55 protein-coding genes and 3 pseudogenes (1 of these 58 running past the window's edge) are annotated in these 54465 nt (G+C 64.6%); 33 read left to right on the top strand and 25 right to left on the bottom strand.

The window, feature by feature from the left end:
- Positions 1 to 374 carry the beginning of a transporter substrate-binding domain-containing protein gene (locus ABIB26_RS09140; RefSeq protein WP_354241622.1) on the bottom strand. Its footprint begins 481 nt before the window's first position, so only the first 374 of its 855 coding nucleotides appear in the window; its start codon is at positions 372 to 374; its stop codon lies beyond the left edge, outside the window.
- Between the two features lie 287 nt (positions 375 to 661).
- On the opposite strand from ABIB26_RS09140, the gene ABIB26_RS09135 reads away from it, so the two are divergent.
- Complete coding sequence (locus ABIB26_RS09135; RefSeq protein WP_354241945.1) at positions 662 to 1594, top strand: Lrp/AsnC family transcriptional regulator; 933 nt, start codon at positions 662 to 664, stop codon at positions 1592 to 1594.
- Positions 1595 to 1973: 379 nt separating this feature from the next.
- On the opposite strand, the gene ABIB26_RS09130 is transcribed toward ABIB26_RS09135, so the two are convergent.
- The 4 genes from ABIB26_RS09130 to ABIB26_RS09115 all read right to left on the bottom strand — a co-directional run bounded on the left by ABIB26_RS09130 (position 1974) and on the right by ABIB26_RS09115 (position 6173).
- Positions 1974 to 2807, bottom strand: coding sequence for an ABC transporter permease (locus tag ABIB26_RS09130; protein WP_354241619.1), 834 nt, complete (start codon positions 2805 to 2807; stop codon positions 1974 to 1976).
- Positions 2808 to 2816: 9 nt separating this feature from the next.
- A complete protein-coding gene (locus tag ABIB26_RS09125; RefSeq protein ID WP_354241616.1) occupies positions 2817 to 3758 on the bottom strand; it encodes an ABC transporter permease in 942 nt (313 codons plus the stop codon).
- A 107-nt stretch (positions 3759 to 3865) separates the two neighbouring features.
- Positions 3866 to 5047 (bottom strand): ABC transporter substrate-binding protein, encoded by a 1182-nt coding sequence (locus ABIB26_RS09120; protein WP_354241613.1) that lies wholly within the window; start codon positions 5045 to 5047, stop codon positions 3866 to 3868.
- A gap of 58 nt (positions 5048 to 5105) precedes the next feature.
- A complete protein-coding gene (locus tag ABIB26_RS09115) occupies positions 5106 to 6173 on the bottom strand; it encodes an ABC transporter ATP-binding protein (RefSeq protein ID WP_354241610.1) in 1068 nt (355 codons plus the stop codon).
- A 184-nt stretch (positions 6174 to 6357) separates the two neighbouring features.
- On the opposite strand from ABIB26_RS09115, the gene ABIB26_RS09110 reads away from it, so the two are divergent.
- The 7 genes and pseudogenes from ABIB26_RS09110 to ABIB26_RS09080 all read left to right on the top strand — a co-directional run bounded on the left by ABIB26_RS09110 (position 6358) and on the right by ABIB26_RS09080 (position 11093).
- Positions 6358 to 7119, top strand: a complete 762-nt coding sequence (locus ABIB26_RS09110) for a FadR/GntR family transcriptional regulator (RefSeq protein ID WP_354241607.1) — start codon at positions 6358 to 6360, stop codon at positions 7117 to 7119.
- 13 nt (positions 7120 to 7132) lie between these two features.
- On the top strand, positions 7133 to 7852 hold the full coding sequence (locus ABIB26_RS09105; RefSeq protein ID WP_354241604.1) for a cache domain-containing protein: 720 nt from the start codon (positions 7133 to 7135) through the stop codon (positions 7850 to 7852).
- 96 nt (positions 7853 to 7948) lie between these two features.
- A pseudogene (locus tag ABIB26_RS09100) lies at positions 7949 to 8095 on the top strand (hydroxyisourate hydrolase); the annotation flags it as partial.
- Between the two features lie 83 nt (positions 8096 to 8178).
- Positions 8179 to 8394, top strand: a pseudogene (locus ABIB26_RS09095) (molybdenum cofactor biosysynthesis protein); the annotation flags it as partial.
- Positions 8395 to 8680: 286 nt separating this feature from the next.
- Positions 8681 to 9628 (top strand): fumarylacetoacetate hydrolase family protein, encoded by a 948-nt coding sequence (locus tag ABIB26_RS09090; protein WP_354241601.1) that lies wholly within the window; start codon positions 8681 to 8683, stop codon positions 9626 to 9628.
- On the top strand, positions 9629 to 10387 hold the full coding sequence (locus ABIB26_RS09085; RefSeq protein ID WP_354241598.1) for an SDR family NAD(P)-dependent oxidoreductase: 759 nt from the start codon (positions 9629 to 9631) through the stop codon (positions 10385 to 10387).
- Positions 10388 to 10421: 34 nt separating this feature from the next.
- Positions 10422 to 11093, top strand: a complete 672-nt coding sequence (locus ABIB26_RS09080; protein ID WP_354241595.1) for a FadR/GntR family transcriptional regulator — start codon at positions 10422 to 10424, stop codon at positions 11091 to 11093.
- On the opposite strand, the gene ABIB26_RS09075 is transcribed toward ABIB26_RS09080, so the two are convergent.
- From ABIB26_RS09075 to ABIB26_RS09065, 3 genes are all read right to left on the bottom strand, one after another.
- Positions 11090 to 12292, bottom strand: a complete 1203-nt coding sequence (locus tag ABIB26_RS09075) for a fumarylacetoacetate hydrolase family protein (RefSeq protein WP_354241592.1) — start codon at positions 12290 to 12292, stop codon at positions 11090 to 11092. The two genes, ABIB26_RS09080 and ABIB26_RS09075, sit on opposite strands and share 4 nt — an antisense overlap.
- On the bottom strand, positions 12292 to 13800 hold the full coding sequence (locus ABIB26_RS09070) for an aldehyde dehydrogenase (NADP(+)) (RefSeq protein WP_354241589.1): 1509 nt from the start codon (positions 13798 to 13800) through the stop codon (positions 12292 to 12294). Before ABIB26_RS09070 ends, ABIB26_RS09075 begins: the two co-directional genes overlap by 1 nt.
- A 91-nt stretch (positions 13801 to 13891) precedes the next feature.
- The gene (locus ABIB26_RS09065; protein ID WP_354241587.1) at positions 13892 to 14608 is read right to left on the bottom strand and encodes a GntR family transcriptional regulator; all 717 of its coding nucleotides are present in this window, start codon (positions 14606 to 14608) and stop codon (positions 13892 to 13894) included.
- A gap of 231 nt (positions 14609 to 14839) precedes the next feature.
- Here ABIB26_RS09065 and ABIB26_RS09060 point away from each other — a divergent pair, with 231 nt between their 5' ends.
- The 5 genes from ABIB26_RS09060 to ABIB26_RS09040 all read left to right on the top strand — a co-directional run bounded on the left by ABIB26_RS09060 (position 14840) and on the right by ABIB26_RS09040 (position 19544).
- Positions 14840 to 15676, top strand: coding sequence for a transporter substrate-binding domain-containing protein (locus ABIB26_RS09060; RefSeq protein WP_354241584.1), 837 nt, complete (start codon positions 14840 to 14842; stop codon positions 15674 to 15676).
- Positions 15677 to 15762: 86 nt separating this feature from the next.
- Positions 15763 to 16434, top strand: a complete 672-nt coding sequence (locus tag ABIB26_RS09055; protein WP_354241581.1) for an amino acid ABC transporter permease — start codon at positions 15763 to 15765, stop codon at positions 16432 to 16434.
- Positions 16427 to 17116 (top strand): amino acid ABC transporter permease, encoded by a 690-nt coding sequence (locus ABIB26_RS09050; RefSeq protein ID WP_354241579.1) that lies wholly within the window; start codon positions 16427 to 16429, stop codon positions 17114 to 17116. The genes ABIB26_RS09055 and ABIB26_RS09050 overlap by 8 nt, the downstream gene beginning before the upstream one ends.
- 14 nt (positions 17117 to 17130) lie before the next feature.
- A complete protein-coding gene (locus ABIB26_RS09045) occupies positions 17131 to 17853 on the top strand; it encodes an amino acid ABC transporter ATP-binding protein (RefSeq protein WP_354241577.1) in 723 nt (240 codons plus the stop codon).
- A gap of 152 nt (positions 17854 to 18005) precedes the next feature.
- Positions 18006 to 19544 (top strand): UxaA family hydrolase, encoded by a 1539-nt coding sequence (locus ABIB26_RS09040; RefSeq protein WP_354241575.1) that lies wholly within the window; start codon positions 18006 to 18008, stop codon positions 19542 to 19544.
- 22 nt (positions 19545 to 19566) lie between these two features.
- On the opposite strand, the gene ABIB26_RS09035 is transcribed toward ABIB26_RS09040, so the two are convergent.
- A complete protein-coding gene (locus ABIB26_RS09035) occupies positions 19567 to 20289 on the bottom strand; it encodes a GntR family transcriptional regulator (protein WP_354241573.1) in 723 nt (240 codons plus the stop codon).
- 309 nt (positions 20290 to 20598) lie between these two features.
- Between ABIB26_RS09035 and ABIB26_RS09030 the strand changes: the two genes are divergently transcribed.
- The 6 genes from ABIB26_RS09030 to ABIB26_RS09005 all read left to right on the top strand — a co-directional run bounded on the left by ABIB26_RS09030 (position 20599) and on the right by ABIB26_RS09005 (position 25894).
- Positions 20599 to 21921 carry an L-fuconate dehydratase gene (locus tag ABIB26_RS09030; RefSeq protein ID WP_354241571.1) on the top strand — a complete coding sequence of 441 codons (1323 nt, stop codon included), beginning with the start codon at positions 20599 to 20601 and terminating at the stop codon, positions 21919 to 21921.
- Positions 21922 to 21981: 60 nt separating this feature from the next.
- Positions 21982 to 23007, top strand: a complete 1026-nt coding sequence (locus tag ABIB26_RS09025; RefSeq protein WP_354241569.1) for a zinc-dependent alcohol dehydrogenase — start codon at positions 21982 to 21984, stop codon at positions 23005 to 23007.
- On the top strand, positions 23004 to 23774 hold the full coding sequence (gene kduD, locus ABIB26_RS09020) for a 2-dehydro-3-deoxy-D-gluconate 5-dehydrogenase KduD (protein WP_354241567.1): 771 nt from the start codon (positions 23004 to 23006) through the stop codon (positions 23772 to 23774). Before ABIB26_RS09025 ends, kduD begins: the two co-directional genes overlap by 4 nt.
- Positions 23771 to 24448: a bifunctional 4-hydroxy-2-oxoglutarate aldolase/2-dehydro-3-deoxy-phosphogluconate aldolase gene (eda, locus tag ABIB26_RS09015; RefSeq protein ID WP_354241566.1), complete on the top strand. Its 678-nt coding sequence runs from the start codon at positions 23771 to 23773 to the stop codon at positions 24446 to 24448. Before kduD ends, eda begins: the two co-directional genes overlap by 4 nt.
- Complete coding sequence (locus ABIB26_RS09010; RefSeq protein ID WP_354241564.1) at positions 24439 to 25521, top strand: sugar kinase; 1083 nt, start codon at positions 24439 to 24441, stop codon at positions 25519 to 25521. Before eda ends, ABIB26_RS09010 begins: the two co-directional genes overlap by 10 nt.
- A gap of 190 nt (positions 25522 to 25711) precedes the next feature.
- A complete protein-coding gene (locus ABIB26_RS09005) occupies positions 25712 to 25894 on the top strand; it encodes a 2-hydroxycarboxylate transporter family protein (RefSeq protein ID WP_354241562.1) in 183 nt (60 codons plus the stop codon).
- 84 nt (positions 25895 to 25978) lie between these two features.
- On the opposite strand, the gene ABIB26_RS09000 is transcribed toward ABIB26_RS09005, so the two are convergent.
- Positions 25979 to 26323, bottom strand: coding sequence for a DUF3846 domain-containing protein (locus ABIB26_RS09000; RefSeq protein WP_354241560.1), 345 nt, complete (start codon positions 26321 to 26323; stop codon positions 25979 to 25981).
- Between the two features lie 1052 nt (positions 26324 to 27375).
- Between ABIB26_RS09000 and ABIB26_RS08995 the strand changes: the two genes are divergently transcribed.
- Both ABIB26_RS08995 and ABIB26_RS08990 read left to right on the top strand, forming a co-directional pair.
- Positions 27376 to 27543, top strand: a complete 168-nt coding sequence (locus tag ABIB26_RS08995; protein ID WP_354241558.1) for a hypothetical protein — start codon at positions 27376 to 27378, stop codon at positions 27541 to 27543.
- 84 nt (positions 27544 to 27627) lie between these two features.
- A complete protein-coding gene (locus ABIB26_RS08990) occupies positions 27628 to 27759 on the top strand; it encodes a hypothetical protein (RefSeq protein ID WP_354241557.1) in 132 nt (43 codons plus the stop codon).
- Positions 27760 to 28074: 315 nt separating this feature from the next.
- Here ABIB26_RS08990 and ABIB26_RS08985 read toward each other — a convergent pair whose 3' ends face one another.
- The 3 genes from ABIB26_RS08985 to dctP all read right to left on the bottom strand — a co-directional run bounded on the left by ABIB26_RS08985 (position 28075) and on the right by dctP (position 31747).
- Positions 28075 to 28980, bottom strand: a complete 906-nt coding sequence (locus ABIB26_RS08985; RefSeq protein ID WP_354241556.1) for an NAD(P)-dependent oxidoreductase — start codon at positions 28978 to 28980, stop codon at positions 28075 to 28077.
- Positions 28981 to 28984: 4 nt separating this feature from the next.
- Positions 28985 to 30904, bottom strand: a complete 1920-nt coding sequence (locus ABIB26_RS08980) for a TRAP transporter large permease (protein WP_354241555.1) — start codon at positions 30902 to 30904, stop codon at positions 28985 to 28987.
- 81 nt (positions 30905 to 30985) lie between these two features.
- A complete protein-coding gene (dctP, locus tag ABIB26_RS08975; RefSeq protein ID WP_354241942.1) occupies positions 30986 to 31747 on the bottom strand; it encodes a TRAP transporter substrate-binding protein DctP in 762 nt (253 codons plus the stop codon).
- A 247-nt stretch (positions 31748 to 31994) separates the two neighbouring features.
- Between dctP and ABIB26_RS08970 the strand changes: the two genes are divergently transcribed.
- Complete coding sequence (locus ABIB26_RS08970) at positions 31995 to 32594, top strand: PadR family transcriptional regulator (protein WP_354241939.1); 600 nt, start codon at positions 31995 to 31997, stop codon at positions 32592 to 32594.
- Positions 32595 to 33016: 422 nt separating this feature from the next.
- On the opposite strand, the gene ABIB26_RS08965 is transcribed toward ABIB26_RS08970, so the two are convergent.
- Positions 33017 to 33715, bottom strand: coding sequence for a DNA alkylation repair protein (locus ABIB26_RS08965; RefSeq protein WP_354241554.1), 699 nt, complete (start codon positions 33713 to 33715; stop codon positions 33017 to 33019).
- Positions 33716 to 33911: 196 nt separating this feature from the next.
- On the opposite strand from ABIB26_RS08965, the gene ABIB26_RS08960 reads away from it, so the two are divergent.
- Positions 33912 to 34091: a hypothetical protein gene (locus ABIB26_RS08960; protein WP_354241553.1), complete on the top strand. Its 180-nt coding sequence runs from the start codon at positions 33912 to 33914 to the stop codon at positions 34089 to 34091.
- Here ABIB26_RS08960 and ABIB26_RS08955 read toward each other — a convergent pair.
- Complete coding sequence (locus ABIB26_RS08955; RefSeq protein WP_354241552.1) at positions 34086 to 34832, bottom strand: GOLPH3/VPS74 family protein; 747 nt, start codon at positions 34830 to 34832, stop codon at positions 34086 to 34088. The genes ABIB26_RS08960 and ABIB26_RS08955 overlap by 6 nt on opposite strands.
- 738 nt (positions 34833 to 35570) lie before the next feature.
- Here ABIB26_RS08955 and ABIB26_RS08950 point away from each other — a divergent pair.
- Both ABIB26_RS08950 and ABIB26_RS08945 read left to right on the top strand, forming a co-directional pair.
- On the top strand, positions 35571 to 36401 hold the full coding sequence (locus ABIB26_RS08950) for an arsenate reductase/protein-tyrosine-phosphatase family protein (protein WP_354241550.1): 831 nt from the start codon (positions 35571 to 35573) through the stop codon (positions 36399 to 36401).
- A gap of 2 nt (positions 36402 to 36403) precedes the next feature.
- Positions 36404 to 36799 carry a VOC family protein gene (locus tag ABIB26_RS08945; RefSeq protein ID WP_354241548.1) on the top strand — a complete coding sequence of 132 codons (396 nt, stop codon included), beginning with the start codon at positions 36404 to 36406 and terminating at the stop codon, positions 36797 to 36799.
- Positions 36800 to 36940: 141 nt separating this feature from the next.
- On the opposite strand, the gene ABIB26_RS08940 is transcribed toward ABIB26_RS08945, so the two are convergent.
- From ABIB26_RS08940 to ABIB26_RS08925, 4 genes are all read right to left on the bottom strand, one after another.
- Positions 36941 to 37960, bottom strand: coding sequence for an agmatine deiminase family protein (locus tag ABIB26_RS08940; RefSeq protein WP_354241546.1), 1020 nt, complete (start codon positions 37958 to 37960; stop codon positions 36941 to 36943).
- Positions 37957 to 38946 carry a nitrilase-related carbon-nitrogen hydrolase gene (locus ABIB26_RS08935; RefSeq protein WP_354241545.1) on the bottom strand — a complete coding sequence of 330 codons (990 nt, stop codon included), beginning with the start codon at positions 38944 to 38946 and terminating at the stop codon, positions 37957 to 37959. The genes ABIB26_RS08940 and ABIB26_RS08935 overlap by 4 nt, the downstream gene beginning before the upstream one ends.
- A 99-nt stretch (positions 38947 to 39045) precedes the next feature.
- Positions 39046 to 39657, bottom strand: a complete 612-nt coding sequence (locus ABIB26_RS08930; RefSeq protein ID WP_354241543.1) for a TetR/AcrR family transcriptional regulator — start codon at positions 39655 to 39657, stop codon at positions 39046 to 39048.
- The gene (locus ABIB26_RS08925) at positions 39650 to 41167 is read right to left on the bottom strand and encodes a purine-cytosine permease family protein (protein WP_354241542.1); all 1518 of its coding nucleotides are present in this window, start codon (positions 41165 to 41167) and stop codon (positions 39650 to 39652) included. The genes ABIB26_RS08930 and ABIB26_RS08925 overlap by 8 nt, the downstream gene beginning before the upstream one ends.
- Positions 41168 to 41711: 544 nt before the next feature.
- Here ABIB26_RS08925 and ABIB26_RS08915 point away from each other — a divergent pair.
- Positions 41712 to 42110, top strand: a complete 399-nt coding sequence (locus ABIB26_RS08915; RefSeq protein WP_354241540.1) for a hypothetical protein — start codon at positions 41712 to 41714, stop codon at positions 42108 to 42110.
- Positions 42111 to 42339: 229 nt separating this feature from the next.
- On the opposite strand, the gene ABIB26_RS08910 is transcribed toward ABIB26_RS08915, so the two are convergent.
- Both ABIB26_RS08910 and ABIB26_RS08905 read right to left on the bottom strand, forming a co-directional pair.
- Positions 42340 to 43989, bottom strand: coding sequence for a serine hydrolase (locus ABIB26_RS08910; protein WP_354241538.1), 1650 nt, complete (start codon positions 43987 to 43989; stop codon positions 42340 to 42342).
- A 516-nt stretch (positions 43990 to 44505) separates the two neighbouring features.
- Positions 44506 to 44817, bottom strand: coding sequence for an SDR family oxidoreductase (locus ABIB26_RS08905; RefSeq protein ID WP_502913643.1), 312 nt, complete (start codon positions 44815 to 44817; stop codon positions 44506 to 44508).
- Positions 44818 to 45113: 296 nt separating this feature from the next.
- Here ABIB26_RS08905 and ABIB26_RS08900 point away from each other — a divergent pair, with 296 nt between their 5' ends.
- The 3 genes from ABIB26_RS08900 to ABIB26_RS08890 all read left to right on the top strand — a co-directional run bounded on the left by ABIB26_RS08900 (position 45114) and on the right by ABIB26_RS08890 (position 48489).
- Complete coding sequence (locus tag ABIB26_RS08900; RefSeq protein WP_354241535.1) at positions 45114 to 45890, top strand: electron transfer flavoprotein subunit beta/FixA family protein; 777 nt, start codon at positions 45114 to 45116, stop codon at positions 45888 to 45890.
- An 11-nt stretch (positions 45891 to 45901) separates the two neighbouring features.
- Positions 45902 to 46882, top strand: coding sequence for an electron transfer flavoprotein subunit alpha/FixB family protein (locus ABIB26_RS08895; RefSeq protein ID WP_354241533.1), 981 nt, complete (start codon positions 45902 to 45904; stop codon positions 46880 to 46882).
- A gap of 548 nt (positions 46883 to 47430) precedes the next feature.
- On the top strand, positions 47431 to 48489 hold the full coding sequence (locus ABIB26_RS08890) for a cytochrome b/b6 domain-containing protein (protein WP_354241531.1): 1059 nt from the start codon (positions 47431 to 47433) through the stop codon (positions 48487 to 48489).
- Between the two features lie 420 nt (positions 48490 to 48909).
- On the opposite strand, the gene ABIB26_RS08885 is transcribed toward ABIB26_RS08890, so the two are convergent.
- Together ABIB26_RS08885 and ABIB26_RS08880 are read right to left on the bottom strand one after the other, a co-directional pair.
- Positions 48910 to 49257 (bottom strand): VOC family protein, encoded by a 348-nt coding sequence (locus ABIB26_RS08885; protein WP_354241530.1) that lies wholly within the window; start codon positions 49255 to 49257, stop codon positions 48910 to 48912.
- 82 nt (positions 49258 to 49339) lie between these two features.
- Positions 49340 to 49636, bottom strand: coding sequence for a hypothetical protein (locus ABIB26_RS08880; RefSeq protein WP_354241528.1), 297 nt, complete (start codon positions 49634 to 49636; stop codon positions 49340 to 49342).
- A 439-nt stretch (positions 49637 to 50075) separates the two neighbouring features.
- On the opposite strand from ABIB26_RS08880, the gene ABIB26_RS08875 reads away from it, so the two are divergent.
- On the top strand, positions 50076 to 50336 hold the full coding sequence (locus ABIB26_RS08875; RefSeq protein ID WP_354241527.1) for a hypothetical protein: 261 nt from the start codon (positions 50076 to 50078) through the stop codon (positions 50334 to 50336).
- Positions 50337 to 50484: 148 nt separating this feature from the next.
- Here the strand turns inward: ABIB26_RS08875 and ABIB26_RS08870 are convergent, their stop codons facing one another.
- Together ABIB26_RS08870 and ABIB26_RS08865 are read right to left on the bottom strand one after the other, a co-directional pair.
- Positions 50485 to 51243: a VOC family protein gene (locus ABIB26_RS08870; protein ID WP_354241525.1), complete on the bottom strand. Its 759-nt coding sequence runs from the start codon at positions 51241 to 51243 to the stop codon at positions 50485 to 50487.
- A gap of 288 nt (positions 51244 to 51531) precedes the next feature.
- Positions 51532 to 52113 carry a helix-turn-helix domain-containing protein gene (locus ABIB26_RS08865; protein ID WP_354241523.1) on the bottom strand — a complete coding sequence of 194 codons (582 nt, stop codon included), beginning with the start codon at positions 52111 to 52113 and terminating at the stop codon, positions 51532 to 51534.
- 122 nt (positions 52114 to 52235) lie between these two features.
- Here ABIB26_RS08865 and ABIB26_RS08860 point away from each other — a divergent pair, with 122 nt between their 5' ends.
- The 3 genes and pseudogenes from ABIB26_RS08860 to ABIB26_RS08850 form a co-directional block, all read left to right on the top strand.
- Entirely contained in the window at positions 52236 to 53300 is a 1065-nt protein-coding gene (locus tag ABIB26_RS08860) for an NAD(P)/FAD-dependent oxidoreductase (protein ID WP_354241521.1), read from the top strand.
- 5 nt (positions 53301 to 53305) lie between these two features.
- Positions 53306 to 54145 carry a class I SAM-dependent methyltransferase gene (locus ABIB26_RS08855; RefSeq protein ID WP_354241520.1) on the top strand — a complete coding sequence of 280 codons (840 nt, stop codon included), beginning with the start codon at positions 53306 to 53308 and terminating at the stop codon, positions 54143 to 54145.
- Between the two features lie 26 nt (positions 54146 to 54171).
- Positions 54172 to 54354: pseudogene (locus tag ABIB26_RS08850) on the top strand (molybdenum cofactor biosysynthesis protein); the annotation flags it as partial.
- Positions 54355 to 54465 lie beyond the last annotated feature (111 nt).

The raw sequence follows: 54465 nt of genomic DNA, 5'->3' as shown, positions 1-54465 counted from the left end.
ACGGCCAGGCGTGCCTCGCTCATGTACAGGCCACCGAAAATGGCGTCGCAGCGGCGGGACTGGAGCCCCGGCATCAGGCCGTCAAAGGTGGTCACCTCGAACTTGGTCTCAAGCCCCCAGTGCTTGGCAAGCGCCCTGGCTGCGTCGGCGTCGAATCCGATGATGTTGCCGCTGGAACCGTTGGCGTAGTACTCCAGCGGCGCATACTCGGGGTCGATGCAGAGCGTGAGCTTGCCACTCGTCGCCAGTCCCTTGGGGGCCTCGGCGGCGGCCGGCGCCTTCCCTTCGGAACTCGGTGCTGCGGCAGCGGAACAGCCACTCAATAGCAGGGCCAGGGCGGCCGCAGCGATGGCGGCCTTCGTGAACTTGGGCATGTGCAGATCTCCAATGAACATCTGATTCGCGGTTGGGGTGAAAAGAGGGTCGAGCCGATGTGGCGCTGGTCACGATATTAGCCAAGTTCCATCGAAATGCAAGCGAATCCGTCGTTGACTGTGCCTCAAACGCGGTATTTGCGTGATTATGACCGGCTATCCGGTCAAATCCCTTGTTGCTGCGTGAGTTCGTGGAACAATTGAAGCAGGCGGAGGATCAACTGCGCTGATTGCCCCGGGTGCGCCGCAACTGTGCCCAACAACAAGAGGCGTTTATTGTGAAGACCATGCATGATCTGGACGACCGGCTGATCCGGCTGCTGCAGGCCGACGGCCGCGCGTCGTTCAGCGAGCTGTCCAAGCAGCTGGGCGTGACCCGCTCCGTGGCAACGGCAAAGGTCAACGAACTCACATCATCCGGCGAGCTGCGCATTGTCGCCGCGGTCCACCCGCGGCTGCTGGGCCTGACCGCCGTCGCGCATCTCTCCATCCAGCTCAACGGCTCCGCCCAGCCGGCTTTGGACAAACTGAGCCAGCTGGACGGGGCCGTCTTCGCCTCGCTGACCACCGGCAGGTACGGCATCATCGCCGAGCTGCGCCTGCCGACAGTGGAGCGGCTCTACGAGGATGTGGAGGCCGTCCGCCTCTCCCAGGGGGTGGCTGCCGTGGATGTTTTGATGTACAAGGAGGTCGTCCGGAGCCTCTTCCTCGGCAAGGAACCGCCGGATCCCGGGCTGGAGCTGGACGATGCGGACCTGCTGATCCTGGGCGAGCTTCAGGTGGATGGCCGGCTGGGCTTCGAGGCGCTCGGGGAACGCGTCGGGCTCTCGGCCAGTGCCGCCAGGAACCGGGTACTTCGCCTGCTGGACGCGCGCGTGATGCAGATCGGCCCTATCCGCAGCCGCTCCGGCTCCTCCCATGCCATGGCCTTCGGATTCGGCATCACGACGTCGGCGGGAACCGAGGAAGCCATCGCATTCTTCTCCGCCACCCCTGGCGTGGAGTTCATCGCCAGCTGCTTCGGGCGGTATGACCTGGTGGCCACCGCTGGCGTGAGCTCCCTGGATGAGATGTATGAAATCTTGGACAAGGTGCGCGCCATGGCATCCGTGGCCAGCGTCGAGTCGTGGCTGCACCTGAGAATCGTCCAGGAGCGCTATGCCAAGCCCCTGGACAAGATGCTGGCGACAAAGGCCTTGGCCAACGGACAACTGAACTAACCCCCGCTTCGCTCTCTCACATATGAGCCTCTTTCGACCAACCCTCCCTCACCTATGTGCCCCTTTCGGGCAACGCTCTCTCACCTATGAGCCCCTTTCGACCAACCCTCTCTCACCTATGTGCCCCTTTTGCCCAACCCTCTCTCACCTGTGAGCCCCTTTCGACCAACCCTCTCTCACCAATGTGCCCCTTTCGGGCAACGCTCTCTCACATCATCTGAGAGAGGGTCCGTCAATTTCGCCCCAAAAGTGAGAGAGGGTCGGGTCAGGTGAGAGAAGGTTGCCCAATTCCTCCCCCCGCACAACGACGACGGCGGCACTCGGTTCCTTTCACCAAGAACCGGAGTGCCGCCGTCGGCGTTTGTTGTTCTTAAGCTGCCTACTTCACCGCTGCCTTTGCCCGGGCCCGCCCGGCGCCGACCCCCACGGAGTCTGCGGACAGCCGCTGTGCCAGCCAGATCGGGACAATCGAAACCACGATCAGCACCACGGCCACCACGTTGACCACGGGGGCCTGGTTGGGCCGGAACAGGTTCTGCAGGATCCAGATGGGCAGCGTTGTGTCCCCGGCGCCGATGGTGAACGTGGTGACGATGATTTCGTCAAAGCTCAACGCGAACGCCAGCAGTCCGCCTGCCAGCAGGGCTGAGCGCAGCTGCGGGAACGTGACCAGCCGGAACGTGGTGAACACGCCGGCGCCCAGGTCTGCCGAGGCTTCCTCGAGTTGGCCGTTCATGCGCCGCAGCCGGGCAATCACGTTGTTGAACACCGTCACCATGCAGAAGGTGGCGTGGGCAATGACCACCGTCCACATGCTCAGGGACACCCCCAGGATGGTGGTGAACATGTTGTTGAGCGCGATGCCGGTGACGATGCCGGGCAGGGCGATGGGCAGGATCACCAGCAGGTTCACAGCGTCACGGCCGAAGAACTTGTACCGTTGCAGGGCCAGGGCCAGCAGCGTCCCCAGGATCAGCGAAATGATCGTGGACACCGCTGCCACCCAGAGCGAGTTCACCAGGGCCTCGCGCACGCCCTCGGAGTCAAACGCCCGCCCCCACCATTCCAGTGTGAACCCCTTCGGCGGCCAGCCGAACGTCCTGTCCGCGTTGAACGAGTTCACCACCACCAGCAGCAGCGGTGAATAGATGAAAAGCAGGACCAGGGCAGTCATGATGCCGAGGATGGTCTTGGCGCTGCGGGACAATCTCACAACAGGCTCCTAGAGGTTGTTCAGGGCGCCGGTACGGCGGACCACGAAGAGGTAGATCATGATGATCACGATCGGGACCAGGGACACGGCGGAGGCAAACGGCAGGTTGTTGGCCGCGCCCACGTTGGCGTAGACCACGGTTCCCAACATCTGCGTGGTGCCGCCGACAATCTGCGCCGTGATGTAGTCCCCCAGTGACAGCGAGAACGTGAAGATCGTGCCCGCGATGATGGACGGCACCAGGATAGGCAGCATGACCAGGCGCATGGTGTTCCACGGCTTCGCGCCAAGGTCGCTGGAGGCCTCGAGCAGCGAGTCCGGCACCTTCTCAAAGCCGGCATGGATGGGCAGGATCATGTACGGCAGCCAGATGTAGGCCAGCGTCAGGATCACGGCCGACTCCGAATAGCCCGGGCTGTTCAGCCCGATCGGCGTGCCCAGCCATTCGAGCAGGCCGCCCTCGGCCAGCACGTTGCGCCATGCATAGGCCTTCACCAGGTAGCTGGCCCACAGAGGCATCAGCACGGCCACCACCAGCAGTTTCTGCCATTTTGCGGTGGCCACCTTGGCGATGAAGAAGGAGATCGGAATGGCGATCACCACGTCGATCAGTGTCACGGCCACGGCAATCCAGATGGTGCGCAGTGCGATGGTTTGGTACACCGGGTCCGTGGCCACCTGGAGGACATTGTCAATCGTCCAGGTCTGGGACACCTTGCCGGTGAACGTATCCACCGTCCACAACGCCGTGATGAGCAGGGCCGCGAGCGCGGCGATGTACACGAGGACCAGCCAGCCGGCCGGGGCCGCCAGCAGTCCTGCCAGACGGAGATTCGGTGAGCGGTTCAGCAGGGCGGAAAACGCGTTCCTCTTGGCCCGGGGTACGGCTGCGGTGCCCGGTGCCCTGCCCGGGCCCGGATCGGCGCCGGGCTGCCTGGTCTGTAGTGCCATGGATTCTTACCTTTGTTGTTGAGCCTTGGTTGTTGAGCGGGACGCGGGCCTGCGGGTTGTGTGGGCGGCCGGCTACGGTAGCCGGCCGCCCTCACACGGCTGGGAGGTCAGCCCTTGATTTCGGTCCAGGCCTTGGTCCATTCCGAGTAGTCGGTGCACTTGGCGTCCTTGCGGCCGTCCAGGCAATTCGCCACCGGGGTGGTCCAGTACCAGATCTTCTCGGCGTAGGACGCGTCACCGGAGTGGTAGGTCTCGCAGTGCTGCTTGTCCTTGGTCAGGGCACAGGCCTTGGGGTTGGACGGGGATTCACCGAAGTACTCGGCCACCTGCGAGTTGGCTTCCGGGCTCGCGATGTAGTCGAGCCACTGGTAGGAGCAGTTCGGGTTCTTCGTCTTGGAACCGATCATCCAGGTGTCCGACCACCCCGTGGCGCCTTCCTCGGGCAGCAGGGTCTGCACCTGGGTGCCGTCGGCTACGGCAATGTTCGCGCCCACCTGCCAGGTGGTGCCGATGACGGAGCTGCCGGTGGTGAAGGACTGCACTTCCTTGACCACGTCGCTCCAGTACTCGCCCACGTGCTTGCGCTGTTCCTTGAGCAGGTTCACGGCGGCAGCGAGCTGGGTGGAATCGAGCGCGTACGGGTTCTTGATGTTCAGATCGGGCTGGTGCTTCATCAGGTACAGGGCGGCGTCGGCGATGTAGATGGGTGAATCGTAGGCCGTCACCTTGCCGGTGTGCGCCGCGGCGTCACCGAACACCGATCCCCAGGAGGTGGGGGCCGGCACCACTTTGTCCGTGCGGTACATGAGCAGGTTGGCACCCCAGCCGTGCGGCATGCCGTAGTTCTTCCCGTCCACGGTGTTCCACGCCTTGTCCTTCAGGAAAGGGAAAACGTCCGGGTAGTTCTTCAGCAGGCCCATGTTCACGGCCTGGACGTCGCCGCCGGCAATCAGGCGCAGGGAGGCGTCGCCGGAGGCGGAGATGACGTCGTACTGCCCGGTGCGCATGAGCGTGACGGCCTCATCTGAGGTGCCGAACGGCTTGAAATCAACCTGGCATCCCGTGGCCTTTTCGAACGGCGTCACCCAGTCAACCTTGGGGTCATTGGTGCCGTCCTCAACGTATCCGGGCCAACCAAGGATGGACACGTGGCCTTCGCCGGCGCCGATCTCGGTCTTGCTTGTGGCGCCGGCGTTGTTGTTGCCGGAGGTGGTGCCACACGATGCCAGGGCAAGCGTTGCCGCAGCCAGTGCCCCCATGAGCTGGAGGGATTTGTTCTTGATTGCCACTGTTCTTACCTTTCGGGGTGCGGGTACTTGGATGAAAGACTGGTGGAACTGCTGGTCCCTATGCCGCGCCGGGGAGCCACACGGCATCACGCTCGGCCCAGCTGACGGTGACGTCCCGGCCGGCCAGCTTCTCGCCTTCCGGAAGATCGGTGCCCACCAGGACCACGACGGCGGGGCCGCCTTCCAGTGCGACGTGCACCTGGGTGGCGTGCCCGACGTAGACGATCGAGGCGACCTTGCCCTGCAAGGAGGTGACGCCGTCGTTCATTGCCGTGCTGCGGTCCCAGGCGAGGTTGAGCCGTTCGGGACGGACCACAAACTGCTCCTCGCGGCCATATAGCCTGCCGGCGACGGCCGGGTCGAAGATGTTGGATGTGCCCACAAAGTTCGCCACGAACGGGCCGGTGGGGCGCTGGTAGATTTCGTGGGCGGTGCCGATCTGCGCGATCTTGCCGTTGTTGAAGACGCCGATGCGGTCGCTCATGGTGAGCGCTTCTTCCTGGTCGTGGGTGACGAAGATGAAGGTGATGCCCAGGGAACGCTGGAGTTCCTTGAGCTCGATCTGCATTTGCTGGCGCAGCTTCAGGTCGAGCGCGCCGAGGGGTTCATCCAGCAGCAGTACCTTGGGCTCCACCACCAGGGCACGGGCCAGGGCCACGCGTTGGCGCTGGCCGCCGGAGAGCTGGGACGGGCGGCGGCTCACGAACTTTCCGAGCTGGACCCGCTCCAGGGCCTCGGCGGCACGCTCACGGCGCTCCTTCCGGCCCATGCCGCGCACCCGGAGCCCGTACGCGACGTTGTCCACCAGGGACATGTGCGGGAACAGCGCATAGTCCTGGAACACGGTGTTGACGTCCCGCTCGAACGGGGCCTTGCCGCTGACGTCCCGGCCCTCAAGCTCGATGGTTCCGGACGTGGGCAGCTCGAATCCGGCGATCAGGCGCAGCACCGTGGTCTTCCCGGAGCCGGAGGGGCCCAGCATGGAGAAGAACTCCCCCTGGCGGATGTCCAGGTCCACCCCGTCCACCGCGTTGGTCTCACCAAAGGACTTCGTCAGCTGGCGAAGTCTGATGGCGGGGACCTCTGCGGTTGGTTTCTGCACCGCAGCCAGTGCTGTCTCGCTCATGGGTTTGCCTTTCATTTCCGGTGGTCTGGGACGGGGGACTCCAAGGGTGTGACATGGAGCACGCTGTCGCGACTTTTGAGAAAGACTAATACATAGGAGGATTTATGTATAGACCCGCTGGCTAGCCTGCGGCTACGATTGCGGTGACCACATTTCGAGGCGCGATCACCAGGGAGGTCGGCACATGTCACTTTCCCCTTTGGGCGCATCACGGAGCCTGGCCGCCGTCTTCACCCCCATCAAATCCGGCGGCCTGGTCGATGAAGTGTGCCGGCGCATCGAACTTGCCGTGGAAACCGGGCTCCTCGTCAGCGGACAGCGGCTGCCCAACGAAGTCGAACTTGCCGGTGCCCTGGGCGTATCGGCAGTGACCACCCGCGAGGCGCTGTCCCAGCTGCGCGGCCAGGGCCTGATCCGCACCGTGCGCGGGCGCAGCGGCGGCAGCTTCATCGCCGACGACGCACTCCCCTCGCGCGATCGCGCCCGAACCCGGCTGCTCTCCTTGACGCGCCTGCAAATCAGCGACCTTGGCCTGCACTGCCAGGCCATCGCCGCCACGTGCGCCAGCATCGCAGCAAAACGGTCGAACGACGGCGACGTCGAGGCGTTACGGGCCTACATCCGCCCGGAGGCCGGGAACGGAACCCAGGCGACGGCCCTGGAATGGCGGCTGGCGTCGTCGGAGTTCCTACTGGAAATCGCGGCAGTGGCGCGATCGGCTCGGCTTGCCCGCGAACTGCTGCGGCTGCAGGCTGACATGGGCACGCTGACGTTGCTGCCCTTCGGCGACGCAGAATTCTGCGAACGGACGGCCGAACTGAGCGAGGCCGTGACGATTGCCATCGCCGGGCACCACCAAGCCAGCGCCGAAGCACGCACCAAGGACCTGATCCACATGACAACCAACTGGCTGCTGGAAGAACACTCGGACGGGCAGCCACACTAGCGAAGGCAGAAACATGGACGGCAACGGCGCCGAACTGAAGGCACCGATTTCCCCGGCGATCCAGGGCGTGGAGGACGTCAACGCCCTGGTGAGCGGTGTGGAACGGCAATTGGACGAATGGGCTGCGGCCACCACCGCCTGGATAACAGAAAGCGGCAAGCTGACCGGGACAGCCGTGGACAAGTTCATCCGGCCCGCTGTGCAATCCATGCTGCAGGCCCCGGACTCCAAGGTGGTCGGGGCAGGCTTCATCGCCAGCCCGGGGCTCCTTGGACCGGACCGCAGCTACATCGCATGGTGGCAGGGCGACGACATGGAACGGGTGGATGCCCTGGCCAACTTCAGCCCCCAGTCCTTGAGCCGGTACGTCAAGACCGAGTGGTTCCGGATCCCCGTGGAGACCGGCAAACCGCACGTCACAGGGCCCTTCATCGACCTGCTCTGCACCGACGAGTATGTGCTGACCTTCTCCCACCCGGTGTTCAACGGCGGCGCCATCGCAGGAATCGTGGGCCTGGACGTCACGGCGCAAACGCTGGAACGGCTGGGGCTGCCGCTGCTGCGGCGCATCGGCGAGCGGGCTGCCCTCGTCAACGACGGCGGACGCACCGTCATCTGCGCCGCGTCCGACATTGACGCCGGGGACATCGTTGCCGCGGCCGAGGGCGCCGCCAGCTATCCCGTGGGCAGGCAGTTCCGCATCCTCTCGGCGGTCCGTCCCGCAGGAGAGTGAGCGGGCGCTCCCGACCAGGGCGCCAAAGCCTGTCCGGGCGCCAAAGCCTGGGGATCAGGCCTTGGCGAGGGCTTCCTTTAGCGCCCCGGCACCAGCGCCACCGGCGCCTACTACGCGGGCCAGGGCACCGAGACGTTCATCCCCGAGGTTGACCTGAACTTCACGGTGTCCGACGCCGGCGAGCACTACCACGCGCCGCTGCTCCTGAGCCCGTTCGCGTTCTCCACCTACCGCGGCAGCTAGGCCCCGCCCCCCAGGTTTATGTACGGATCCCGCCCTTAAGCGCCGACTTTGGGGTCATTATCTGTACATAAACTCGGAACGGTCGGCTCAAGGCCGGGCGGCCTGCCCATCCGTGCGTTTGGATGGATGAGATGCTCGCCCCGGGTGCCCACAAAGCCATGCGCGGGCGGGGCGGCGTGCGGTGCCAGGTGCTGTCCGACGGCGTCCTGCACCGCGGACCGGCAGTGCTGATCAGCCCCGTGCCGCTCGACCCCGAACGCGCCGGCGACGCGACCCTGTTGCGCCCGTCGCGGTTGCCCTGGCCTGACGCGGACCCTAACCCCGGGCCCTTCCGACGAAAAAGGGTCAGATCCCGCCTCCGCCCCGGCTCTTCCTTCCGGCGCCGATGGCAAAGGCACTGCAAAGGCACTGCTGGCAAACATCGGATGTATGATTTCGCGAAATTAGTAAGATGGGTATAATCAAGCGCAAGCTGCACGAAATAAGGCAGCACCACCAGCTAGAACTCCGATGTCTACCCCTTGCGCCAATCGGAACGCAATGACACAGACACCCCATGAAGGCGACCGAAGGGATATTACAAGAGTGAAGATCGCGCGGCTGGGACCAGCAGGACACGAGATACCGGTCGTCTACGCTTCGGGGGCGGACGGCGGCGAAGCGGCGTATGACGTGCGCAGCATCACCGCGGACATCGACGGGGTGTTCCTGGCTGCCGACGGCGTCGCGAGGCTCCGCTCCGCCCTCGCAGCGGGCGCTTTGCCGGTCCTCCCCGGGGCCGCCGGCCTGCAGATAGGAGCGCCACTCGCCCGGCCCAACAACCTGATCTGCATCGGCATGAACTACGCCGCCCACGCTGCAGAGTCCGGGTCCGCTGCGCCCGAGACCCCGGTGGTATTCCTGAAACCGAACAACACCGTCGCCGGTCCTTACGACGACGCCCCCATCCCGCCGGGCAGCCGCAAGTACGACTGGGAAGTGGAGCTTGGCATCGTTATCGGCAGGGAAGCCAGCTACCTGGGCACGCCCGCGGATGCCATGGCCGCCGTCGCCGGTTACCTCGTGGCCAATGACCTCTCCGAACGCGAGTACCAGCTTCCGGGCGCGGCCGGACAGTGGACCAAGGGCAAATCGCTTCCCAAGTCCACGCCGCTGGGGCCGTGGCTGGTCCCGGCCGACGAGGTCGACCCAGGCAACCTCCGGCTGCGCAGCTGGGTGAACGGGGAAGAGCGCCAGGATTCGAACACCGCGGACCTGATCTTCGACGTCGCCACCGTGGTGCACCACGTGAGCCAGTACATGCTGCTGGAACCGGGGGACGTCATCCTCACCGGCACTCCGGAAGGCGTGGCCCTCTCCGGCCGCTACCCCTACTTGCAGGAGGGCGACGTCGTCGACCTCGCCATAGCGGGCCTGGGCCGGCAGCGCCAGACTTACGTGCGTACTCCCGCGCCGCAAACTACTGCCCGGTCCCATGCCGCGGATCCGCACCGCTCCGCAGCTGTCGCCGCCTCTATCAGCAAGGAAGCCTAGATGAGCCCGGACATGACGACGCTCGTCGCCGTCGTCACCGGCGGGGCCTCCGGGATCGGCGCCGCCATCTCCGACCGCCTGCAGGAGTACGGCGCCACAGTCGCCGTGCTGGACCTCAACCCCACCCGTCTGCCGGACGGTCAGCTGGGCCTGGTCTGCGACATCTCCAACGACGCCTCGGTACGGGCCGCCATCGAGACGGTGCGGGCCTCGTTTGGCCGGCTCGATATCGTCATCAACAACGCCGGCGCCGGCGCGGTTGGCACAGTCGAGGACAACGACGACGCCGAATGGCACCGCGTCTGGGACATCAACGTCGTCGGAATGGTCCGCGTCACCCGCGCCGCGCTCCCGCTGCTGCGCCAGTCGCCGTCGGCCGCCGTCGTGAACACCTGCTCCATTGCCGCCACCGCAGGGCTGCCCCAACGCGCCCTCTACAGCGCTACCAAGGGGGCCGTACTCTCCCTCACCCAGGCCATGGCGGCCGACCACCTGCGCGAAGGTATCCGGGTCAACTGCGTCAACCCCGGCACCGCGGACACGCCTTGGGTGGGGCGGCTGCTGGACGCCGCCGCCGATCCCGGCGCCGAACGCCTGGCCCTGAACGGACGGCAGCCGCACGGCCGGCTGGTCACCGCGGACGAAGTCGCGGGAGCCGTGGTCTACCTGGCCAGCCCGCTCTCCGGCTCCACCACCGGTACGTCCATCGCCGTTGACGGGGGCCTCCAGGCGCTGCGGCTGCCGGCCCCCGCTCAGTAGGACAACCCATCAAGCTGTCCGGAGGACCAGCCTTATGACCGTAACCGACGTAGCTATCCTGAAGATCAAGGAAATGATCCTGCAGGGACAGCTCAAAGCGGGAGAGCGGCTACCCCCGGAGAAGGAACTCAGCGAACAGCTGGGGTTGTCCCGGAGCTCCTTGCGGGAAGCGGTCAAGGCGCTGGAAATCATCCGGATTCTCGATGTGCGCCGCGGCGACGGCACTTATGTGACCAGCCTGGAGCCACGGTTGCTGACAGAAGCCATGGCCTTCATCGTGGACCTGCACCAGGACACCTCGGTGCTCGAGCTGTTCGAGGTGCGCCGCATCCTGGAGCCGGCCGCTGCAGCCATCGCCGCCCGCCGAATCAGCAGTGACCAGCTCAGCCTGCTGAGAGCCAGCATGGCCACGGTCGGGAACGGCACCTCCGTGGAAGCCCTCGTCGCCCACGACCTGGAATTCCACCGCATCATTGCCCAAGCCAGCGGCAACAGCTACCTCGCGAGCCTCCTTGACGGCCTCTCCGGCGGCACCGTGCGGGCCCGGATCTGGCGCGGTCTGACCGAGGAGAGCGCGGTCGCACGCACCATTGACGAGCATGCCGCCATCGCGGAGGCGTTGGGCCTGGGTGATAGCGAGCTAGCCCGGTCGTTGCTGACTGTCCACATCTCCGGCGTCGAGAACTGGCTCCGCGGAGCGGTCTAAGCGGCGCCCGGGGCGACGTTGACGCGGTGGAGATAGCCCAGCAGCTCGCGGAGGCCATAGTTCCATCGAGGCAGCTCTTCCGTAGCTCCCACCTGGTTGATCAGGGTTCCGAGATGGGAGCTGGAAATTTCCACGGTGTCGCCCATTTGGTGCGTAAATCCGCGGCCAGGCTCGTCCCGGTCCTGCGTAGGGGCGAACAGGGTGCCGGTGTACAAAGCGAAGCCGTCCGGATATTGGTGGTGGTCGCCGTGAGTCGCAGAAATCAGCTCTTCGAAGCTGCGGCTGATCCGGCTGACGCTGCTGCTCCCGGTCAGTTGATACCCATCCGGGCCCTGGACCTGGAGCAGGATTTCCTCGGTGCGCAGGGTCTCCAGGGTGAAGTCCCCGTCAAACAGGCGAATGAACGGTCCCAGCGCGCTGGAGGCGTTATTGTCCTTGGCCTTTCCCAGCAACAGTGCGCTGCGGCCCTCGACGTCGCGAAGGTTTACGTCGTTGCCGAGCGTTGCTCCGACGGCCGCTCCGATCGAGTTGACCAGGAGCACCAGTTCCGGTTCCGGATTGTTCCAGGACGAGAAGGACGGAATCCCGATCATCGCGCCTGTTCCGACCGAGGAGAGCACGGGTGCCTTGGTAAAGACCTCCGGGTCCGGACCTATGCCCACTTCGAGGTACTGGGACCAGAGCCCTTCCTCTATCAGCACTGTCTTGGCTTCGACGGCTTCTTTCGATCCGGGCCGCACGCCGGCCAGGTTCCCGCCGAGGGCTGCGCCGACGCGGTCCCGTATTTCTGCCGCCTGTTGCGGATTGCCGCCGGCCCGTTCCTCGATGACCCGTTCGATCATGCTGTCCACGAATGTCACTCCGCAGGCCTTAATGACCTGCAGATCTACCGGAGCCAGCAAATGGGAGCGCTCTGTGTCCCGCGACATTGACGCGTCGATGATGTCAGCTGTGCGCCAGCGAGGAGCCGTCATGCCCCCCCTGACGTCGGCGAGGAGGGTCTTGGATTCCAGCAGATCCGAGACCGTGGCAGTGATGGGCTGCAGATCGAATGCGTCTTCCCCGCGGAAAGCCGCGACGCGTGGGCCCCCGGTTGCAACGTCCCAGACACGGCCGATGAGCAGGGCGTCCTCGGAGTCCTCGGGCAGTATGTCCCTCATCGTCAGGCGCTGCGGGAAGTTGTCGCTAGGAGTAGTCATCAGGCATCCACCTTTGGCTGCGGTCGGGTCCAGGTCCCATCGATGCGTTGCGGGACCGACCATGGATTTGTGTCTTGCAGTGGTTCCGGCAGCCGTGAGGCGGGGAAATCCTGGTGCGCCACCGGACGCATGAAGCGCCCGACGGCGGCCGTCCCCACGGACGTCGTGGTCGACGTCGTGGCCGGGTACGGTCCGCCGTGGTGCTGGGCGTAACTGACGGTCACGCCGGTGGGCCAGCCGTTCCAGAGCACGCGTCCGCTGATGTCGGCAAGCCGGGCCGCGAGTTCGCTGACGTCGTCGTCCGCTTCGGCCTGCAGAGTGGTGGTCAGCTGGCCCTCAAGCAGCTCGGCGAGAGCCGTCAGCTCGGATTCCCCCCGGTATTCAACCAGCAGGCTGGCCGGGCCGAACATTTCCTGGCGCAGCAGCTCGGGCTGCTCGAATACCGCCGCACTGGCCACGCGCAGCACGGTCGGCATCGGGGCGGAATCGAAATTGCCCTCAACCAGCGGCTCAACTCCCGGCTGTCCGGCAACTTCCTTGACGGCATTGCGATAGCCTTCGTGCAGCCGTTCGGTGAGCAGCTGGGCCGGCTCGAAGTCCGTGAACGCTGCGCGCAGTATGTCGCCGGCTTCCGCCGTCGTCCCCCCGGGGACAAAGAGGAGTCCCGGTTTGGTACAGAACTGCCCCATGCCGAGGCTGAGTGACGCCGCGTAGCCGCTGAGGATGCTTTCTTTGCGCGCCGCCCACGCCTTTTCAGTCACGAATACGGCGTTGATGCCGCCGAGCTCTCCATAAAATGGGATCGGCTCCGCCCTGGCGAAGGCCCGCTCCGCCAGCGCGCGTCCCCCCGCGGTGGAGCCTGTGAAGCCGATGGCCCTAACCAGCGGGTGGTCTACCAGCGCTTTAGCCGCCGCCCGGCCCGTGATCAGGGTGAAGAGACCTTCCGGAGCTCCCGCGTCACGGAGTCCGCACTGCACGGTTTCAGCCGTTCGGAGCGAGAGTCCAGGGTGCCCCTCGTGGGCCTTGTAGACAACGGAGCATCCGGCCGCGAGGGCCGATGCGCTGTCCCCGCCCATGACGCTGAAGGCGAACGGGAAGTTGGATGCGCCGAAGACGCCTACAACGCCCAACGGAACATTCATCCGCCGCAGATCGGGCCGGGCGCCCATCCCCCAGCCGGGATCCGCGTGGTCGATGATTGCGTCCAGGTGCTCACCCGAGCGGACTTCCGCGGCGAATAGTCGGAGCTGGAAAACGGTGCGCTTCAGTTCGCCCTGGAGCCTGGCTACACCGAGGTTGGTCTCGCCGGCGGCCAGCGGAACCAAGACATCGGCGTCCTGCTCCAGGGCCGCGGCCACCGCTTCGAGCCATCCTGCCCGGGTGGTCAAGTCGGCGCGTCGTCCGAGCAGGAACGCGGCGTGAGCCGCCACAACGGTCGTGTTTAAATCTTCCACGCTGGTCCTCACTGAGGCCTCGTTGCGGGTGGTGCTGGAAATCGTCGTTGCCATGAAGTCTCTATCTCCTGAGCGGATGAACGGATCATATATGGATGCATAGCATCATATATGCAATGTGACCCAGATCAAGTGGAGCCGCGGGTCAGGTCGTCATGCGCCCGGGCGCGGTGCCCGGCAGTGCAGCCGGCTCCGCGCCGAAGGCGCGGGCGAAGCGGTGGAAGGAGTTGCGGAGGTGCGCACTCATAGCCTCCTCGGCAGCCATCGGATCCGCGGCGGCAATTGCGTCGCGGATGCCTCCGTGCTCCATCAGCGTCACCCGGCTGTCCAGGTCCGCGGGGTAGAGCCGGAACATGTGCAGGTGGCAGTGGGTCTGGACATAGGCCTGCTGGACCACCGGGTTGCCGGCGGAGGCCAGGATCACGTCGTGGAAGCGTGCATCGTGGGCCAGCAGATCCTGGGGTACGTTGGCCGTGCCATCGACCTGGCGCTGGAGCACCTCGAGTTCGGCCCGCAGGGCAGCCGAGGGGTTGGACAGCCGGTCCACGGCGGCAGATCGCGCCGCCCAGGGCTCCACCAGCAGCCGGAACTCGAACAGGGAACGAAGCTCCGCCAGGCTCAACAAGGGCGTGGTGCTGTAACCCCGGCCGGGAGAATACACCAGCAGGTTGTCGCCCTCCAGGTGCTGCAGCGCTTCGCGGACCGGAGTCTGGGACACCCCCAGGCGCCTGGACACCGCATCGATGTTAATGCGCGTACCCGGAGCGATTTCGCCATCCAGTATTGACTGGCGAAGGGCCGAATACACCTCGCTGGCGGCGACCTTAGCCAGGGTTACGTCGCTTGCGGTTGATGCCGTCACTCGCCCCTCCATTTCCGTAGCCGTCGGGATCATGAGCCGTCCGGAACGGCGGGTCGCATCGCGGGCCGGCCTGCAGCAGCCCGCATAGTCAAGGACTTGACCTAGATCACATTGCATATATGATACAACATATTCCTACAGGATCTCCCGCCGGTGTGAGCAGCAGGGGATCCCGGAACGCTCTCACCGTCCGCTTCCGTTACGCAGTAAATAATCACCAGGAGAGTACTCATGTTCAGAGCAACGCCGAAGTTGCTTCTTGTTCCGGCCGTCGCCTTGGCCCTTACTTTGGGGGGCTGCTCGTCCGGCGCTTCGAACGGATCCGGTGCCGCAGCAGGTGCCGTCGGAGACAGCCACCTCACGCAGATTCTCAAGACGAAGACCATCAAGATCGCCGTCAGCGCCGACTCCCCGGGATATGGCGTGATGAATGCAACGGGCACCCACGAGGGCTTCGACATTGACGTCGCAAACGCTCTCGGCGCCTCGCTGGGCGCAAACGTCGAGTTCGTCACCGCGACGAATGAAAGCCGCATCCCGTTGCTGCAGACCGATAAGGCCGACGTCGTGATTGCCACCTTCACCGCTTCGGATGCGCGCGCCCAGGTGGTAGACATGTCCGAGCCGTACGCCGCGAGCTCCACCGTCTTCATGGTGCCTGCCGGAAGCCCGATCTCCAGCTACGCGGATCTTGACGGCAAATCGGTGGCCACGTCGCGGGGAAGCGTGGGCGAGCAAATCCTCAAGGCCAGCTTCCCCAACGCCAAAATCACCGGTTTCAATACGACAGCCGACTCCATCCAGGCGCTCAAGAGCGGCAAGGTGGACGCGCTGATTGAAAACAACGCCATCATCGGCGGGCTCGTGAAGAAGGAACCTTCCTCGTTCCAACTTCTCAAGGGCGATCCCATCAAGCCGGCACTGTTCTCCATTGGAGTCAAACAGGGAGACCAGACCTGGCTTAACTACCTCAACAACTTCATCCGGAACTACAACATCTCCGGACAGAACGAGGCCTCCTTGCAGAAGTGGTTCGGGCTGGCCCTCCCTCCGTTCCTCGCCCACTAGACAGCATTCGAACGCGACCTCAGGCGTGGGTGGATGACATGCAGTCTCCACCCACCCCTGCCGTTCACGGATAGGATCCCTTGCTCATGGCTCTATATTTCGGAGACCTTCTCCCGTTCAGCTCGCTGTTACTCGAGGGGCTTTGGACGGCTTTGTACATCACACTCGTGGCCATGCTGGCGGGAAGCGCCCTCGGTGTTCTCGTGTACCTGGGGAAGGTGGGGCCCGGAAAACCACTCAGCATCCTGTGCACCTGCTACATCGAGGCCATCCGCAACACGCCTCTGCTGGTACAGCTGTACCTGATCTATTTCGCCCTTCCCGCCCTGGGCATCAACCTCGAGCCGGTCTGGGCGGCCATCATCGGCCTGACCCTGAACAATGCCGCATACACGGCGGAAATCTACCGGGCCGGGTTCGAATCGGTGCCCCCCGGCCTGCGGGAAGCTGGCAAAGCGCTAGGTATGAAGCCCGCCCAGATCGTGCGGTACATCGTCTTGCTGCCGGCCACCCGAAACGTTTTCCCCGCACTGACCAACCAGCTCATTCTGCTGTTTTTGGCTTCGTCGATTGGATCCATCATCTCGCTTCCTGAATTGACCAACGCGATCATGAGCGTCAGCAACACAACGTACCGGACCATCGAGGTACTCGCCGTCGGCGGGCTTCTCTACCTCGGAGTATCAGCCCTGATGTCGCTGGCCTCGAAGCGGGCCGAAACGACGCTGTTCCGGTGGGCGGTGGGCACCCATGTTTAGGCCCTTCGATTGGCAGGACCTGATTCCGCTGGCCCAGGGGGCATGGCTGACAATTCAGCTCTGCGCGGTATCCGGGATTCTCGGAGTCATCTTTGGCCTGGTCCTCGGCATCGCCCGGACATCCCCGAGCAGGATCGCGCGGTGGATCAGCACCATCTACATCAGTTGCGTACGCGGCATTCCCGTTCTGGTCATCATCTTCTTCGTCTTTTTCGGGATCCCCTTGCTGTTTCCCGGCCTGGAACCGGACAAGTTCTCCTCAGCCGTCATCGCCCTGACCTGCTTCGCCGCCGCCTACGTAGCCGAGATCGTGCGCGGCAGCATCGAAGCCGTGGCCAAGGGACAAAGCGAAGCAGCGGATGCCCTCGGCCTGGACTACTGGCGGAAACTGAGATACGTCATCCTTCCCCAGGCCGTGAAGATCATGGTTCCGCCAGGCATCGGCTTCCTCATCGGCCTGGTCAAGGATTCGTCTCTGGTCACGGTCACCGGCTTACTCGAACTGACCCATGCGGGGAACATTGTCACCAACCTGACCGGGGACCCCATCAAGACGTTCCTGGTGGTCGCCGCCATGTACTTCGTCATTTGCTACGGCATCTCCCGGCTGGGCCGGCTCTACGAGAAACGCACCGGCGTCCATGTCGACCCCCTCAAACTTCCAGAGCCCGCGGGCATTTAGATCGGAACACACCAGTGATTTTTGTTGAGAATTTGAATAAGAAGTTCGGGCCGAACCATGTGCTCAAGGGAATTGATTGCCACATCCGCGAGCGTGAGGTGGTGTGCGTCATCGGTCCCTCAGGGTCCGGCAAAAGCACCTTTCTGAGGTGCATGAACGGCCTGGAGACGATCTCCTCGGGCAGCATCGTCATCAACAAGCATCGGCTGGACGATTCGAAGACCAATATCAACCTGGTCCGGCAGGAGGCGGGAATGGTCTTCCAGCATTTCAACCTGTTCCCGCACCTGAAAGTCATCGACAACGTCATGCTTGCCCCGCTCAAGGTCGCTAAAACCTCCAAGGAGGATGCCCGCGCCAAGGCTGAAATGCTGCTGACCAAGGTCGGCCTTGCGGAAAAAATGGACGCCTTCCCGGCGAACCTGTCGGGCGGTCAGATGCAGCGTGTCGCCATAGCCCGCGCCCTGGCGATGGATCCCAAAATCATGCTTTTTGATGAACCCACATCGGCCCTCGACCCCGAAATTGTCGGTGAAGTGCTGGCGGTAATGAAGGACCTGGCACAGGAGGGCATGACCATGGTGGTTGTCACCCACGAAATGGGGTTCGCCCGGGAAGTGGCCGATCGGGTGATCTTCATGGATCAGGGACGGATCGTCGAGGAAGGCACACCGGAAGAGATCTTCTCCTCTCCCCAGCACGGAAGAACCCAGGGATTCCTGAGCAAGGTTCTCTAGCCACCGGACACCGGCTCCCTTTCAGCGTCCGGTTGGGGCATAACCCAACCGGACGCCGGATTTCCGTGCATAACCTACCGCCGGACGTGTCCACTCCATCGAAGACCGATTTGCATTCGTCCTGCCGAAACATCGAACAAAGGTTTATCCCCGTGACCGCTGCCATTGCGCCCCTCATTCACCTTCACACCGAAGACAACGTGGCCATCACCACCCAGGACATGCAGCTGGCCTCAACGGCCAGTGCGGGCGAGCAGTTAGTGACGCTGGCCGCAGCGATTCCGCGCAGCCACAAGGTCGCCGTACGTGACATTGCCGAGGGCGAGGCAGTCCGGCGATACGGACAGATCATCGGATTCGCCCGGTCGAACATCAGCACCGGGGACCACGTTCACCTGCACAATCTGGACTACAAGGAGTTCGAACGCGAGTACGAATTCTGCGTGGACGCCAAGGATGAACCCGTTCTGCCCCTCAGCGAGCGGGCAACATTCCAGGGCTACGTCCGCTCCGACGGCAGGGTCGGAACCCGGAATTACATCGGTGTCCTGAGTACGGTCAACTGCTCCGCCACGGCAGCGAGCCAGATCGTCCAGCGCCTCCGGTACTCCGGTGTGCTCGACCAGTATGAGAACGTCGACGGCGTCGTTGCCCTGACGCATGGCACCGGATGCGGCATGGCCCAGGAGGGCGAGGGGATGGACATCCTCCGCCGGACCATGCGCGGGTACCTCACCCATCCCAATTTCGGCGGCTTCCTGGTGCTGGGCCTTGGCTGCGAAGACAACCAGATCAATCAACTGACCCAGGACGTTCAGCTCCGCACGGACCTGCCTATCGTCTATTCGACCATCCAGGAGCTGGGTGGAACGTCCAAGACCGTTGCCGCCGGCATCAGTTGGCTCACCGGCATGCTGGGGCAGGTCAACGAGACGAAGCGAACCACCGTCCCTGCATCCGAGCTCATTCTCGGAACCAACTGCGGCGGCTCCGATGCCTACTCCGGAATCACAGCCAATCCCGCTCTCGGCAACGCCGTGGACCGTCTGGTCCACCAGGGAGGGACGGGGATCATCGGCGAGACCCCCGAAATCTACGGCACCGAGCACATGTTGGTCCGGCGGGCGGCCACGGAGGCCGTGGCCCTCAAGCTGCTGGCACGCATCGACTGGTGGCGCGACTATACCGCGAAAAACTCTGGATCCATGGACAACAACCCGTCCCCGGGCAACAAGGACGGCGGCCTCACCACCATTCTCGAAAAATCCCTGGGCGCCGTCGCCAAGGGAGGCACCACCACCCTCGCGGACGTCGTGGAGTACGCGGAACCAGTCACCTCGAAGGGGTTTGTGTTCATGGACACCCCCGGCCACGATCCCGTTTCGGTGACCGGCATCGTTGCCGGCGGGGCCAATCTCGTCTGCTTCACCACCGGCCGCGGATCAGCCTTTGGCTGCGCTCCCGTGCCCAGCATCAAACTCGCGACAAACACCGAACTCTACCGCCGCATGACCGAGGACATGGACATCAACTGCGGCGGCGTGGCCGACGGCACCACCACGATCGAAGACCTGGGAGAGGAAATATTCCGGAAGATCCTCGACGTTGCCTCGGGAACCCACACCAAGAGCGAAGACTTCGGCTACGGCGACAAGGAATTCGTTCCATGGATGGTCGGCACGGTGATGTAGCCGTTCCTGGCGGTTGATGGTCCTAGTGCTGGAGCCGGAGGGGTAGTCGCTTGGTGTGTGCCAGCGTCGCGGATCCCGCACTGAGGTCAAAGGCCAGGGAAAACCGTCCAAATGAGTTTTTGATGTGGTCGGACATGGCTTGCTCGGCCGTCTCCGGATCAGCATTGGCGACGGCGGTGGCAATCTTTCGATGCTCATCGATCGTGGCAGGCCTGTCGAGGTCCCGGGGATACAAGCGGAAGATGTGCAAGTGGCAGTGGGTCTGTGCGTAGGCCTGCCCGATGACGGGGTTTCCGGTTGCCGTCAGGATCAATTCGTGGAACCGGGCATCGTGCGCCACCATATCCTGACGCAGATCCTGGTCCGGAGCCGCCGTGTCGACGAACTTTTCCACCTCCTGGAGGAGCCGGGTTCCGGGGTTGGAAAGCCTGTCTACTGCTACCGCCCGGGCCGCCCACGGTTCGACGAGCAGCCGGAACTCAAAGAGATCATGCAGACCCTGAAAATCCAGGAGGGCCGTAGTGCTGTATCCCCTGCCCGGTGCGTAAACAATCAGGTTGTCCCCCTCGAGGCGCTGCAACGCTTCACGAACCGGCGTTTGGGACACGCCAAAGGTCCGCGAAATGGCCTCGATGTTGATTCGCGAGTCCGGCGCGATTTCCCCGGACATGATGGCCGCGCGAAGCAACGTGTACACCTCACCCGTGGGGACCTTGGCGTGGTCTACGGGAGTCCTATCTGGCATCAGGCTCCTCCGTCTCTCCGTAAGCGTGGCCTCAACGAAGCATATGTGATCGGCCGCTGCCCAGCACTTTACACACGATCCCACCCGCGCCGACGCGCACATGGCCCGGCTGGCAACACCGATTGCTTGACTCAGATCACACCCTATATATAATTACGAGTATTCCTATAGGATCTGATCTCTTACGAATACCAACCGCACACGGTACCCCGGATCCGCCGGGTGATCACCCGGCTTGCATTCGGCGGACTGGGCATCACCTTTGGAACGCCACACCCGCATTCACCAGCTCATTCGTTAGGAATCAAAATGACAGTCATCACCGGGGTGGACGTAGTCGACGTCCGCTTCCCCACATCGCTGACCGCGGACGGCTCTGACGCCATGAACAAGGACGGCGACTACTCCGCCGCCTACGTCGTCCTCCATACCGACGATCCGCAGCTCTCGGGCTACGGGTTCACCTTCACGATTGGCCGCGGCAACGATCTTTGCGTCGCCGCCGCCGAACAGCGTGCGCTGCCGTTGATCGGACGCAGCGTCGAGGAGATCACGTCGGACCTTGGCGGCATCTATCGCGAGCTGCAGTCCGACTCCCAGCTGCGCTGGCTCGGTCCGGAGAAAGGCGTCATTCACCTTGCCCTTGCCGCGGTCATGAACGCCGTGTGGGACCTGGCCGCACGACGGGCCGGTAAGCCGCTGTGGAAACTGCTGGCCGAGATGACCCCGGAAGAACTCGTCGACGCCGCGGACATGCGTTATCTCTCGGACGCACTCACGCGCGATGAAGCACTGGAGCTGCTGAGGAACCTCGAAGGAACACGCAAGGACCGGATCGCGCAGTTGGATGTGTCCGGATACCCGTCGTACACCACGTCTGCTGGCTGGCTCGGCTACTCCGACGACAAACTCCGCATGCTCTGCCAGGAGGCCGTGGACTCGGGCTACCGTCACATCAAGCTGAAGGTCGGCGCCGATCTTCAGGACGACATCCGCCGCTGTTCAATCGCCCGCGAAGTCATTGGCGACGACGCCCACCTGATGATTGACGCCAATCAGGTCTGGGATGTTCCGGAGGCCATCGAATGGGTCAGTGCCCTGGCCGAATTCAAGCCGCTGTGGATCGAAGAGCCCACCAGCCCTGACGATATTCTCGGGCACGCAGCGGTCCGGAAGGCCGTGGCACCGATCGGCGTAGCCACCGGCGAGCACGGAATGAACCGTGTCCTGTTCAAGCAGTTGTTCCAGGCCGAGGCCATCGATTACTGCCAGCTGGACGCCTGCCGGCTGGGCAGCGTCAACGAGGTTCTCTCCGTGCTGTTCATGGCAGCCAAATTCGGGGTCCCGGTTTGCCCGCACGCAGGCGGCGTGGGCCTCTGCGAGCTGGTGCAGCACCTGTCGATCTTCGACTTCGTTGCCGTCTCGGGAAGCCTGGAGGGACGGGTCACCGAGTTCGTTGATCACCTCCACGAGCATTTCGTCGATCCCTGCATCGTGCGCGACGGCGCGTACATGCTGCCGTCCCTTCCCGGATACAGCGCCGAGATGTTCGAGACCACCCTGGCCGAGTTCTCATTTCCCGCGGGCTCGTACTGGGGTAAAACCAGGAACGCCGCTCCCGTCAGCGTCTAAGTCACCCGCGGCGCCGGGCCTGTCCCGGCCCCACAAAGCCTCCCAGCAAAGGAAGAAGCCATGCCAGCGGCAACATACATCGGCAACAGCACCATCAACATCGTCGAGAGCAGTCAGCGCCCGCCTGCGCCGGGCGAGGTCCAGATCGACGTCGCCTTCACTGGAATCTGCGGGACCGATCTTCACATCCTGCACGGCAACATGGACTCCCGGGTCACCTTTCCGGCGGTCATCGGGCACGAAATGTCCGGCCGCATCTCAGCACTCGGCGAAGGCGTCAGCGGCTGGAATCTGGGCGACCCGGTCACGGTCATGCCCCTTGACTGGTGCGGGGACTGCCCGGCGTGCAAGGCCGGACATCAGCATATTTGCCAGAACCTGAACTTCATCGGCATCGATTCGGCGGGCTCGCTGCAGAAGCAGTGGAACGTTCCGGAGAACGTCCTTGTCAGGTTGCCGGATTCCCTGCGCCTGGATCACGCCGCACTGGTTGAACCCGTTGCGGTTTCGGTCCACGACGTCCGCCGCGCCGAGATTCAGCCGGGCGAGAAAGCCGTCGTCATCGGCGGCGGACCCATCGGCGTCCTCATCGCCACCACTGCCCGGCACGCCGGCGCCGAGGTTGTTGTGCTGGAACTCGACGGCGACCGCCGCGCCATGATCCAAGAGCTGGGCTTTGCAGTACTGGACCCGCAGACGCAGGACCAGGTCGAATGGGTCAACACGTGGACAGGCGGCGCCGGCGCCGACGTCGTCTTCGAGGTTTCCGGGGCTGCAGCCGCGGTGCTGGGAGCGACCGCGCTGGCAAAGGTGCGGGGCCGGCTCGTGATCGTGGCCATCCACCCCCAGCCCCGGCCCGTGGACCTGCAGCGGGTGTTCTGGCGCGAACTGACCATCGTGGGCGCCCGGGTCTACGAACGCCGGGACTTCGAAACCGCGGTAGAGATGCTGGCTGCCGGTGTCATACCGGCCGATCAGATGATCACCGGAACCGTTCCACTCGAGCGGACGGCTGATGCCTTCAGCCGGCTCGCTGCCGGCGACGCCATGAAAATCCTCGTCGACTGCCAGGCGGTACCGGCGTGAGCACACATCCCTTCGACCTGACCGGGAAGCTGGCTGTTGTCACCGGAGCGAAGCGCGGGCTGGGCCGGGCCATGGCCGAGGCCCTGGCCGCCGCCGGAGCCGACATCATCGGCGTCAGCGCGACCCTGGAGGCCGAGGGCAGCGAGGTCGCCCAGGCGGTCGAGTCACTCGGGCGCACGTTCAGCGCCCGCACCGTCGACTTCTCGGACCGGGCCGCCGTCGGCGCCCTTGGCGCTGAACTTGCCGCCATGGAGCGGCCTGTCGACATCCTCGTCAACAACGCGGGCACAATCGAGCGGGCACCTGCGGCAGAGCACCCGGACGACCTCTGGGACCATGTGCTGCAGGTGAATTTGTCCTCGCAGTTTGTGCTGAGCCGCGAAATCGGCCAGTCCATGATCCAGCGCGGCGCCGGGGGCAAGATCATTTTCACCGCGTCCCTGCTGAGTTTCCAGGGCGGCATCAACGTCCCCGGCTATACCGCCGCCAAATCCGGCATCGCCGGACTGACCAAGGCGCTGTCCAACGAATGGGCGGTCCACGGCATCAACGTCAACGCGATCGCACCCGGGTATATCGCCACGGACAACACGGAGGCGTTGCGCAACGACCCCAGCCGGTCCCAAGCAATATTGGACCGCATCCCGGCCGGCCGCTGGGGCACTGCCGATGACATGGCCGGGGCCGTCGTCTTTCTGGCCAGCCGCGCCTCGGACTACGTCTCCGGCACGGTGCTATCCGTGGACGGCGGTTGGCTGGGACGATGACTCACACCTCGACAGCAACCGTCACCGGGATGCTCGCTGAAATCCAGATTGTTCCGGTGGTGGTCCTGGATGACCCGGCCGGGGCGAACGAACTCGCCGACGCCCTGGTTGCAGGCGGAATTCCCTGCGCCGAGATCACCTTCCGCACGCCGGCCGGCCTGGAAGCGCTGAAAGCGCTGCGCGGGCGCACCGATCTCCTGCTCGGTGCCGGAACTGTGCTGAACGCCGCGGATGTGGATCTCGCCGCCGATGCGGGGGCGAAGTTCATCGTCAGCCCCGGGTTCGGAGCCGACGTCGTCACACGGTGCCGTGAACGCGGAGTCACCGCCATCCCGGGAGTCGCAACAGCCTCAGAACTGCAGGCAGCTGTAGCCGCCGGCCTCCGGCACGTGAAGTTCTTCCCCGCCGAACAAGCAGGCGGCCTGCCGATGCTCAGCGCGCTCTCTGGCCCCTTCCCCGAGGTGCGGTTCATGCCCAGCGGCGGCCTGCGCCCGGACAACGTGAACACCTATCTCGACCATCCTGCTGTGTTCGCTGCCGGCGGCAGCTGGATGGTCCCCCGCGCGGCGATTGTTGCGGGCAATTTCCAGGAAATTGCCCGGCTGTGCGCTGAAACCCGTTCAGCGCTGGCCGAGCATCACCGCATGGACAAGGGATCGATCAGATGCCTCTGACGGTCAAGACAGACGCGTCCTACGATGCCGTGGCACTGGGTGAGATCATGCTGCGTCTGGATCCGGGCGCGGGACGGATCCGCACGGCCCGTCAATTCGACGTTTGGGAGGGCGGCGGCGAGTACAACGCGATCCGTGCACTGAGCCATGTCTTCGGGCAGCGGACGGCGGCCTTGTCAGCACTCGTCGACAATGACATCGGACATCTCATCGAAAGCCTGGCCCGCGCCGGCGGCGTGGACACATCCCTCCTTAAGTGGGTCCCGTATGACGGTCTGGGACGTGATGCCCGCAACGGGCTGAACTTCACAGAACGAGGCTTTGGCATTCGCGGCGCGCGCGGCGTCTCCGACCGCGGAAATACGGCAGTTTCGCAAATGCGCGCCGACGACGTCGACTTCGAGGACCTCTTCGGCGTGCGCGGCGTCCGCTGGTTCCACACCGGCGGCATCTTCGCCGGGCTCTCCGAAAACTCCTGTGCGACTGCGATCGCCGCCATGACTTCCGCCCGGAAACACGGCACGGTTGTCTCAATTGACCTCAACTACCGTCCGAGCCTCTGGGCAGACCACGGAGGCCAGGAGCGGGCCGCCGACGTATTCACGCAGCTAACCGAAGCCGCCGACGTCGTCATTGGGGGTGAAACCGACTTAGTCGACAGGCTTGGCATCGAATCTCCCTCCGAGGCCCTGGTTGGAGCGGCGCGTTTCACCTCGATCGCCTCCCGGACACTGGTCCGGTTTCCCAATCTGGGCATGGTGGCCACCACCACCCGCAGGGTCAGCAGCGCCAGCCGGAACGACTGGCAAGGCATGTGCCACACAGCAGCGACGGGAACCGTTACCTCCCGGGAACGGATGGACCTGGAGATTCTGGACCGGGTTGGTGGCGGGGACGGATTCGCGTCCGGCCTTATCTACGGTTTGTTGCAGGGACTCCCTGTTCAAGAAGCCGTTGAAATCGGTGCCGCCCACGGTGCATTGGCCATGACAACGCCCGGCGACAATTCCATGGCGACCCTGACGGAAGTCCTGACGGCGGCTCAAGGACAGCGCACGTTCACGAACCGGTAGGCACACCACTCAGTCGCACGCCTGGGGTGGGCGGACCTTCCTACTTATCGTGCTGTCGGCTTATCGTGCTGTCGGCGCACCATCTCGGTGATCCATGTGGGCGCGAACGTCGGTGATCCAGGTGGGCGCGAACGGAGTCGTGCAGCCCGGGGAAGTCGGGTAGTCCTTGAGCACCTCCAGGCGCTCACCGATGTCGAGTGCACGGGCGCGGTGTTCGGCGTGCCACAGCGGGCTCGGCGGCACCGGCGACGTCGCCATCCTCTCCGCCTCCAACCGCATGAACCTTATGCCGTTCGCCCAGATTTCCACCCGCATCGGCGGCGTCACCACGGTCATCTCGGCAGCCTCGCTGATCCACCTGACGGCGTCCTGACCGTCCCGGATACAACAGGAGAAGCGGACGACGGCGGGACCTCCCGCCGTCGTCCGCTTGCGTTTGGTGCCGTGCCCTTACTGGTTAGGCCGCCAGCGGCGAGTCGAAAAGCTGCTCGGCAAGCCGGATGAGGTGGCGGGGAGCGTCTGATTCATCTCCGCGGCTTCCGTGGCCAAGGAACACCGCCGTCCCGTTGAGGGTGTCGTCGAGGTGGACGCCTGCTTCGCGGATGAGCACTTCTGCCCGGTCGTTCTGGGCCAGGCGGTAGCCCTCGTCGTTCAAGTAGACATGCCAGTCGCTGCTGGTGATGGATTCAATGTTTCCAGCAACCAGTCGCTGCAGTGCTGCCATGTCCGTGTCCACGGTTTCGATGCGCACCGGTTGAGTGGGGTGCGCCGGGACGATCAGGGCGTTGTAGGTGGTGTTCATGGTCTTGTCCTTGTGACTGAAACGAATGGCGTGGGGTCCCAGCGGCGGCGGGAGCGGTGCGGGCAGCCGAATGGGGCTAGGAGTCTCGCATTCGGCTGCCCGCAGTTTATTAGCGCTGGTTTTTGCGCGGCTTTACGAACTGAATTTCACTAGTTTCGTTTTTAGCTCTTTTGTCGGCTCTCTTTTCGAGAATCGATTTTTCCGCTTTTTTGGCGCTGACCCTTTTGGGAGATTTTCCTGACAGCGGAATCACACACCTTTCTATGCCGTGCATCTACCCCATACCATACACACTTATATATTTAATGCCAGTTCCCGGAAAAACACCACAAGCTTCGAAAATCACCGCATGGCGCATCCACACATGCCTGGCGCCGCCGGTAGTCACGCCCTGTTGCGCCCAGTAGCCGCCATCACGATTTTGCATATTCTCGGGTTAAAGGCGTGCGCGGGAAATGTCGATTTCCCCACATCGCCGGATCCGCTCTCTCACGTTGGCCGTCCAAGGGATCCTTTATTAGACATAGAGGCCTCGCGTGCTGGACGACGCTATTCTTGCCGCGGTTCAGAACATTAATCTCCGCTTTCTAAATTGGCCGACATCCTGCCGCCGTGGGTCTTCAACGTGGTCACCGGCCGCGGCTCCGTCGTCGGTCCCGCCTCTCCGAACACCCGGACGTGGACATGATTGCGCTCACCGGGTCGGTCAACAGCGGCCGGCCGTTTCCCGAGGAGCCGCCGAATCACTCAAACACGTCCACCTCGAGCTCGGCGACAAGGCCCCCGGTGGTGATCTTCCCCGACGCCGACCTGCGGCCGCGGCAACGTCCTTGCGGGCTGCTGGCTACTGCAATTCGGGCAATGCGGAGCAGCATGCCGGGTGCTTCTCCACGAATCCGTTGCCTCTGCCGAATGCTCACGCGAGGAGATCATCGGGCCGGTCGTCACCATCGAAACCTTGCCGGCGAAGAAGAAGCGATCGCCCGCGCCAATGACGTGCCTTCGGCCTCGCCGCCTCGGTCTGGACCCACGTCGCCCGACGCAGCCATGACGTGGCATCCAAGATCGACGCCGGCACGGTCTGGGTCAATTCACACCTTGTGCTTGCCAACGAGGTCCCGTGCGGCTTCAAGGGCTTCGGCTATGGAGGCGACTTGTCCATCTACGCACTGGATGACTACTCCCGCACCAAAAACCTCATGCACAACCGCGGGCGCTGACAGGACCAAGGAACGGACGACGGCGGGACGTCCCGCCGTCGTCCGCGACTCGCCGAGGAACCGCAGCAGGAACGGGACGGTGGCGTGCATCGTCCGAAGCTCCCCGCCGCTGGCGGCCTGCTCGCCGACGTAGTCACCATGGCCGCCGGGGAGACCAGCAGGCGGCCGCCCGGGATTGCGCTGGCCATCCGCGCGGCAATTGAGCCGCAGGATTAGCATCTGTGAGTCCGAAGCGATCCCGGTGCAGAATCTGCGGCATAGGGCTCCGGTGGGCATCCCGGATTCTCACTTTGGTCAGCTCCGTTGTCGGCGTTCGCGTTCGGTCCTGCCGTGGATAGTTCACCGCTCCTGATGTTCGCGCGTCTGCCCGAAAGTCACATCATCGCTGTGGGGGACTGTGAAGGAATCGTGGTCGTTTGTCTCGCGATGACGGGCGGCGGATCGAGTCGCTCTCGGGGCTTCCGCCATCTGCCGTTCCACATGATCCTTTACAGCATCTTGACTGGTTTACGGCTGAGCCCGTATGCGGCTCTATTCGAGGATGGTGCGGTAGATCCCGGTGTGGTCCAGATCGCCGCTGCCGGCGGAGATCATTTTTTCGAAAGCACTCTTGACGCTCATGGAGAGCGGCAGCTCCATGTCCAGGTCGGCGGCGATTTCAGTCACAAAGGTAAGGTCCTTGAGCTGGTTTTTGGCGGACCCGCCCCCTTCGAAGTCTTTCTCGATCCACCGTCGCCCTTTTTGCCGTAGGACTTCGGAGTTTGCGAGGCCGCCGGCGAGGACGGATTGCACCTTCTCGAGGTCCAGTCCGGTCGCGGTCGCGAGTGCCATCGCCTCGGACACGGCCGTGACTGTTGCGGCGACGACGATCTGGTTACATGCCTTCACGGTCGAGCCGGCGCCAGTCTTGCCGAACCAGACAACGGTCGAACTGTACAGCTCGAACAGCGGCGTGAGCCGGGCTACGACGGAGCCAGGTCCCCCGACCATGGTGCTGAGCCGGCCTTCTTCCGCCCCGATGGTCCCCCCGCTCAGCGGTGCATCTAGGACGGTCACTCCATGGTTCCTGAGGCAGTCGTCGGCAAAAGCAGCGACCGCTACGGGCGACACCGTGCCGTGGATGACGAGGACGGGGTCGAGGATTCCCGCCGCCCTCCATCCTGCCAGCAGACCGTCTGCTCCGGGGAGGAAGGCCACGACCTGGGCGAGGTCGGGCAGCACGGTCAGGACGACATCGCTGGCAGCATCAGCCGGGGAGGCCACGACACGTCCTCCGGCGATGGCCTTGGCTTTCGCGGCCGTGCGGTTCCAGAGGGTGAGCGGGACCCCACCGGCTAGGATGTTCCGTGCGATGGGCGCACCCATCGGTCCTGTGCCGAGGAGGGCGACCGACATCGGGGACTCGGACTCGGGCGTCCGGAATAGTTGTGCAGTCATCGGCTTAGAACGGGATGAGTCCGGCGAGGGCGGGCAGGAACGTACTGAACCACGGGACGGCAGCCAGCACAAGGAGCCCTAGGAATACTGCGACGAGGTAAGGCCAGAAGTGCTTGAGGCTCCTTTCCACGGTTTCATGCGCGGTCGCGCAGGCTACGTAGAAGCCGACGCCCGCCGGGGGCGCGAAGGAGCCGATGCCCATGGAAATGATCAGCACCATGGCGTATTGCACCGGGTTGACTCCGAAGTCCACGGCGATCGGGAGGAGCAGCGGCGCGAAGATCAGAACCGCCGGAAGGCCCTCGAGTAGCTGGCCCATGATGATCAGCAGGACAACAGTGAAAAGCATGAACAGCACCGGCGAATCTCCCAGCCCTGACATGAGGTCGTGGATCTGCTGCGAGACGCCGGCCAGGGCGAGCGTTTGGGCGAGCGGCGAGGCCGCGGCGATGATGAACAGCACCATTCCCGCGGTGGTCGTGGTTTCGCGGAGCGTGTCGCCGAGCAGGCGCTTGCTGCCGCGGCGGTACGCGGCGGCGAGGATGAAGGCGTACGCGACGGCGACGGAAGACACCTCGGTGGGTGTCGCGAAGCCGCTCAGGATCCCGACCACCATGCCCACGGGGAGCAGGAGCGTCGGAATAGCGAAGAAGGTAGCGGAGCCGCGGGCCCGCCAGCTTGCCTTGGGGCTGGCCACCCCGCCTTGTTTGCGGGCGCGGAAGAAAACGAGTCCCATGACCACCAGGGCCAGGAACGCGGCGGGCACGAAGCCGGCCAGGAACAGTGTGGTGGTGGAGATGGTGGTGATGGATCCGAGGATGAGCAGCACGATGCTCGGAGGGATGGTTTCGCCCATGATGGCCGAGGCGGACAATACAGCGACGACTTCCCCACGGGGGTACTTGCGTTCTTCGAGCATGCCCCGCATCGTCGTGCCCACGGCCGCGACGTCCGCGACCTTGGACCCGGAGATGCCGGAGAAGATGTACATCGTCACCACGACCACCTGGAGGAGGCCGCCGCGCAGGTGCCCGATGAGCGCATCGACGAGTTTGGCCAGCGGGAGCGTCAGTCCGGCGGAGTTCATCACTGTTCCGGCGAGGATGAAGAACGGGATGGCGAGAAGGACGAAGCCCTTCGCCCCTGAGGCCATCCCGATCGGGATGGCACTGACCTCTGCGATGCCGCCCAGGTAGAGGTAGATCCCGGATGCCAGTGCGAGGACGAAGGCGATCGGCAGGCCCAGGAAAAGCAGAATGAACAGCACGGCGAGGACCACGCCGAGGAGAACATTCGGGGATGCGTAGTAGAAGAGCGGCTGGCTCAGAAGGACCAGAACGATCAACAGCCCGGCGATGCCGGCCGCGACGATTACGGGGCGACGCTCCTGCCGCGACAGCTTGACGAGGGCAAACCACGCGATGAGGACCATGCCGACCGAGAAGGGCAGCGAGACCCAGAAAACGGGCAACTGCAGGATGGGGGTTTTTTCCTCGATCTGCTGGACGAGGGTCGGAACGAAAAGCGCAAATGCCCCCGCACTCATGACGAAGACGAGGCAGTCGACGAGCGCCGCCAGATAGGGCTTCCACGCCTCCGGGAGGCGCATGATGAGGGCCTGGACGGACATGTGCGCGCCTTTGGGATACGCGATGGCACCGCCTATGAACGCGATGGTCAGCAGCGCAATTTCCGACACTTCCTGGGTCCAGAGCACCGAATCACCGGTGATGACCCTGACCATGATGTTAAGCAGGATGACGACGAGCTCGGCGAGGATCGCCGCGCCCACAGTCCCTTCAAGGGCCTTGTCGAGCCAGACGGCGCCGCTCCAGCGCGGCGGGACGTGACCGTGGTGCAGGATCTCTTCCGCGTCAGACGGGAGGACCTCCTCGAGTTCCTCGGGAGCGAGGGAGCGTTTCATGTTCTTCCAGACTGTCGACGTTGAGAGCGGGATGTTGGCGGGAGGGCCGGAGCGCCATTGGCGCCCCGGCCCCGTGGGCGGTTAGTTGGAGGCGGTGAAAGCGATCGCCTGATCGAAGAATTCCTTGCCGATCAGCTCGGAGAACTTCGGGTAAAGGCCCCTGGAAGCGGCTTTGAATTCTTCAAGACCCGAGGCGCTGAGCTCGTTGGCCTTCATGCCCTTGGCAGTGAGTTCGTCCAGCTGTTTCTTCGACTGCTCAGAGTCGTAGCCGGTCTTGAACGTCGCCGTTTCGACCGAGGCGTCGGTGAGGGCCTTCTTTTGGTCCTCGGAGAGCGTGCCCCACTTTTTAGATGAAAGGGCAAGGACCCAGGCGTCGTTGATGTGGTTGGTCAGCGACACGTACTTCTGCACCTCGGAGAACTTATTGGTCCACGGCACCTCGATCGGGTTTTCCTGACCGTTGATCGTTCCCGTCTGCAGGCCCGTGAAGACCTCGGAGAAGGCCATGGTGGTCGGGCTTGCGCCCAGCGTCCCGAAGAAATCGGTCCAGAGCGGGTTGCCAGGGACACGGATTTTCAGGCCCTTCAGGTCCGAGGGCTGTTCGATCGGACGCACCGAGTTTGTGATCTCACGGCCGGTCCTGGTCAGGAAGCTGAGCGCAACAGTGTCCTTTTGGGCCAGCTTTTCTTTCAGCACCTGGCCGGGCTTGCCGTTGAGGAAAGCAGCCTCCTCGGTGGTGTCCTTGAACAGGTAGGGGATGCTGACTCCGTTCATTTCCGGCACCACGGACGCGTATACGGACGTCGAGAGGCCAGGGCCCCGACCGAGGGCAGGTAGCCGGATCGGCTTCGAGCAGTGCGCCGATCAATGGTTTCTCCGGAGCTGCGTCGGGTAGCAGCAGGTGGTTCCGGCGGCGCGGGTGATGATTTTCCCGGCGGTGGCGAAGAGCCGGCAGCGCCAGCGTTTGATGTCCCAACAACCCTGCAGCGAAACAATCATTGACCAGCGATACTTACCGACATATCGTTAACTATCGCCGATGATCGGCGCCATCAGAGAAACGCAAATGAAATGGAGGGACGATGCCGTTATGAATGGCGACGATAAATTCACAGACAGCGGGCCCACGCTGGGACGCTTCGGGCGCGGCAGGAGCCGTCGCGGACCCCACGGACACGGCGGTTTCGGGCCGGGCCGCGGGTTTGGGCCGGAATTCGGCCCGGGCATTGGTCCCGGGTTTGGCCCCGGCGGTTCACGCCGGGCCAACAGGGGCGATGTTCGTTCGGCGATACTTTCCCTCCTGGCCGAATCACCCTCCAACGGCTACGGCCTGATCAAGACAATCGCTGAAAAGACGTCTGGCGCCTGGCGTCCCAGCCCTGGCTCCGTATACCCGACGCTGCAACAGCTCGTTGATGAAGAGCTCATCGAGCCGGCAGGTGACGGCCGGCGCACTGAGTTCGCGCTCACCGATGCGGGTAAGGCCTACGTGGCCGATCACGCCGAAGAGCTGGGGAACGCGTGGAACACCGATCCTCAGGGATCCGGCCCGGCGTTCCATCAGAGCGTGGGAAAACTGATGGGGGTCATCCACCAGTTCCGCTTCTCGGCCACCGAGGAACAACGCAAGGCCGCGATGGAAAAAATCGATGAGACCCGCCGCGCGCTCTACCACATCCTCGCCGACTAACGCCGCCGTTTCAGAGCTCCTGCAGCCGTCAACAGGCGACCGCAGGAGCTCCGTGGGTTCTTAGTCAGCCTGAGCCCGCTCATACCGCATAAGTGCACCCACGGTTGATGAGGCGACCCTTCCTGTCGCACCATCGAACCCCGCTAAACCCCCGCCACACGGGCCGCGACAAGCGCTGCGAAGAAATGTTGAACAGCTCTGCCGGCTGGCCCTCATGGAGTTCGACGACGCGGAAAAGCTCGCGCTTAGGCGCTGGGCCAGCGGCGGGCTCCTGGAGTCCACGCCGAACGACAGCTCCCGCGCCCGGCGATTTCAGGCAGCCTCATAAGGTTGCGGCTTCTTCCTCCGCCAGGACAGCGCACGTCCACGAACCGGTAGGCACTCCAGTCAGTCGCACGCCGGGGGTGAGCGGACCTTCCTACTTATCGTGCTGTCGGCTTATCGTGCTGTCGGCGCACCATCTCGGTGATCCAGACGGGCGCGAACGGAGACGTGCAGCCCGGGGAAGTCGGGTAGTCCTTGAGCACCTCCAGGCGCTCACCGATGTCGAGTGCACGGGCGCGGTGTTCGGCGTGCGCGATCCCGATCTGCGCCAGGCAGTTATTCATCGCCCACTGCAGGCGATCCGGGGCGTCCTTCATCTCCGCCTCGATGACATCGAGCAGTCCTGCGAGGTCCAGGCCATCAGGCTTTTTCGCCACGCGTTCGGCGGTCAGCGCCCAGCCGGCACTCGCGACCACTGAACCCGGATCGGCGGACCAGGCCAGCCGCAGCTCTTCGGCGTGCGGGTTCTTCTTCACCAGGTAGTTCACGAGCCAGTCGTGCACCTTGGGAATGCGCGCCTCGCGCAACATGGCGTCCAACTCATCACGCCCGAACGCCTTTGGGCGGCAGATCAGGATGGCCAGCAGTCTCGCCGCGGTGTCACCCGTCTCCCAGAGCTGGCGCGCGAGTTCCTGCTGCGTCTTCAGCTGCTTCGCGAGCGCGCGCAGCTTGCTGAGGTTCACACCGTGATCGTCACCGTGTTTCTCGTTCACCTCGCGTGCCTTCGGGTCCTCGAGCGCGGCCAGCTCGGCCATCACCCCGGCCACCGATGTCTCGGTCAGAGTCGTTTCGGTCACTTCAGCCTCCTGTCCATCACGTGCGAGATTCAGCCTACGACGGAAGTCGGCCTCCCGTCGTACACGCCGGTTCGACGGCGGAATCCCACCGGACGAGATCGCCGAACTCCTTCAAGGTCGCCCGGAGCATGGTGTACCGAATCGTCCAAAGACGCCCCACTGGGGTCACGCGGTGTCGATGCCGCCAGATACGGCGATGGCAGCCTCGGAACTCGCTGCCGCGTGGACCAGACATGTTGAACAGCTCTGCCGGCTGGCCCGCACGGAGTTCGACGACGCCGAGAAGCTCGCGCTCAGGCGCTGGGCCGGCGGCGGGCTCCTGGACTCCACGCAGACCGACAACTCCCGCGCCCGGCGATTTCAGGCAGTGTCATAAGGTTGGGGCTTCTTCCTCCGCCAGTCTGATCAAACGCAGTTCGTCCTCCACCGCACGGGAAGGCCAATAGTCCTTCGCCAGCTCATCTGCCCGGACTCTGTCTGCTGCCGGGAAGAACTTGCCGAACAGTCCGGCGGCCTGAAGCAGGGCGATCAGCGCCGTGGTTCTGGCATCGGGTGCCTTGGAATCAGACTTGGCGGGAGCGTGCGTTTTGGCATCGGGCGCTGTGGCATCAGACGCCCCGGCATCGGGCGCCTTGGCATCAGGCTTCGCGGGTTCCCACGGTTCACCGCTCAGTGCGGCCTGGATCTTTTGCAGGATCGCAGCTTCCGGAGCGTGGTCCTTCTCCGGGTACCGCACGGCCCGGAACCGACCCAGGTGCTTTTCGCCGACATGTTCCACGATGCCCAGGGACGCCATCCCCTCGTAGACACGCTGCACTTCGGCGCGGCCCTCCAGCATCGAGACCCACCGCTTGGGAGTGTGCGGCCGAGATTTGCCACGGATGAGCTCCAGCTCGCGCTGGAAGTCCGTTTGCGGGGCGGTGCCGGTAGCCCTGACGCGCTTCCCCTGCAGCCCGATTGCACCGATCAGGTCCAGCTCGGCCAATATTGCCCCTGCCAAAGTGGTCCTGAGTGCGTACACCGGCACTTCAGGTTTGCCGTCTTTGTCTTTCGTTGCCAGAAGGAGGAAGGCCTGGGGAAGGTTCAGTTCCGCCGCCTTCGGTGTTTCAGCGTTCATACGAACATCGTGGCGCAGTCGGGCAGCCACCACAATGAGGATTTACAAGCGTCGGCGTCTGCATTGCGCTGCCGCTGGCCAGCCGCTTCCAAAAGTTTTGCGGCCGCAGTGAGCGGACGACGGCGGGACCTCGCCGTCGTCCGCTGGTGCTTGGCGCGGTGCTTACAGGGCACTCAGCCTGACGCGGCCCCTCGCAGATCGGACGTGCTGATCGACGAGAACCGGGTTGCCGTCCGGGTCCAGGACGATAAAGCTCGCCGGCCCCGCCGTTTCCGCGTCCGCCCCAAAAAAGGAACTCCGTGCCCTTGGCTTTCAGTTCCCGCTGGAGCTCGCGCACATCGGTGAACGGGTACACCGCCTCCGCGTTCTGGTTCCAGCCCGGGTTGAACGTGAGCATGTTCAACTCAAACATCCCTTGGAAGAGGCCGATGACAGTCTCACCGTTCTTCAGGATCAACCAGTTCTGGGTCATGTCCCCCCGAAACTGCTGAAGCGTAGTTTCTCGCAGAAGGCAGCGGATGCCGCGATGTCCTTGACGGCGAGGCTGGTGGAAAAGCGCCGAGCTGCATGTGTTGCTCCACTCTCCAGGGGCCGGATCATACCGATGATACCCGCGGCAATCTCGGCCGAGGCCGCGGACGGGCTCGGCATCACGGGCGGAGTTAAGAGCTCCGATCCGGTCCGGCCAAATCAATCAAACATCTTTGATCGATCTATCTAAATTGATATAATTTTAGCGTGAGCTACACCACATCCCGAGACGCTCAGGCGGTAGCGTCGGGGTTCCTCCGTTTGGCTGGGCACCCCGTGCGGTGGCAGCTGCTGGGCGAGCTGGCACGCAGCGACCGGCAGGTGCGCGAGCTAACGGCGCTGGTCGGTCAGAGGCAGAGCCTGACCTCCTACCATCTCGGCCAACTCCGCACAGGCGGGCTGGTGAGCATGCGGCGTAGCTCGGCCGACGGACGCGACACCTACTACAGCCTCAACCTGGCTTTGTATCGCGAACGGCTTGCCGAATCCGGCGCGGCGCTTCACCCCGGCCTGCGGCTGGTCCCGGCTGAGCTGACACTGCCGGCGGGCGCTCTTGGCCGGCCGCCGGGTCGGCCACCGGGTCAGTCGCCCGCGCAGTCACCCCTCCGGGTTCTGTTCCTCTGCACGGGCAATAGCGCCCGGTCCCAGATGGCCGAGGCGATCCTGGGGCGACTGGGTGGATCCCGGATCGAAGCCGCCAGCGCCGGTAGTCACCCCACAGACCTGCACCCCAACGCCGTACGCGTGATGCGTGAGCGGGGCCTGGACATTAGCGGCGCTCGTTCCAAGCATCTGAGTGAGTTCGCCGATCAGCGGTTGGACCTTGTGATCAGCCTTTGTGACCGCGTACGGGAAGTGTGCCCGGACTTCCCGGGGGCACCCGCGATGGTGCATTGGAGCCTCCCTGATCCGGCGGCCGAAGCAGCCAATCAGGAAAGTTACCCGGCGTTTGTTCGCACAGCAGACGAACTAACCACGCGGATCCATTTCCTGCTTTACGCAATCGAGTACTCCCAAACGAGTTCGGAAAGGAGCTAGAAATGCCCAACGACCTTACGGAGCTGGTCAGCGTCCGATACATGGTGGACGACGTCGATGCGGCGATCGACTTCTATACAAAGCACCTCGGGTTCACCCTCAGGATGAGCGCCGCACCGGCGTTCGCCGACGTCACCCGCGGCCGGCTGCGGCTTCTGCTGAGCGGGCCGAGTAGCTCGGCAGGCCGGCCAATGCCGGACGGCACGGTGCCGGCACCGGGAGGATGGAACCGTATCCACCTCATCGTGAGCGATATCGCGGCCGAGGTGGAGCGGCTGCGTGCCGCAGGCCTTGCCTTCCGAAATGACATTGTCACCGGCCCAGGCGGTCAGCAGATTTTGCTCGCAGACCCCTCCGGCAACGCAGTCGAGTTGTTCCAACCCGCCGGCGAGAAATAGATTCACACAGGCGAACGACGGCGGGGCCTCCCGCCGTCGTCCGCTTGCGTTGGGTGCCTCTCCCCTGCAGTGCCGGCCAGCCACCCAAACGAGATCACCGGTGGTATGGCCGTCCACAGCAGGGGGCTGCATGGCTGCCGGTCAGACGGCCGGCTGATGCTGGGTGATGCAATGGATGCCGCCACCCCGCGCGAAGATGGGGCGGGCATCGACCATCACCACCTTGCGGCCCGGATACGCCTGCTCCAGGATCCGGCGGGCTCCCGCGTCCGCGGGGTCATCGAAACTGCAGGCGATGACGCCGCCGTTCACCACCAGATGGTTGATGTAGCTGTAGTCAACCCAGTCGAGCTCGTCGCGCAGCGTGTCCGGGGCGGGCACCTCCACGATGTCCCAGGCCCGGCCCTGCGCATCCCGGGTCCCGGCGAGCATCGCGATGATATCGGCGGTGATCTCGAAGTCCGGGTGCGATGGATCGCGTTGGGAGTGGACCAGCAGCACGCCGGGTGCCGGGATGGCGGCCACGATGTCCACGTGCCCGCGGGTTCCGAGTTCCTGCGTGTCACGGGTCAGCCCGCGCGGCAGCCAGATGACGTGCGTGGCGCCGATGGTGCGGGCCAGCTCGGCTTCAACGTCAGCCTTGGTCAGGTGCGGGTTCCGGAACTTATCCAGCTGCACCGTCTCGGTGACCAGTACGGTGCCCAGGCCGTCCACCTGAATCCCGCCCCCTTCATTGACCAGCGGGCTGTCCAGCAGCTCCGCCCCGGCCAGCCTCACCACTTCCGCACCGACCCCGGAATCCTTGCCCCACGTGGCCCAGTCCTGCTGCCCCCAGCCGTTGAAGACCCAGTCCACCCCGCCCAGCCGGCCGTCGTCGCCGGTCACAAACGTGGGCCCGATGTCCCGCATCCAGGCATCATCGAGGGGCGCTTCCACCAGGTCAATGCCAGCCGAAAGATAGGTCCGCGCGGCAGCGATGTCCAGCGGGTCCACCACCATGGCGACCGGCTCGAATGCCGCCACAGCATGCGCCACGGCTGCCCAGGCCGTGCGGGCCTCATGGGTTTCCTCCGCGGTGTGCCCTATCGAGGATCGCTCCGGCGGAAATGCCATCCAGACCCTTTCCTGGCGGCCCGTTTCGCTCGGCATCATCCAGCTCATGGCTGCGCCGCGGTCTGCTTGGCGGATACCGCCCCGTACGGGCGGTCGAGATCGACTTCCCGGGTGAGTTCGGCGTAGGTGTCGGGGCGGCGGGTGGTCAGGAACGGGAAGAGGTCCAGCCAGTCCTTGCGCTGGTCCAGGTCGAGGTCGGCCACCAGGATGGCTTCGCGGTCCCGCGGCGCCTGGACCAGGACTCGGCCGTAGGGATCGGAAATGAACGAGGAACCGTAGAAGTTGATGTCGCCTTCGTCGCCCGTCCGGTTGGGGACCACCATGAACGTGCCGTTCGTGATGCCGTGGCCTGTGATCACGTGCTGCCACAGCGGCTGGTGGTCGAAGTCCGGGAAGGTCGGCTCCGAGCCGATGGCCGTGGGGTAGACCAGGATTTCCGCGCCGGCCAACGAATACAGCCGGGCGACCTCCGGGAACCATTCGTCCCAGCAGGTGGGGAGTCCGACGGCGGCCCCGTCCAGTTCCGCGGGGCGGTACACGGGGTAGGCGTCGACGGCCGGTCCGGCGCGGAAGTACGTGTCCTCGTAGTAGCCGGCGCTGACGGGAATGTGGGTCTTGCGGGTGCGTGCCAGCAGCTCGCCCTGGGGCGAGACGAGGATGGCGGTGTTGAAGCCCAGTCCGTCGTTTCCGTCTGAGCGCTCGTAGAGCGAGGCGTGGACGGTGACGCAGTGTTTCCGGGCCGCGTTGGCGGCGAACTCGAAGGTGGGGCCGTTGAGCAGGACTTCGGCATTCCGGGCGGGGTTGCTGCCGGCCCGGACGTTGGCGGGATATTTGGACAGCGTCAGTTCCGGCAGGAACACGGCCCTGGCTCCGGCGTCGGCGGCTTTGCCGATGGCCTCGGTCAGCACCGACGCAAGTTCGGCGGCGTTTTCCCGCCAGTGGTGCTGGACCAGGGCCACGCGGAGGGGCCGGCGGGTGCTTTCCTGGCTCCGGGCGAAGGATACGGGCGGTTCGGTGTTGGCGGTGATGTCCATGGTGGTGCTTCCTAACGGGACCCTAGGGGTCCTTGCATGATCGCGGGATTCCGTTGGAATCGCGTCGCTTGATAGGTGGGTGAGAGTTGGGTTGGTGGTTCATTTGCCCAGACCCTGTCCGGAAGGTTCCTGCAAGGTGGCCGGGCGTGGTGTGGTGAGTGAGCCGATGGCCGTCGTCAACAGGGAACGCGCGTGGTCTGTGGTGATGAAACCGTTGAGCCAGCGGCCGGAGATCCCTTCCACCAAACTGGTGAGGATCTCCGCAGTGACTGCGGCCTCGTCGTCGCTGGTGCCTTCGCTGGCGGCCACGATGGCCTGGGCGATCTCGCGGTTCCATTCCTGCGTTGTCCTGGACAGCGGTTCTGCCAGTTCCTGTTCGAAGATAGAGCAGGCGCGGAGTTCGTTCCAGGCCACCGAATTCCGGCGGACATCTGCGTCGTCCTTGATTTCGTCAAGGAGCAGGTGCCTGAAGTGCCGGGCGCGGTCTTCGGCGTCAGGGGAGGCGGGAGCGGCGTCGTCCTTGCTGACCTGCTTGTTGATGTGTTCAAGCGTTGCGGCAAGCAGGCCGGCCCGGTCGGTGAAGTGGTAGTACAGGAGGCCCGGCGAAACTCCGGCTTCTGCAGCCACATCGTTGACCCGCATTCCCCGGACGCCGTTCCTGGCGATGCAGGTGGTGGCGGCGGTGAGGATCTTGGCTAGTTTGTCAGTCATGGTTTGACAGTAATACGTGCTCACCCCGCTCCGGTGCGGCGTCGGCCGGGGAGGCAGGCGGTTCGGGCCAGAGCCGGAGCGCCGCGAGATAGCCGACGGCTCCGATGACTGTGGAGCCAAGGAAGCTGAGGTCGATTCCCCCGGCGAGCTGCGAGAGCGGGCCGGTGTAGAGGGATGTGTCCGTGGCCAGCAGGCCGAAGACTGATCCGATGGCCCAGGGGATCACGGCCCGGAGGTTCCAGCCGTTGCTGAACCAGTACCGTCCTCGCGGTCCGTTGGCGCGGAAGAGCTGGAGGTCTGCGGCGTGGTATTTGCCGCGGCGGGCGATCAGGAAGCCCAGGACGTTGATGGCCACCCAGGGGCCGGCGAATCCGTTGAGCACCAGCGTCATGGCGGTGATGGAGTCCACCGCGTTGAACACGAAGACACCAAGGTAGAGGAGTCCGACGGCGATCACCGACGTGATGAGCGTGGTGTGGATGCGGCGCAGGCGCGGGAAGAGGGCTTCGAGGTCCAGGCCGCTGGCGTAGAGGTTGAGCACGCCCTGGCCGAGACCGCCGGCCAACGCGATGATGAGGATCGGCAGCAGATACCAGGCCGGCGCGGACCGCACCAGGTCGGCGACGTATGAGCCGCCGAGTTCCGGAATAGCCGAGGCGGTGAAGGCGCCGAAGAGGGCAGTGACAAACAGGCCCAGGAACACACCAAGGCAGGTGGCGCCGACCACGGACCGGTCCGAGTGGAGCTTTCCGGAGATGCGCCGGCTGTAGTCGCCCAGCGTCGGCGCGTAGGACAGCGGGCCTCCGACGGAAATGACTGCGGACAAAATCCAGGTGGGCCAGAAGTCGCCCAGAAGGTATTCGGCGTGCACGGAGGTGGGGCTGAACGTGGGAGCGAAAGCAACGACGCCGATGAGCAGCAGAATGCCGACCACCGGGGCGACAAATTTCTGCATCGCCACCACTGTGCCGTGGCCAAAAAGCGCAACCAATACGATTTCCACGGAGATCACGGCGTAGCCGACGGCCAGCGTGGTGCCGTCAACAGGCACGCCCAGCAGCCGCTCGGCGGCGGCAACCAGCGCGTCCCCCGAAGTCCAGACCGCGATGGCGGCGTAGGCAAGGGCGAACAACAGGGTCAGGGCGGAACCGATCAACCTCCCCCGGGTGCCGAAGTGTGCGGCGCTGGAAACGGTGTTGTTGGTGCCGGTCCGTGGCCCCAGGAGAGCCATCGGGGCGATCAGGGCCGTACCGACGAGGAGACCGGTGAGGCTGGCCGTGGCGGCGCCGACGAAGTCCAGGCCGAAGGTGATGGGAAGCCAGCCGAAAACGATGACCGAGAAGGCAAAGTTGCCGCCGAAGAACACGGTGAACAGGTTCCGGGGGCGGGAGGTGCGTTGTTCGTCGGGAATGAACTCAATGCCGGCCGACTCAATGCGGCCGAAGCGGTCCTTGTGCGCGGATGCGGCACCGGCGGAATCCGCGTCTTTGCGGAAGCGCGTGCTGATCATGGCAAGCCTTTCGTGAGCTGCATCACGTTGATGCATGCATCAACCATAAGCCTGACTGAATTTTCAGTCAATAGCTGGCAAGGGCAACGCGCATCCCGGCCACCATGCGGCACCGGGCAGGTGAACACGCCTATCCGGTTTCCCCAGGCGTGCGGGCAGTCACGCATCCTGCAGCACCGTCCCCATCCGCCAGCGCAGCTCGTTGCGGGTCATCGTCTACGAGAAGTAGGTACACACCGAGCGGACGACGGCGGGACTTTCCGCCGTCGTCCGCTGCGTCGCGGAGGCCGCCGACCGCCTCGGCCGCAGCAAAATGTCCATTCACCGGCTATTGGGCTCCGGCCAGTTGACCTCGGCTGGGACAGCAGGGAAAACCATTCTCATCGACAGGTCCGCGGTTGAACGACTCGCCGCTACAGGGACCCGCCGTGGTCGGGCATGGACAGCAAAGACCGCTTGGGCTGCTCTGGCCCTGCTATCGGGACAGAACCCCACTTGGATTTCCCCCTCAGAAAAATCCCGGCTGAAATCCAGGCTTCACGAATTGGACGCCAACGCCGTCTGCATTCTCGCTCGAAACAAGGACACGACGACCCGGTTCAGGGTCAGCCCTGACGGACTCGCCGCCCTGAACGATCACTTGATCGCCAGCGGCCCCACGGCAATGCGCGACCAAGGCACCGCCGCCAGGTTTGGCATGTCCGGCGGCGGAGGGATAGCCGAAGGCTACGTGATGGCTGGGGATGCACAAGCCTTGGCCGAAGCTTTCGGCATGGTCCGGGACCCTGAAGGCAACGCCATCATCCATGAGGTGAACCTCGCCGAACCTTTCGCAGAAGGCAAGGCACCGGTGGCCGCCATTGCCGTGGACCTGATGGGATCCCTCGCCACCCGCGAACGCAGCGCCGGCCAGCGCATCATCAATGAACTCCTCCATGTCTGAGCCGGCAGCGGCGCAGCCGGGACCGGGAATCGATGACCGTGAAGTGTGGGTCAACGAGGCCTATCACTGGAAGCTGTTGGCGTCGCACATGTCAGCGAAACCGGCTCAGTAGCCGTCCCTCCAGCGGTGTAGCGGACGACGGCGGGAACCTCCCGCCGTCGTCCGTTTCCGTTTAGCGTCTGCCAGGCGTCCTCCCCGGCATCACCAAGTGCGGCCGGAATCCGTAGCCTTACGAGGCCCGCGTGAATGTCCCCAGCCCGGTTCTGTCGTAGAAGTCCAGGGTGACGCTTGGCGAGGAGCCGCCGTTTGCTCCTGCGAACAGTGCACCGGCCAGGCCGTTGCCGTTCTCTCCGATGGATTCGAAGCTAAACGTGTCGCCGTCAAAGTGAGTAAGCGGGAAAGTGGTGGGACTGCCAGGCGGCCCCATTCTCATGGCCAGTTTCCCGCCCTGCTCGAGGACCACCAGCTGGCCAAAGTAGGAGTTGTCATAGGTGCCTGTGTAGGCACTGTTTGTCCTGGCAGGAGAGGGGTTAGGCGGAACCTTGGTGTAGTCGACCTTGGGATTCTCGGACTCATCAATTTGTTTGAATACGCCAGCGGTGAATGCCAGCCAATCGACCGTGGGCGATCCGTGCTGGGCTGTATCCAGGAAGCCTGCGGTGATTGCTTCAGGAATCCCCTGTGGGCGCCCGTTGGTCAGGGCCACAATTGCCAGTTGTTCACCTGGAAGCATCGAGACGGCCGTGGCTGCGCCAAGATTAAATGCCCCGGAGTGTCCCAGCTGGACACGGGCCTGATCGTCGTAGGAGACGTTCCACCCCAGCCCATAGAAACGGGAGCGGGCAGCGGGAGCCGACGCCGGCCCGGAGACTGCATGGGGAACGTGGGTTGTTTGGAGGGCAGCCGAATCAATAACGGGCTTGCCCTCGTAACTGCCGTTGCCGAGCTGCAGCCGGAGCCATTGCGCCAGGTCCCGCACCGACGAACTCGCACCCCCGGCCGGAGCCTCGGAATCGGCGTTGCGGCGGTATTTCGCTGCCCATTCCTTGTTCCCGAGGGGCACATGAAGGATGGCCTTGTCTGAAGCTGTCTCATAGTCCGAGTGACGGTAACTGCTGGCGGACATGCCCAGCTTCCGGAACAGGATCTCGTCGGCCAGGTCTTCCCAGGTCATTTTCATGGCATCGGCTGCTGCCTGGCCGCCTTCCGTGTAGCCGAAATTGCTGTAGTTGTAGCTGGACCGGAACGTATCAAGGGGCTCCTGGTTGAGGTGGCCGAGGATGTACGCCCGATCGAATCCGAGGTCCTCCAGCAGATCGCCCGAACCCGTTTTCAGCCCACTGCGGTGTGACATCAGATCAGCAAAGCTCGCATTCCGCGTGACGTAGTCATCCTTGAGCGCGAAGCCCTTGTTATGTTCAATGACTGTGTCGGTCCAGTTGATGACCTGCCGCCCCACCAACCCTGCCACCACCGTGGACGCCAGGGGCTTGGACACAGAAGCCAACTGGAACACCGTGTCAGGACCGATCTCCTCGGGCTTTCCGACCTCCCGGACCCCAAAGCCCTTGGAGTACACCACCTCGTCCCGATACACCACGGCTACGGCTATCCCCGGCAGCCCGGTGCGCTCCATGGCGTCCCGGATCAATCCGTCGAGCTTGGCCAAGGCATTTGTAACTTTCGGCCGGTCCAGCAGCGGTTCGATCTGTCCCGGCGGGGCCGGGAGCAGTAATGCCGACGCCGATGACGCAGGCTGTACGGATTCGCCGGTGCAAGCGGACAGTAGGGGTATACCGGCCACACCGGCCACCCCAATCCCGGCCGCCTTCAGCAGCGTACGTCGGTTCGGGGAAACAGAACCGGTGCTGTCGTCCATGTACTCCCCCTTGATCCGTGAGGCCGAGAGCGCTACCGGTCCGTGCCGGCCGTCCCGTTTGTCTCCATAGTGAACCGCGCACTGCAACCAGGCAATGGAGGCTGCGGAAGTCGCCGCGACTTGGGCGATAGCTCCGGCAGTTCACCTGAGCCCCAGTGTTCCTCGAGTGCCCGCTCGATGATCCCGAATGCCTTGTAAGGCGGACGACGGCGGGACTTCCCGCCGTCGTCCGCTTGCGTTGGCTGCAGCTTTCCCGGTCGTGGACTCCAGGCGTACTAGCTGGGGCCGGCCGTCCTTCGATCAGCGGCCGAACCGGACGTTCAACGCACTCGATTGGGCAATCCGGCCTCCGGGCATGGCACACGGCCCCTGGATCTCCGAGTACGGTGCCAAGATGCTCGAAGTCCGGTACTACCAAAACCGGGAAGAGTAAGAGGCCGCTGCGCCTTCCGTGGAACCCAATAACTCGAAGGAAGCCACCGCTTCCGAATGGCCCCCATCCTGGGCGCCGCTGACCTACAGGGCCGACCAGCCGCCGTCGGACGCCAGGACGGCGCCATTGACATTGGTGCCGTCGTCGCTGAGCAGGAAAGTGATGGAGGCGGCGAGCTGGGCGGCCGTGGCGGGCGTAGGGACGGTGGACTGCATCAGCGGGCCCAGTCGCACGGCCGCGAGCTGGGATCCCCAGGTGGCCACGATGTTGGTGATGGTGGCGCCGGGAGCCACGGCGTTGAAGCGCAGTCCCTTGGGCCCGTACATCACGGCGGAGTTCTTGGTCAGGCCGACGACGGCGTGCCTGGATGCCAGGCCACAGCCTCCGTGAGGCAATCCTTCCTCTACTCGCCAGGCGGACGCGGCTGGAGATCTCCCCGTTCGGATGGGGGCAGGGTCATTTTTCCTCCGCAAGGTAGGAGGTCGTGTTCTTGAAGTCGGCGGGGACCCCCGCCGACTCGAACGTCATGGCTCTGATCCCCTCCGGCATAAGCACTGCCAAGGACGAAGGCTAGATCCTTCAACTCGCGACACGGGCCCCGTCCGGCGGGAAGGGCAGCACTTTCGTAGACTCAATGGAGATCCGCCGTGTCTCCTCTCTCGAGACAGGCCCGCCACAGGAAGAGCCATCGATGAAGATTATCGTCCTAGTCAAGGAAGTCCCCGACACCTACGGGGACCGAAAACTGAACCTTGAAACAGGCCTCGCCGATCGGGCAGCCAGCGAGGCAGTCATTGATGAGATCGGTGAGCGGGCCCTGGAGCTGGCACTGACTTACGCCGGCGCTAACGAAGGCACTGAGGTCGCAGTCGTCTCCCTCGCTCCCGAGGGTGCGACGGCAACGATACGCAGGGGGCTTGCAATGGGCGCGGGGAGCGCCATCCACGTCTCTGACGAGGCGCTCCGGGGTGCGGATCTTGGACTTACCGCTGAAACCCTCGCAGCAGCGATCCGTCGCGTTGGGTTTGACCTGGTGATCACCGGCAACGTCTCCACCGATGGATCAGGCGGAATGATTCCCGCGATGCTTGCAGAACTGCTTGACGTGCCGCATGCAACCGGCCTCAGCACCGTAGAGATCAGCGACGGCGCCGTGTCCGGCTCCAGGCCCGTTGATTCCGGCGTGCAGAAGGTATCAGCGAACCTGCCCGCGGTGATTTCCATTACCGAAGCGCTTCCCGGGGCGCGCTTCCCGAACTTCAAAGGAATTATGGCCGCGAAGAAGAAGCCCCTTGACGTGCTTACCCTCGCAGACCTCCGGATCACGGCCGACAACCCGGACGCGGCGCGTTCGATCATGCTGACTGTTGCAGAAAAGCCCCCGCGTGCGGCGGGCGTAAAGATCATTGACGAGGGTGACGCCGGCGAGAAGCTCGCCGACTTCCTTGTAGAGAACCGACTGGCGTAAGGAGTAACGACATGACTGAATTCCCTCGTGACGCGATCCTCGTCGTCGTGGAAACCCGGGCTTCCGGTGAACTCGAGAAGGCTGCGGCCGGGCTCTTCGGCGCTGCCGCCGCAGTCGGCACGCCAGTTGCATTGGTACTTGCCTCCCCCGGCGCCGGGAGCGCCGCCGCGGAGGCCGCGGCCCTTGGTGCCGCGCGCGTACTGATCGCGGAGACTCCGGATCCGTCCGCGCTCGGAGTGCCGGGCGCGGACGCTCTGGCCGCCGCTGTGGAGCAGGTGCAGCCGGACGCGATCCTGATTTCGCATTCCCTGAATGGGCGCGACCTCGCCGGCCGCTACGCTGCCCGTTCGCGTGCAGCGATTTCTGCCGATGCGATCGGTGTGTCACGTGATGACGAGGGCGTCGTGGCACACCACTCCGTCTACGGCGGTGCCTACGATGTGACGTCAACGTCCACCTTTGGGGCGCCGGTGATTACGGTCCGCCAGGGCTCCATCGAGGCGCGCCCCACGGCCCAGCCGCAGGCGTCGGAGATCCTGGCGGTGCCGCCCTCGGGCAAGCCGTCCGCGCGGATCGACTCGTTCGAGGAGGTGGTTGCCGCCACCTCGCGGCCGGAGCTGCGTGGTGCCGCGAAGGTTGTCGCGGGTGGGCGCGGCCTCGGGTCGGAGGAACAGTTCGCCCTCGTTGGACAGCTCGCCGATGCACTCGGTGCTGCCGTGGGTGCTTCGCGTGCCGCGGTGGATGCGGGCTACATCCCGCAGTCGCATCAGGTCGGCCAGACCGGGGTTTCCGTGTCCTCACAGTTGTATATCGCGCTGGGCATTTCCGGCGCGATTCAGCACCGGGCCGGCATGCAGACCGCGAAGACGATCGTCGCCATCAACAAGGATGGAGACGCGCCGATCTTCGAGATCGCCGACTTCGGTGTGGTGGGCGACGTCTTCAAGGTGGTGCCTCAGCTGATCAGCGCACTTGAGGCTCGGAAGAAGTAGCGATGGCAACCCAGTCTCGGTCTATTCGGCGAGGCCTGCCGCGCGTCGAAGGGGGTGACCCCTGGCCGGCAGCAGGCGAGGCGCCCGCACGCATTGTCGCGGCAGGAGCGGCAGGAGCGGCAGGAGCGGCAGCTGTTCAGAAAACGGCGCCGGATACGACGGCGGCGTCCGCTCCGGTCCCAGCAGTGAACGACGGCGCCGCGCTGGCGCGGAGGCTGCGCCGTGGCCTGCCGCGCGTGCCGGGCGGCGAGCCTTGGCCGCCAGCGGGCGACGTTTCAGTATCAGATACGGTTCCCGCAGCGGCCGCCGCGCCCGCGCCGGCCGCAGATGTCGCAGCAGATACTGCTGAGAATGCAATGCCGAGAGCGACGCCGTCTGCAGCTGCTTCGGAAACCGCACCGGCCACGACGACGGCGGGAACCACGTCGCTTCGTCGCGGGCTTCCCCGTGTCCCCGGTGGTGAGCCGTGGCCGCCCGAAGGATTCGCGCCCGCAGTTGCTACAACGGCCCCGGTAGTCACCGCAGCTGTCGCTGAGGCACCAGCTGCGGTGACTGCCGAAACTGCGGCGCCCGCTGTTGCCGCGCCTGAAGCACCGGCCGTGGTGAGTGAGGCACCCTCGGTGCGTACCGCCGTCGTGCCTCCAGCACTGCCTGTCGCGAAGGCGGTCGCCGCTGACAAGCCGGCGAAGGCCGCAACCGAGGCAAGGCTCTACGGTTCGCGCACCCTGGGCCAGTGGATCAAGCGCGTGGTGCTCCTCGCCGTCGGCGCCGTGGCTGCCGCCGGGATTCTGGTCCTCGCCGCACGCGGGGTGACCACGCTGCCGGGCGTGCCGGAGTTCCTCGAGAGGTACCCCGGCGAGTACCACCTGCCCGAGACCGCCGAGTCCGGCTTCCCGTGGTGGGCGCAGTGGACGCACTTCCTGAACATCTTCCTGATGGTGCTCATCATCCGCTCCGGCTATCAGGTGCGCACCCAGCAGAAGCCGCCGGCGTTCTGGACGCCGAAGCGCGGTGGCAAGAAGATCAGCATCAACCTGTGGCTGCACCAGTCGCTCGACATCTTGTGGCTGGCCAACGGGCTCATCTTTGTGGTGCTGCTGTTTGCCTCGGGCCGCTGGGTGCGAATCGTACCGACCAGCTGGGAAGTGTTCCCGAACGCGCTCTCTGCTCTCCTGCAGTACATGACACTCGACTGGCCCGTTGAGACCGGCTGGGTGAACTACAACAGCCTGCAGCAGCTCATGTACTTCCTCGTGGTGTTCATCGCGGCCCCGCTCGCAGCGGTCACGGGAGTGCGCATGAGCGAGTTCTGGCCGAAGAACGCGAAGACGCTGAACAAGATCTACCTGGTGGAGGCTGCGCGTGCGATCCACTTCCCGACGATGCTGTTTTTCGTGCTGTTCATTCTCGTCCACGTGTTCCTGGTGTTCTCGACCGGTGCGCTGCGCAATCTGAACCACATGTTCGGCGGGACCGACGTGGTGAACTGGGTCGGGTTCTGGCTCTTCGCGGCCGCAATCGCCGTCACGGCGGCCGGTTGGTACGCCGCCCGCCCGCTCGTACTCGCACCAATCGCGAAGCTGTTCGGTCAGGTGAGCAGCCGCTAGGTTTCCCCCGGACCATCCGCTTCGGGAGAGGCGCCGGCGGGCGGACCGGATCTTTGGTCAGGGCTTGGGACTCCTACGGCGTCGACATCGCGCAGAGCGAGGACATCCCGCTCATCCTTGCGATCACCCTCGCCATCGACGCGTTGACCTAGCCAGCGGCACTGGGTTCGTCGCACTGACAAGCTCAATGCATTGACGGGCGCGTCAGGCCTGCGACGCGCTCGTTCATGTCTCCCGTCAACGGCCGCCAGCATGAGGTCCGGCCACGGCCCGCGCCCGCCTGACCGCACGCGCGTAATAGAGGCCCGGATCAAACCTTGCCTGCGGCCGTGAAGAGCTCCGTCTATGGACACAGCATCATCCGACTTGCCGTGTCCGTTCCCGAAACCCGATCAGCGGTACGGGCGCCTCTCCGCTGGCTCACACCGGCTGTTTCGGCCGCCACACGCCGAAACGGTTTCCCTGCGGATCGAGGAGGTGCGCGAACTCGATGGCGCCGTTGTCAACGAATGGGATGATAACGCTCGCTCCGAGCGACTCGGCGCGGCCGATCGCGGCCTTCACATCATCGACCTGCACGTAGAAGATCGCCCAGGCGTTTCCGCCCAGCGAGGTGGTGTCCCACAAACCACCGTTGCCGCCGTTCACCGTCCGGTAGCCAGCAGGCGAGGGCTCACCAAAGCTCCAATCGAATAGTGAGCCGTAGAAAGTCCGCGCGGCATCCGGGTCCGACGAGCCGACCTCGAAGTAGTTCACTATGGCGGCCATCGCTCTTCCTTTCACATCGACTTATATCGACCACAAGGCACGCCACAGCTCTCCAGACCCTCGGCGGCGCCCTCCAGCATTCCTAGGGCATGACCTTGTACAGATCGATGACCGTCTCTTCGGGCGGGGATGCAAATCCGCCCTCGATGCCCTGCTGCATCCGGGGAAGGAGGATGCCGTCGCGGAATTTCTCCCAACTCTCCTTCGACTCATGGACAGCCATGATCGTCCAGCCGCCGGCAGAAGCGCCTCCGGCATGGAAGATCTGGCCCTCGGGGAGGCGCCCCTCACCCGGGTGAACGGCGGCAATTGAGGCTTCGTACTGATCCTTCGTGCCTCCTGCGAAAAAGTGCACGACTCCGTACGGCGCGGCTTCCATTTCTTCTCCTAGTCAGGTCTGAATGGGTTGGACATGCCAACCAATAGACCCCGTCCCCCTGGATGTCAACTAGTTGGCGCACGGACCCAAGACGGTCCAGTTCGGCGACTGTTCCGCGGATGGTCTCCGGGGCCGGCGGCCAGGAGAACCACGCTTCGCCGGCGTCCAGCAGCAGACCGCGGTGCAGGTTGGTTCACTGCTCCCGCAGGGCCGGCAGGGACGTGAGCCCGCCGATGTCCGGGGACTGCGCGTAGGCAAAAACAGCGGACGACGGCGGGACCTCCCGCCGTCGACCGCGTCCGTTTTGGCGGGGGCCGGACCTCAATTTTTCCTGCTACCGCTGCATTCGAGGCCGTGGTACGTTCAGCGTGATCAGGATGTCCTCCCGCGGCTCCTATCCAGCCCGGCTCCTGGCACAACCCAGAAAGCAGAGGCAACGATGCCAACAATAATGATCTTCCACGAAGTCGACGACGTTGAGCACTGGCTCAGCTCACCAAAAAGGGAAGAGGTATTCGGGCCTCTGGGCATCACGGTTCGAACGTTCATCGACCCGGCAAAGAGCCACCGTGTAGGCCTGATCGTCGAAGTCCCCGAAATGGAAACTTTCCAGCGAATTATGGAGTCCGAAGCGGCAGCCGAAGCGATGAAATTCGACGGCGTCCGTCCGGAAACGATCCTGACGCTCGTCGAGCCCTAGGGAGCGCCGGGACCGACCTGGACCCGCCGGACGCTGCCACCCGACGCTTAGGCCAGCGCGGGACGGTGGAATAACGACGGCGGAGGTCCCGCCGTCGTCCTCTACCGTTCGGGTGCTACGCCGAGCTAACGACAGCTGGAAGTTCGCGTCAGCCTGTGGTTGCACTGACCGCGACGACGCCCCCTTGAGGGTCGCTGATCACGGCGCTTCGAAATCCCGGAGTGTCCGTGGGCGCCATAAGAATTCCACCGCCGAGAGCAACAGCATGCTCGGCGATGGCGTCGGCATCGGCGACGGCGAAGTTGACGCTCCAATGCGGTGGGACCTCGACGTCATCGGTTGCCGTCACCACCGCCACGACCCGGTCCGAGCGCAGCCACAGCGAGAAAGGAACGTCCGGCAATGATTTGAGCTCCCAATCGAACATCGCCCCGTAGAACGCCTGGGCCCGTCCAACATCCGGAGTGTGCAGCGAGCTCATGGCCCAGCAGTTCGGCTCATTGGCCAGTTCGACGCCGTCGTTCTCACCCGCCTCCCGCAGGCTGAAGGGGACGCCGGTAGGATCGGCGAGCACTGCAAAGCGGTAGTCGGACCCGGGATCAGACGGCCCGAGGCGCCTGCCTCCTGCCCGCTCGGCGCGGGCCAAGGATTCCCCGATGTCCTCGACACGGACGTGGGTGATCCAGCCCGGAGGTGTCAGCGGCGGCGCCTGCCCAATGCCGGCCACCAACTGCCCGTGAAGGCGCGCGGTGTAGTAGTCGCCGTCGAGACCGGACGGCATCGGGACCGGTTCGTCAAAACTCCAACCGAAGAGCTGACCGTAAAAGTCTTTGGCGGCCCGGGGATCGGGCTGCCAGGTGTCGACCCAGCACGGGGCACCGACTGAGGACGTGTCTCGCGCTGTCATAGTAGTAATCCCTTTCGACCTGGCTGGATCCGGCCGGAACATTGTTTCCCACGCCGGCACCTTCGGGCAAGACCGAACAAAGTGACCCCAGGCTTTACCGCTGGACGGCTCGGCTCGGGATGGTCGCGGGGTCGACGTGCGGTGGAAGGCGTGGGGCAGGGCCCTGGCGGGTCCGCTCCTGGCTCGCACAGCGTTGGCTGCCCGGCAGCGGCCTCAGTGTCGCAGATCGATCCGCCAACGTTTACCGGGCAGGCGCTAGGGACAGAACGCATCGGACCTCTGCGGCTATCAGGGCTTGGGACGCGCGCGCACGTGCATTCGCTCGCCCTGCTGCCCGAACAGACTGATGAACTCGACGGGTCTGCCGTCAGCGCTGGCGAACCAGTGCGGCGTGTGGGTGTCGAATTCCGCGGCTTCGCCAGGGCGAAGTTCAAAGTCCTTGTCGCCCAGCACCAGACGCAGTCGTCCGTTGAGGATGTAGAGCCATTCGTAGCCTTCGTGCACGCGCGGGTCCGGCTCTGCCCCGCGGGCGTCACCGGTGAGCACCATCTTGAAGGCCTGCAGTCCGCCGGGGCGGCGCGTGAGAGGAACAGCCGTCATGCCGGCATGGGTGATGGGCTGCAGGTGGATTCTCGGATCCCCGGTGGGCGGCGCGCCGACCAGATCATCGAGGGGAACACCGTACAACCTCGCGAGGGGCAGCAGGATTTCAAGGTTGGGCCTGCGTTGGCCGGATTCCAGGCGGGACAGGGTGCTAACCGATACTCCGGATGCGGAGGACACATCTCCGAGGGTGAGGTTTCGCTCCGTACGGAGTGCCCGAAGCCGGGGGCCGACCGCCCCGAGAACATCGTCAAGCTCAGTTTCCATACTCCCCACTTTGCCATAACGGCAAACAAGTTTGTCAATTCTCGTTCATGCGATGGAAGCTGGTGTAACCGCACAAGAACGCTGGCGGCTAATTTTCAGGACGCGACGAAGGACAAATCAGCATGGACACCACACGGTATGACGTTGTGATTGTGGGCGGCGGCGCGGCGGGACTCAGCGCGGCCACGACGCTGGCCCGGGCGCTGCGCTCGGTGCTGGTCATCGATTCAGGAACTCCACGCAACGGACCCGCGTCGGGTGTACACGGCTATCTTTCGAGGGACGGAATGAACCCCCGGGAACTCCTGTCCATCGGACGCAGCGAAGTGCGTTCCTACGGAGGAACGGTGATTGACGGCGAAGCCGTTTCGGCACGGCGAACCCCCGATGGATTCGAGGTGATTCTCGGAGATGCCCGCCGGTTCTCCGGCAGGCGCCTCCTCGTCACCACCGGCTTGACAGACGGGCTGCCTCCCATCGACGGGCTGCGGGAGCAATGGGGAAAGGGCGTTGTGCACTGCCCCTACTGCCATGGCTGGGAAATCCGGGGGCAACGGATTGGAGTGCTGGGCACAGGCCCGCTGTCCGTCCATCAGGCACTCTTGTTCAGGCAGTGGTCCCGGGATATCACCCTTTTCCTCAACGACACCGTGGAACCCACCGACGACGAGTGGGACAAGCTTGCCGCCCGGTCCTTAAGGGTCGTTGACGGCGCCGTGGCTTCTGTCGACGCCGTCGATGGTGTCCTCACGGGGCTCACGCTCCGCCAGGGTCCCTCGTTCGACGTACAGGCCCTGGCCGTCGGAACACGGATGGAGGCCAGATCCGCGCTTCTGGAATCACTCGGGCTAAGTTCCCAGGTGCACCCGTCAGGGGCCGGACGGTTCATCGAGACCGACGCTATGGGTGGTGCGACGGCTGCCCGCGGCGTGTATGCGGCGGGGAATGTCTCCAACTTAATGGCTCAGGTGATCACCGCGGCGGCCGAGGGTGTCATGACCGGCGCACGGATCAACGCCGACCTCATCGACGAGGAAACCCGGTGGGCCGTTGAGGGGCACTTCGGCCCCTTCTCGGCCGCCTCGGAAGCAGCCGTCTCCAAGATCGTGCTGGGTCACCGACGCCATGGCCTTGATGATGGTCAGAATGCCGCCGATATGGGCCCTGCGGCCACAGTGGAAAGATGATGAGCATGGACCACCAGGCCCACCGGACGCCGGACAACGGCCACCAGACCCACCAGCGGCCTGGCAGTCATGACCAGCACCGCGTCCTCGACCTCGATGCCGAAGTGTTCGGCGACCACCTCGCAGCCGTCCTGGACCTGACCGGGGTGCCAGCTGCGCGCAGCGTCGTTGACCTCGGCGCCGGCACCGGCGCAGGTAGCCGGCTGCTGCGCGGGCGGTACCCCGACGCCGCGGTGACGTGCGTCGACAACGATCCGCAGATGCTCGGGCTGCTGCGCGAGCAGGGTTTCGCCGTGGTCCAGGCCGACCTCGACGACGGCTTCCCTGCGCTGGCCGGCTCCTCCATGACGGCGGATTCCGAGGCGCCGGTTGACCTGGTGTGGGCATCGTCCTCGCTGCACCACGTCGCCCACCCCGCCCGGCTCCTGTCCGGGGTCCGCCGGGCACTGGCGCCGGGTGGGGTCCTGGTCGTCGTCGAGCTCGCCGCCCTGCCCCGCTTCCTGAGCCATCCGCGCGGAGCGCTGCTGGAGCAGCGCTGCCACGCCGCTGCGGCGGCCGAGGGGTGGAACCACCACCCGAACTGGACGCCGGTCATCGAGGCCGCCGGGTTCCGCGTCACGCAGTCCGAGGTGACCGCCACCGCGCCCGTGACCCCGGCCGCACGGGAGTACGCCCAGGAGTGGTTTGCGCGCTTCTCGCACCTGCCGGCCCTGACCGCGGACGACCGCGACGCCGTGGCAGACCTGCTGGAGCGGTTCCCCGACGACATCGAACTGGAACCCCGCGCCACCCGGACCGTCTGGGTGGCCTCCCCCGACCAGAACCAGGAGCAGCCCAGAGCCTGACGTTCGCCGCAACACTGGGCGCGGGGTGGATGGATGCGATGCTTGCCCCGGGCGCCCATAAAGCCATGGGCGGGCGCGGCGGCGTGCGGTGCCAGGTACTCTCCGACGGCGTCCTGCACCGCGGCCCGGCAGTACTGGTCAGTCCCGTGCTCCTCGATCCAGATCGCGCGGGAGACGCGACCCTGCTGCGCCCCTCGCGGCTGCCGTAGACCGATGCGGTGCCTCGCCGGTCAGCCTTGCTCATCTATGAGCATCTGGTGGCATCCGAAGGCTGCCGTCCCTGGCGGAGCCGGCTAGTGGCTGAGGAACCGCAGCAGCAT

It is taken from the genome of Arthrobacter sp. UYEF20 (assembly GCF_040546335.1).
In the GTDB taxonomy this organism is placed as follows: domain Bacteria; phylum Actinomycetota; class Actinomycetes; order Actinomycetales; family Micrococcaceae; genus Arthrobacter.
This window is presented reverse-complemented; position numbering and strand designations above follow the sequence as displayed.

Excerpts from the sequence above, each read along its gene's own strand:
- ABIB26_RS09135 (WP_354241945.1), top strand. The coding sequence starts at position 662 with ATGCATGATCTGGACGACCGGCTGATCCGGCTGCTGCAGGCCGACGGC.
- ABIB26_RS09125 (WP_354241616.1), bottom strand. The coding sequence starts at position 3,758 with ATGGCACTACAGACCAGGCAGCCCGGCGCCGATCCGGGCCCGGGCAGG.
- ABIB26_RS09115 (WP_354241610.1), bottom strand. The coding sequence starts at position 6,173 with ATGAGCGAGACAGCACTGGCTGCGGTGCAGAAACCAACCGCAGAGGTC.
- ABIB26_RS09110 (WP_354241607.1), top strand. The coding sequence starts at position 6,358 with ATGTCACTTTCCCCTTTGGGCGCATCACGGAGCCTGGCCGCCGTCTTC.
- ABIB26_RS09105 (WP_354241604.1), top strand. The coding sequence starts at position 7,133 with ATGGACGGCAACGGCGCCGAACTGAAGGCACCGATTTCCCCGGCGATC.
- ABIB26_RS09085 (WP_354241598.1), top strand. The coding sequence starts at position 9,629 with ATGAGCCCGGACATGACGACGCTCGTCGCCGTCGTCACCGGCGGGGCC.
- ABIB26_RS09080 (WP_354241595.1), top strand. The coding sequence starts at position 10,422 with ATGACCGTAACCGACGTAGCTATCCTGAAGATCAAGGAAATGATCCTG.
- ABIB26_RS09075 (WP_354241592.1), bottom strand. The coding sequence starts at position 12,292 with ATGACTACTCCTAGCGACAACTTCCCGCAGCGCCTGACGATGAGGGAC.
- ABIB26_RS09070 (WP_354241589.1), bottom strand. The coding sequence starts at position 13,800 with ATGGCAACGACGATTTCCAGCACCACCCGCAACGAGGCCTCAGTGAGG.
- ABIB26_RS09060 (WP_354241584.1), top strand. The coding sequence starts at position 14,840 with ATGTTCAGAGCAACGCCGAAGTTGCTTCTTGTTCCGGCCGTCGCCTTG.
- ABIB26_RS09055 (WP_354241581.1), top strand. The coding sequence starts at position 15,763 with ATGGCTCTATATTTCGGAGACCTTCTCCCGTTCAGCTCGCTGTTACTC.
- ABIB26_RS09050 (WP_354241579.1), top strand. The coding sequence starts at position 16,427 with ATGTTTAGGCCCTTCGATTGGCAGGACCTGATTCCGCTGGCCCAGGGG.
- ABIB26_RS09035 (WP_354241573.1), bottom strand. The coding sequence starts at position 20,289 with ATGCCAGATAGGACTCCCGTAGACCACGCCAAGGTCCCCACGGGTGAG.
- ABIB26_RS09030 (WP_354241571.1), top strand. The coding sequence starts at position 20,599 with ATGACAGTCATCACCGGGGTGGACGTAGTCGACGTCCGCTTCCCCACA.
- ABIB26_RS09025 (WP_354241569.1), top strand. The coding sequence starts at position 21,982 with ATGCCAGCGGCAACATACATCGGCAACAGCACCATCAACATCGTCGAG.
- eda (WP_354241566.1), top strand. The coding sequence starts at position 23,771 with ATGACTCACACCTCGACAGCAACCGTCACCGGGATGCTCGCTGAAATC.
- ABIB26_RS09010 (WP_354241564.1), top strand. The coding sequence starts at position 24,439 with ATGCCTCTGACGGTCAAGACAGACGCGTCCTACGATGCCGTGGCACTG.
- ABIB26_RS09005 (WP_354241562.1), top strand. The coding sequence starts at position 25,712 with ATGTCGAGTGCACGGGCGCGGTGTTCGGCGTGCCACAGCGGGCTCGGC.
- ABIB26_RS09000 (WP_354241560.1), bottom strand. The coding sequence starts at position 26,323 with ATGAACACCACCTACAACGCCCTGATCGTCCCGGCGCACCCCACTCAA.
- ABIB26_RS08985 (WP_354241556.1), bottom strand. The coding sequence starts at position 28,980 with ATGACTGCACAACTATTCCGGACGCCCGAGTCCGAGTCCCCGATGTCG.
- ABIB26_RS08980 (WP_354241555.1), bottom strand. The coding sequence starts at position 30,904 with ATGAAACGCTCCCTCGCTCCCGAGGAACTCGAGGAGGTCCTCCCGTCT.
- ABIB26_RS08970 (WP_354241939.1), top strand. The coding sequence starts at position 31,995 with ATGAATGGCGACGATAAATTCACAGACAGCGGGCCCACGCTGGGACGC.
- ABIB26_RS08960 (WP_354241553.1), top strand. The coding sequence starts at position 33,912 with ATGGCAGCCTCGGAACTCGCTGCCGCGTGGACCAGACATGTTGAACAG.
- ABIB26_RS08955 (WP_354241552.1), bottom strand. The coding sequence starts at position 34,832 with ATGAACGCTGAAACACCGAAGGCGGCGGAACTGAACCTTCCCCAGGCC.
- ABIB26_RS08945 (WP_354241548.1), top strand. The coding sequence starts at position 36,404 with ATGCCCAACGACCTTACGGAGCTGGTCAGCGTCCGATACATGGTGGAC.
- ABIB26_RS08940 (WP_354241546.1), bottom strand. The coding sequence starts at position 37,960 with ATGAGCTGGATGATGCCGAGCGAAACGGGCCGCCAGGAAAGGGTCTGG.
- ABIB26_RS08935 (WP_354241545.1), bottom strand. The coding sequence starts at position 38,946 with ATGGACATCACCGCCAACACCGAACCGCCCGTATCCTTCGCCCGGAGC.
- ABIB26_RS08930 (WP_354241543.1), bottom strand. The coding sequence starts at position 39,657 with ATGACTGACAAACTAGCCAAGATCCTCACCGCCGCCACCACCTGCATC.
- ABIB26_RS08925 (WP_354241542.1), bottom strand. The coding sequence starts at position 41,167 with ATGATCAGCACGCGCTTCCGCAAAGACGCGGATTCCGCCGGTGCCGCA.
- ABIB26_RS08910 (WP_354241538.1), bottom strand. The coding sequence starts at position 43,989 with ATGGACGACAGCACCGGTTCTGTTTCCCCGAACCGACGTACGCTGCTG.
- ABIB26_RS08900 (WP_354241535.1), top strand. The coding sequence starts at position 45,114 with ATGAAGATTATCGTCCTAGTCAAGGAAGTCCCCGACACCTACGGGGAC.
- ABIB26_RS08895 (WP_354241533.1), top strand. The coding sequence starts at position 45,902 with ATGACTGAATTCCCTCGTGACGCGATCCTCGTCGTCGTGGAAACCCGG.
- ABIB26_RS08885 (WP_354241530.1), bottom strand. The coding sequence starts at position 49,257 with ATGGCCGCCATAGTGAACTACTTCGAGGTCGGCTCGTCGGACCCGGAT.
- ABIB26_RS08880 (WP_354241528.1), bottom strand. The coding sequence starts at position 49,636 with ATGGAAGCCGCGCCGTACGGAGTCGTGCACTTTTTCGCAGGAGGCACG.
- ABIB26_RS08875 (WP_354241527.1), top strand. The coding sequence starts at position 50,076 with ATGCCAACAATAATGATCTTCCACGAAGTCGACGACGTTGAGCACTGG.
- ABIB26_RS08870 (WP_354241525.1), bottom strand. The coding sequence starts at position 51,243 with ATGACAGCGCGAGACACGTCCTCAGTCGGTGCCCCGTGCTGGGTCGAC.
- ABIB26_RS08865 (WP_354241523.1), bottom strand. The coding sequence starts at position 52,113 with ATGGAAACTGAGCTTGACGATGTTCTCGGGGCGGTCGGCCCCCGGCTT.
- ABIB26_RS08860 (WP_354241521.1), top strand. The coding sequence starts at position 52,236 with ATGGACACCACACGGTATGACGTTGTGATTGTGGGCGGCGGCGCGGCG.
- ABIB26_RS08855 (WP_354241520.1), top strand. The coding sequence starts at position 53,306 with ATGGACCACCAGGCCCACCGGACGCCGGACAACGGCCACCAGACCCAC.